The sequence below is a fragment of the Flavobacterium sp. SLB02 genome (assembly GCF_009664855.1).
Classification (GTDB): Bacteria; Bacteroidota; Bacteroidia; order Flavobacteriales; family Flavobacteriaceae; genus Flavobacterium.
This window is the reverse complement of the sequence record NZ_CP045928.1, coordinates 2,987,835-3,045,505: the sequence shown is the minus strand read 5'-3', so window position 1 is coordinate 3,045,505 and position 57,671 is coordinate 2,987,835. Positions and strand designations below refer to the sequence as shown.

Below are 57,671 nucleotides of genomic sequence, written 5' to 3'. Positions count from 1 at the left end.
GCATTTAAAATTTAAGGATCTTATATTTTTGCACATCATTTTTTATATAATTCTAATACATCATTACTACATCATAAGGTTATGTTAAGGAAATTAATTTAATATTTAAAGTGTTGTAAATCATCAACATATAATATTGTTTTAACATAATGATGTAGCTATGTAGTAGTGGTATTTGATGTACTACAACGTTGTAATTGTTTAATTTGGCTCTACTAACTTAAACGATTACGAACTGTATGAAAAATTTTATTTTTAGCTTTTTAGCACTCTTGCTACTTCCGGCATATATGTCCGGTCAGGCAATTAAAGGAAAAGTAGTAGATAGTAGTGGAATGGGAGTTCCAGGAGCAGTTATTGCTTCCTCTGATGCTAAAGCAACTACTGACGCAGATTTTGACGGAAACTTTACAATCAATGCAAAACCAGGAGACATATTAAAAGTCTCAATGTTGGGTTTTGATGCAGTTTCTGTACCGGCAACCGCCGCGCCAATGACAATTACATTAAAAGAAGCTGAAGATACAGCCTTGAAAGAAGTTGTCGTTATTGGTTATGGAACCAGAAAAAAAATTGATAATACATCTTCTGTAAGCTCAATTAAATCTGAAGAAATTACCAAAATGAAAGTTATGAATGCTTCGCAAGCAATACAAGGTAAAGCTGCTGGGGTTCAGGTATCTAGTTCTGATGCTCCGGGAAGTACACCATCAGTGGTTATCAGGGGAGCAGGAACGGCATTAGGAGGGAGAAATCCTCTGTATGTTGTAGACGGTATGCCTACTGAGAATATCAACAACATTAATACTAATGACATCACATCTTATGAAATCTTGAAAGATGCTTCATCATTAGCTATTTATGGAACAAGAGGTGCGAATGGTGTAATTATGATTACAACTAAAGCAGGAAAAGGAAAAATGAATGTTGAAGTTGAAAGTTTTACAGGTTTTAGAACTCCTCTAAAAAATGTAAAAATGGCAAACGCTGACGAATATGTTCGTTATAGCAATGCTGCTTTTAGCGGAGATTTCCCTGCAGGCAGATTTTCGACAAACCAACCGTATAATACAAATTGGTTTGATGCGATTACAAGAACAGGAACTTACAGTCAAAATAATATTGCTATTTCTGGATCTTCTGAAAACGTAAAATACTTTTTTAGTGTTGGAAATTACGAAGAAAAAGGAATCTTGAATGGATCTGATTACGGACGTACTACTATTAGAAATAATAATGAGTTTAAACTTTCAGAAAAAGTTAAAATAACTCAAAATTTAAGTGTAAGTACTGTAAAGAATACACCAATGCCCTTGAGTGCATTTACAAATGCTTACAGACAATCTCCACTTGTTCCTGTACGTTATGCTGATGGAAAATATGGTGTGCCATTTGTTTCAAATGGGGTTGTGGCTGAAACTGGTGCGTCATTTAACAATGTTGGAAATCCAGTAGCTCAATTAGATTACACGAATGAGAAACAACAGAGTGTTACTTTGCAGGGAGGTTTGAAATTAGATTATGATATTATCAAATCATTAAAATTCACTTCACAATTTAACGGAGAGTTTTATACTTACAAACAGTATAATTATGTTGATAATGTTGCACTTTGGTTATCGGCAGATCCTACTCGTGTACAATCAAAATACCCTGGTGATTTGAACATAAACACTTTGACAAGAAGCAGAGACCAGTATTTTAACTGGAATTTGTCTAACTACTTTACCTATAATAAAGTTTTTGCAAATATTCATGATGTTGAAGTTACTGCAGGTATCGAGGCGAATGTTCAGGGTACAAGAGAGAAATTAACGATTGACAGAAAGAATGTAAGCCCATATGAGGATTATTGGTCTTTAAAAGATGTGAATGTTGCCAGTTCAGTAACAGGTTATAAAGATGAAGCTTTGAACCAAAGAAGATTACAATCTTATTTTGCACGTTTTCAATACAAATTGATGGACAGATACTTACTTACAGGAACTGTAAGACGTGACGGATCTTCACAATTTGCTGATGACAAACGTTGGGGAACATTCCCATCAGTTGGTTTGGGATGGATTGTGTCTAAAGAAAATTTCTTAAGTAAAGTAGAAGTAATCAATTTACTAAAAGTAAGAGGTTCTTGGGGTAAATTAGGAAATCAAAATGTACCATTGAATGCTCAAACTTTTACCTCTGGATTAGATTATCCTAGTTTTGGATCAGGTACATCAATTAATTCTCAGATAAATCCTGATTTATCTTGGGAAATTGTAGAAGAACTTTCAGGAGGTTTTGATTTTGAATTATTTACAAGCAGGTTGAAAGGATCTTTTGATGTATATGATAAAAATACAACAAACACAATTCTTAATGTTAAGCCATATTCTACGTCAGGAATTACATTAGCTACACCTTCTCACATTGGAGAAGTATCGAACAAAGGTTATGAAATTGCACTACGTTGGGATGACAAAATAAACGATAATTTAAGTTACTGGGTTGGAGGTAATTTTGCTCATAATAAAAATGAGCTTACAAGTCTTAAAAATGTTCAGTTAGCTCCTATTATCGGAGGAAGTTTAGGAAATGGTCAAAATACTAAAATTCTTGATAACACTTCTGTAGGACAGCCTTTAGGTAGTTTTTATATGTATGAATTTGCCGGAATTGATCAAACTAATGGTAATATGTTATACTACAATTCAAACGGAGAAAAAGTAGTTCAAACAGCATTAAACGAAAGAACTGATAAAAAATATGTAGGATCACTTTTACCAACTTCTACTTATGGAGTTACAATGGGATTAACATATAAAAATATTGATTTTTCTGTTGACGGTTACGGAACAGGAGGAGCAAAAGTGTACAATGGTAAAAAAGCACAACGTTTTGGAGGTGAGAATATCGAAGCTTCTACAGCACGTGATTTTTGGTCATCAACAAACAGAACATCTTCTAATCCTGCACCTTCAAACGTGACTCCATTTGCTTCAACATATTATTTGGAATCAGCAGATTTCTTTAGAATCAATAATATTACTGTAGGATATAAGCTTCCTTTAAAAGATGATCAGTTTTTTAGCTATTGCAGATTATACGTAAACGCAATCAATCCGTTTATCACGCAAAAATTCTCAGGTTTTTCACCTGATGTTACAAGCGACGGAAAATTGGTTGAAGGTACTCAGGGCGTTGAGTTAGATGCTTACCCATCATTGAGATCATTTGTTATAGGTGCTAATTTAAAATTTTAATATCATGAAAAATATATATATATCAATGTTTGTGCTTTCCGGATTGCTCTTTGCAGGATGCGCAGATGACTTTTTAGATGTAAATCCGACAGAATCAATTCCGGTAGATCCGGCGTTGGTAAATAGTGATGAAGGTGCTACTGGTTTTGTAACAGCAATCTACAACCAGTTTTTAGGATGGGAAATGTCTTCTTTTGGCTGGAATGCAGTTTCTAGTATCATTACAGATGATGCAGATAAAGGTTCTGATCCAGGAGATGCAGGTGGAGATAAAGATATTATTGATGCTTTGACTTATAATGCTTCGACACCATCATTTGAATCTACATGGAATGCTAATTATGCAGGAATAAACAGATGTAATCAAGCTTTAGAAATGTTCCCTAAATTGGACAAAGTTACACCTGCATTAAAAACCAGATTAGTAGGAGAAGCTAAATTTATGAGAGCTTTTATGTACTTTACTTTAGTAAAAGGATATGGTGGAGTTCCAATTGTAGATCACTTATCAGGAGTTCCAATTTCAGAGGCTGATAAACAAATGCAGTTAACTCGTAAATCAGCAGCAGAAGTTTATGCTTTTATAGAAAAAGATTTAACAGATGCTATCGAAAATTTACCAGTAAAATCAGCTTATGTAGGAAATGATAAAAAGCGAGTATCTAAGGGTTCAGCGTATGCTTTGTTAGCAAAAGTAAATTTATATCAAAAGAATTGGCAAAAAGTAATTGACAATTGTGATAAAGTTACAGGGTATGCTTTAGTAGCAGACTACGCTGATCAATATAAAAAAGAAGGCGAATTTGGTGATGAGTCTATTTTTGAGATTGATGGAATTGGTGGAACCTCTACTCCAGGTTTTGGAATTGGAAATTATACTGTTTCTCAGGCACCACGTGGTGCAGGAGGTTGGGGTTGGGGATTCAATACGCCAACTCAAGGTTTAGCAGATGCTTATGAAGCGGGAGATGTTAGAAGAGATGCAACCATTATCTTCAGAGGTTCAGTTTTATATGACGGTACACCAGTACCTTCAACTGTAGCTAATGCAATGTATAATTACAAAGCGTATTCATCAAAATTTTACAATCAGGAATTTACAGATACAAATCTTAGATATTTAAGATATGCAGAAGTAATCTTAATGAAGGCTGAAGCTTTGAATGAATTAGGACAAACTTCAGAAGCTATTCCTTTAGTAAATTTAATTCGTAGCAGAGCAAAAATAGGAAATACTCCTTTTACCTCTCAGGACGATATTAGAAAGGCAATCTATAAGGAAAGAAGATTAGAATTTGCTTTTGAGCATGACAGATGGTTTGATCTTGTGAGAACAGGACAAGCTCAGGCAGCTATGGCGGCAGATGGAAAAACTTTTATTGTTGGAAAACATGAGTTATGGCCTATACCAACTTCGTTCTTAAGAGAAGCAAATGGGCTTTCTCAACAAAACCCGGGAGGTTACTAGTTAAATTTCAAAATCACTCCTTTCTGAGGAAGGGAGTGATTTTTATTAATTGTTTTTAAATTTTTTATAATGGTTAGAATTTCTGTTTTATTATTAGTTTTTAGTCTTTTTGGTTGCGGATCCAATTCTGATAAATCAAAAGAAAATGAAAAAGAGAATGCAGTTGCTGTAAAATTAACAGATGAAGAACTTCTATCAACAGTTCAAAAACAAACGTTTAAATATTTTTGGGATTATGCTGAGCCAAATTCCGGATTAGCAAGAGAAAGGTACCATCCTGATGGAGTGTATCCTGAAAATGATGCTAACATCGTAACAACAGGAGGTTCAGGGTTCGGATTAATGGCTTTAGTTTCAGGTATGTCTCAAGGTTACATTACCAAAGAGCAAGGAGTTGAACGACTAAACAAAATTGCAGACTTTTTAGGCAAAGCAGATCGTTTTCACGGAGCATGGTCACACTGGATTGACGGAAATACAGGAAAAGTAAAGCCTTTTGGAACCAAGGATAATGGTGGAGATTTAGTTGAAACTTCATTTTTGGTTGCGGGAATGATTACAGTTCGTGAATATCTTAAAGATGGTTCTGAGAACGAAAAAGCTGTTGCTCAAAAATATGACGCACTTTGGAAAGGCGTTGATTGGCAATGGTACACCAATAATAAAAATGTATTATACTGGCACTGGTCACCTTCTTATGCCTGGCAAATGAACTTTCCGCTTGAAGGATATAACGAATGTTTGATTACTTATGTTTTGGCAGCATCTTCGCCAACACATTCAATTGACGCAAAAGCATATCATGAAGGATGGGCGAGAAGTGGTGGAATTGTTTCTTCTAAAACAAAATATAATATTCCATTAGTCCTAAAACATAATGGAGCAGAAGAATATGGTGGACCATTATTCTGGGCACATTATTCCTATGTAGGTTTAGATCCAAACCAATTAACAGATAAATATGCGAACTATTGGGATCTGAATGTGAATCATACAAAAATAAATTACGAATACTGTGTTGAAAATCCTGGAAAGGTAAAAGGTTACGGACCAGATTATTGGGGATTAACAGCATCTTATTCAAGAAATCCTGACGGATCAATCGGGTATAATGCACATTTTCCAACAAATGATGTTGGGGTTATATCTCCAACAGCGGCAATAAGCTCAATTGTATATACGCCAAAAGAATCTATGGCTCTTATAAGAAATCTTTATGATAACCATAAAGACCTAACTTGGGGAGAAGCAGGTTTTTATGATGCATTGAGTTTAGGAAATAATAACTGGGTAGCAAAACGTTATTTGGCAATTGATCAGGGACCAGAAGTGGTGATGATCGAAAATTATCGCACAGGTTTATTATGGAAATTATTTATGAATGCTCCAGAAGTAAAACAAGGTTTAGTTAAACTTGGTTTTAAATCTGGCAAATATGGAATTCAATAGCATTTCGAATGAAATTTAAAATAGCATTAATAGCGATATTATTTTCTGTAATGGGTTTTGCGCAAAGCGAAACAACCGGAAAAATAAAAACAGTACAAGTAACCAACTATGAACTAGGTTATGCATTACACAAGCCGGCCAATGCGAAAGATAAAAAGCCATTAATCGTTTTTATTTCAGGTGATGGAGAAAAAGGAACAGACATTGAAAAAGTAAAAATTAATGGACCTTTAAAATATCTTAAAACACATCAATTAGATGCTTATGTTTTAGCTCCTCAATGCAAAGAAGATCAAAATTGGAATATTGAATCGATTAATGAATTGATTTTAAAAATTCAAAAGGAAAACAAAATAGATCCTGACAGAATATACGTTACGGGTTTAAGTTCCGGAGGTTGGGCAGCATGGAATTTAGCATTATCATATCCTGATAAGTTTGCGGCAATTGTACCTATTTCAGGTTTTGTTGACTTGATTGAATTAGAAAGTGCTTGTAAAATTGCGAATATCCCAACCAGGATTTTTCACGGATTATTAGATGATGTAGTAAAGGTAGATTATGCGATCACCATTTACAAAGAATTAAAAAAGTGCAATGGCAAAGATGTACAATTGACCATTTTTGATGATGCTGGCCACGATAGCTGGTCGAGAGTTTACGACAATCCCGAAATTTATGACTGGATGTTTAAACAAATGAAAACGAATACGAACAAATAAATATAATGGAATGAAAAACAAATTAGTCTTACTATTTTTAGGATGTGCTGTTTTGGGTTATGCCCAGAAAAAGAATACTAAAAATACAGTAAAAATTAAACCAAGGTCAGAGTTTGTAGCTGAGTTAATGTCGAAAATGACATTAGATGAAAAATTAGGTCAGCTTAATTTACCAACTTCTGGAGATATTACTACAGGACAAGCAAACAGTTCTGATGTGGCGACAAAAATTGCTGAAGGTAAAGTTGGAGGTTTATTCAATATTAAATCTGTTCAAAAAATTAGAGAAGTACAAAAAATTGCTGTTGAAAAAAGCCGTTTGAAAATTCCATTGATTTTTGGTATGGATGTTATTCACGGTTACGAAACAACATTCCCAATTCCGTTAGGATTATCTTGTACCTGGGATATGGGATTAATCGAAAGAAGTGCGCAAATTGCAGCTCAGGAAGCAAGTGCTGACGGTATCAACTGGACATTCTCTCCTATGGTGGATGTTTCTCGTGATCCACGTTGGGGAAGAGTTTCTGAAGGTTCAGGTGAAGACCCGTATTTAGGAAGCCGAATTGCAACTGCAATGGTAAACGGATACCAACAACATGATCTTTCGAAAAACAATTCGATTATGGCGTGTGTAAAACACTTCGCTTTATATGGTGCTCCGGAAGGTGGTCGTGATTACAATACAGTTGATATGAGTCATATCAGAATGTTTAATGATTATTTCCCTCCTTACAAAGCAGCTGTTGATGCTGGTGTAGGTTCTGTTATGGCTTCTTTTAACGAAGTTGATGGAATTCCTGCAACTGGAAACAAATGGTTAATGACCGATGTTTTAAGAAAACAATGGGGCTTTAAAGGTTTTGTAGTAACTGACTTTACCGGAATTCCTGAAATGATCGAACATGGTATGGGAGATTTACAAGCAGTATCTGCCCAGTCTTTAAATGCAGGTGTTGAGATGGATATGGTTGGAGAAGGTTTCTTAGGAACTTTAAAAAAATCATTAGACGAGAAAAAAGTAACGATCGAAACAATCGATAATGCAGTTAAACTTATTTTAGAAGCTAAATACGATTTAGGATTGTTCCAGGATCCGTATAAATATTGTGATGAAAAAAGAGCTAAAACTGAAATCTTTACTTCAAGCAGCAGAAAAGAAGCAAGATCAATTTCTGCACAATCATTGGTTTTATTAAAAAATCAAGGGCAAGTATTACCACTTAAAAAAGCAGGAACTATTGCTTTGATCGGACCATTGGCAGATGCTAAAGAAAACATGCCGGGAACCTGGAGTGTTGCTACTAAAATGGAAAATGCTATTTCACTTTTAGCAGGAATCAAAGAAGTAGCTGGACCTTCTACGAAAGTATTGTATGCAAAAGGAAGTAACTTAGATTACGATGAAACTTTTGAAACTAACGCAACAATGTTTGGTAAAACATTACACCGTGATGGTCGTTCAAAAGAAGAGTTATTAGCAGAAGCTTTAAAAGTAGCAAATCAATCTGATGTGATTGTTGCAGCTCTTGGAGAATCTGCAGAATTAAGCGGAGAATCCAGCAGCCGTACGAATTTAGAAATTCCACAAGCTCAAAAAGATTTATTAAATGCATTGTTAAAAACAGGAAAACCAGTTGTTTTAGTTTTATTCGACGGACGTCCATTAGTGATTAAAGAAGAGAACGAAACTGTTCCTGCAATTTTGAATGTTTGGTTTGCAGGTAGTGAAGCAGGTTATGCTATTGCTGATGTTTTATTTGGAGATGTAAATCCTTCTGGAAAATTAACTTCAACTTTCCCTAGAAGCGTTGGTCAATTGCCAATTTACTATGCACACAAAAATACAGGAAGACCACTTTCTAACACAGAAGGTAAATTCGAAAAATTCAGATCTAATTATATCGACGAAAGAAACGAACCATTATTTCCATTTGGTTTCGGTTTAAGCTATACTTCTTTTGAGTATTCAAACCTGAAAATTTCATCTGATAAAATGAATCCTTCTGGTAAATTAAAAGTAACTGTAGATGTTGCTAATACAGGAAAGTATGACGGAAAAGAAACTGTTCAATTGTATATCAGAGATGTAGTAGGTTCAGTAACAAGACCAGTTAGAGAACTGAAAAATTTCCAAAAAATAACACTTAAAAAAGGTGAAAAACAAACCGTGACTTTTGATATCACAGTTGAAGATTTAAAATTTTATAATTCTGATTTACAATTTGTAGCAGAACCTGGACAGTTTGATGTTTTCGTTGGTGGAAATTCAAATGCCGATAAGAAAGTTAGTTTTGAGTTAACTAAATAGTTGGTTTATTTATTATTGATTGGCCCTTCGTTGTTAGTTCGGAGGGCTTTTTTTTAACTTTTTAGTCACTATTTTGTAAGTAAATTTAATAGTGATTAATTAAAAAATACAAATCTTAATTTCTATACAATGAATACAATTAAAATATTTTATGCATTCCTTATCATGCTGATCATAGTTGTTTTCTCTTCTTGTAGTGCAAAAAAAAATGCAATAGTAGCACATCGCGGAGCATGGAAAAAAAATAACTTACCTGAAAATTCTATTGCATCCCTACGACATGCGATCGGTTTAAAACTTCCAGGTTCAGAGTTTGATGTGTGGAGAACTGCAGATGATTCGCTTATAATCAATCACGATGCGCATTATAACAAATTACTTATCGAAGAAACAAATTATGCTGACTTGATCAAGTTTAAACTTTCTAACGGAGAAAAGCTTCCAACTCTGCACGAGTATATCGTTGAAGGTAAAAAGAATAATAAACACACACTTTTAGTTTGCGAAATAAAACCTTCGGAAATAAGCAAAGAGAGAGGAAAAAAGACGGCGTTAATGACGGTTGAAACGGTCAAAAAACTAAAGGCAGATAAAAATACCTGCTACATTAGTTTTGATTACGAGATTCTAAAGCAAATTAGAAAGGTGGATCAAAAAACAGTTTTGCAATATTTGGAAGGGAATAAATCTCCAAAAGAAGTAAAAGCAGACCATATTGATGGCGTCGATTATCATTATTCATTCTTTAAAAAACATCCTCAATGGATTAAAGAAGCAAAAGAGAATAATATTATTCTAAATGCCTGGACAGTTAATGAAGCCGCTGATATGGATTGGATCATTCAAAACAAGTTTGATTACATCACTACTAATGAACCTGAATTATTAAAAGAAAGAATAAAGAATAAAGAATAAAGAATAAAGAATAAAGAATAAAGAATAAAGAATAAAGAATAAAGAATAAAGAATAAAGAATAAAGAATAAAGAATAAAGAATAAAGAATAAAGAATAAAGAATAGCTTTTAAACTCTGATTACCTGATTTTAAAAACAAAAAATAAAAGAAATGTATAAAGTATCGTCTATATCGCTTTTGTTGCTTTTGATCGGATTTAATATCACTATCTCAGCACAAAAATCCAGTATTTCTGGTAAAACAGAATGGTTTGATCCTAATAAACCTGCATCGACCTATTGTAATCCAATTAATATTGGATACAATTACACAACTCATAATCACAACGGAATCCCTGAATCTCGCCGTTCAAGTGCCGATCCGGTAATTATTACTTACAAAGGCGAATATTATTTATTTGCGACCAATCAGGCGGGATTTTTCTGGAGTAAGGATATGTCTGACTGGAATTTCGTTTACGGAAGTTTTCAAAGACAACCGGGAGACGATGATCAATGTGCGCCTGCTGCATGGGTTGTAAATGATACTTTATTTTATGTAGGTTCTACCTGGAAAAAAGATCATCCAGTTTGGAAAACTGCCGATCCTAAATCAGGAAGATGGTTACGTCATGTAGACAAAGCAATGTTACCAACCTGGGATCCTGCTATTTTTCAGGATGAGGATAAAAAAGTCTATATGTATTATGGTTCAAGCGGAAAATTACCTCTTGTAGGAACCGAAGTAGATTATAAAACCTGGTTGCCGGTAGGAAATCAGGCCGATTATGCACAATTATATGCAGCAACTGAAGTAGAAGATATTCAACGACCATACGGACAAATTAAAGAAGTAGTAGGTCTTGATCCTAAAAATCACGGTTGGGAACGTTTTGGACCTAATAATGATATGGAACCAGCACCTTGGGGTGATTTTATAGAAGGTGCCTGGATGACCAAACACAACGGAAAATATTATATGCAATATGGTGCTCCGGCTACTGAATTTAAAGGATATGCAAACGGGGTTCATGTAGGTAATAGTCCGTTAGGGCCTTTTGAGTATCAAAAACACAACCCGATGTCGTATAAACCGGGAGGATTTGTAATTGGAGCAGGACACGGAAATACTTTTGCGGATAATTACGGCAATTACTGGAATACCGGAACGTGTAAAATTTCGATTAAAGATCGTTTCGAGCGTCGTATCGATATGTTTCCGGCCGGATTTGACAAAGATGAAGTCATGTATTCTATCACTTCTTACGGCGATTTCCCTATTGAGTTGCCAACACAAGAACGCGATCAGACAAAAGGAGCTTCATCAGGATGGATGTTACTTTCGTATAAAAAACCGGTAACCGTATCTTCTTCAGAAGAATGTATGGAAGTTCAGACGCATAGAGTGGATACAGGTGGCAAAAAAGTATTTGAGAAATTTTGTTATGGGCCTAACAACCTGACAGATGAAGATATTCAAACGTATTGGTCTGCTAAAACGGGTGATCCGGGCGAATGGCTTCAAATGGATTTAGGCAGACAAATGGAAATTAAAGCATTGCAAATTAATTATGCAGATCATAAAGCAACACAATACAACAAGGCGATGGATATTTATTATCAATATAAAATCTTTATGTCAGATGATGCTAAAAACTGGACTTTAGTTGTAGATAAATCCAAGAATGATAAAGATGTTCCTCATGACTATGTTGAGTTGACAAAATCAATAAAAGCACGATACATCAAAATGGAAAACATTCACAATGCATCGGGATTGTTTGCGATTTCAGATTTTAGAGTATTCGGTAATGGATTATTAGAAAAACCAAAAGCGGTTAATTCGCTTAAAGTCGATCGAAATAAAACAGATTCAAGAAACGCTATGATCTCATGGAAAAAGCAAGCTGATGCCATTGGTTACAATATCTATTACGGAATTTCATCTGATAAACTATACAACAGTATCATGGTGTACGGCGATAGTTCGTATGATTTTAGAGGCTTAGATAAAGGAACAAAGTATTACTTTACAATCGAAGCTTTTAATGAGAACGGAATTGGAACAAAAAATAAGATTATAGAAGTAAAATAGTTTTATTTTATTAATACCATAAAAACTCTAGTTGTAAACTGAAAGGTTTGTAATTAGAGTTTTTTTTATGTGAATAGTTCAGGAGAAACTCCGGCAGTTGTAAAGAATTTTGTTCCTTTGTGTAACAACCCAAAAACGCATGAACCCTATGAAAAAAACGATTCTTTTAACTGCTTTGGTTTTAAACGGATTGACATCTTTTGCACAGTCAAATGATGAAAAGAATATTAAATTATTCTATAAAAAAGCTTTAACAGAAGCTAAATGTTATACCTGGTTAGAATATTTGTCTAACGATATCGGAAGCCGTTTGTCAGGTTCTAAAGGTGCCGAAGAAGCAGTAGAGTATACAAAAAGACAACTTGAGACATTAGGGCTTGATAAAGTGTATTTACAGGAAGTTATGGTTCCGCATTGGGTTCGTGGCGAAAAAGAAACAGCTTATATTTTAGATGGAAAAATAAAAACCAACGTGCCAATTTGTGCTTTGGGAGCTTCAGTTGCCACTCCAAAAACAGGTATTACAGCAGAAATTGTTGAGGTAAAAAGTATAGATGAATTAAGGGCTTTAGGAGATAAAGTAAAAGGTAAAATTGTATTTTTTAATAGACCAATGAACCCTGAAAATGTGGGAACTTTTGATGCTTATTCAGGAGCAGGAGATCAAAGAAGAATAGGAGCAAAAGAAGCTGCGCAATTAGGAGCTGTAGGAGCAATTGTTCGTTCACTAAATTTACGTTTAGACGATTTCCCGCATGCAGGAAATCAAACTTATGGTGATTTACCAAAAGAAAAATATATCCCGGCTGCTGCAATTAGTACAAACGGAGCTGAATTGTTGAGTAAATCCTTAAAAGTAAATCCGGCATTAAAATTTTATTTTAAACAATCTTGTGAGACGTTGCCAGATGTATTGTCACATAACGTAATTGGAGAACTTACAGGAACAGTAACTCCGGAAAACATAATGGTAGTGGGCGGACATTTAGATTCCTGGGATCTCGCCGACGGATCTCATGACGATGGAGCTGGAGTAGTACAAAGTATGGAAGTAGTTCGCATACTTAAAAACTTAAACTACAAACCTAAAAATACGATTCGTGTAGTTTTGTTTATGAATGAAGAAAACGGCGGAAAAGGCGGCGCGAAATACGAAGAAGTGGCCAAACAAAAGAACGAGAATCATATTTTTGCCCTTGAAAGCGACTCGGGCGGATTTACACCAAGAGGTTTTTCTATAGAAGCAGATGATGCTAACCTGAAAAAAATTCAGGGATTTGCCCCTCTATTCGAACCTTATTACGTTAATACTTTTGTAAAAGGGCATAGTGGTTCAGATATTGAACATTTAACGTCTAAAACGATTGTAAAAGCAGGTTTAATGCCAGATTCACAACGTTACTTCGATTATCACCATGCAGCAAACGATAAATTTGATGCCATTAATAAAAGAGAACTGGAACTGGGAGCCGCAACAATGACTTCACTGATATATTTAATTGACCAAACCGGAATTATACTGCCAACAAAAAGTTAGATTTAAAATGAAAGTCGTTTTTCAAATAAGCTTTTTATTTTACGCTACACTTACGTTTAGTCAGCAAAATTCTGAAAAGGCTTATAGAAAATTATATATTAGTGAGAAAAAATATTCGTTGCTGTTTCCTGAAAATTGGTATCTTAAAAAAACAGATTCACTTCAAAATTCATTTATGTTGCTGAGTGAAAAAAGTTCCTTACAAGATAATTTTATAGAGAACATTGGTTTAGTAATTAAAGATCTTGGCTATGAGAATGTTAAATCAAAAGTGCTAAAAAAAATAATAGATAAAAAATTTGGTGTTAGCAGTGAAATTATTTCAAATCGAAAAGTTTTAAAAAATGGTTTAACAGGACAAGAAATTGTTTATAAGACAATGTTGGATAATGGATATTTTGCTACAATTCTACAATATTATTTTATAAAAGGAAGAGATTTATACCTATTAACATTCTGTTCTAAACCTGAAGAGTTTTTAGATTACATGCCTATTTATCAAAATATATACGATAATTTTGATATTAGGTAATCAGTTTTATAAAAAAAGCCATTCGTTTTGTGAATGGTTTTTTTTATAAAACCTTAATCCTTAAAAGTAATTGTAAATTTTGCGCCCTCATTAAGTTTGCTTTCCAGACAAATATGCCCGCCAAGATTGGTTACATGATTGTAAACCAAATACAAACCGATACCGTTGCTGTCTTTGCGTGAATTAAATTTTTGATGTAATCCAAAAATCTTATCCTTTACTTTTTCCATATCAAAACCAATTCCGTTGTCTGTAATGGTCAGTTGCGTACTTCCGTTAAAACGATGTGAATTAAAATTAATAATGGGCAAAGAACCGGGTTTAGAGTATTTAATTGAATTTGTAATTAAATTCAGAAAAATACTTTTCAAAGAAGTTTTATTAAAGAGAACCGTTTCTACCTCAGAAAAATCAATAGTAACTCTTGCTTTTGAGTTATGAATTAAAGAGTTTATCGAAAACAAAACCTCTTTTAAAACAGCATCAAAATTCAATGACTCCAATTGATTGTCTTCTTCATTTTTTTTATCCAGAATAGCGACGTGATCAATTAAAGTTTTTTTTAGGCTTTGGGTCGCGATTTCAATAATCGAAATCAGTTCAAGCGTTTCAGGATCAGTTATAGTAGAAGTATCCAGAAGATCAAAAACAGCCAATAAATTATTTACCGGAGATCTCAAATCATGCGCGGTTGTATAAGTAAGCTGTTTTAGTTCGTTATTTATTTTAGTAAGTTCTGTTAAGTGAGCATTTCGTTCCTGTTCCAGCTCTTTTTTGAACGTAATATTTTTAGCAATTGCAAACACAAGTTTGTCTTTTTGTATAGGAAACGATGTCCACAGTAACCAAACCACATTACCGCTTTTTGTTACATAGCGGTTTTCAAAATTAGATAAGCCAATTTTACGGGTTAGATTTTTTCTTGCATTAGAGGTGTTTATTCTGTCATCTTCAAAAACAAAATCGTTTATGGGTTTCGATAATAATTCTCCCTCACTATATTCTAATAATTTTGATACAGATGGATTTATTTTTTTAAAATAACCATCAAATCCGGCGACACATAATAAGTCCGGCGAAGAATCAAAAAACTCCTCAAACTGACTGAAAAAATCAACAGTATTTTTAGTAAGGTTAGGTGCGCTATGGTTCATAGATTAAACCTAATTTTGAAATTACATTACTAAAATAATATTAAAATTTTACACGAATGTTATATTTTTAACATTGTATTGGGTTTTTCGTTTAAAAACACTTTAATTCGTTGAACAACATTTTTAGCTTAAATAATGCAGAAGTAAAATCTTATAAATGTTTTTTACTTCATTTCTAAGACACAATTAATAAGTATCTATAACGGTTTTTAGTAAATCAGAATCTACTAAATCAGATGGTGCCACAACTTTTTCATCAAGCGGAATATCGTTTCCGTATCTTTCCTTTAAGATTTTCTGTACTCTGGCATCGCTTAAGTTAAAATCCTTCATTTGCTTTAATTTTGATAACTCAATACCTGCAGCATTTTTATAAATTTTCCAGATCAGTTCAGAGCAATAAATCCTTGTGTCCGACCAGTCAAAATAAGCATCATATTCCTTTCCTATAAAACCCTGACTGTAATCTTTCATTTTTTGCAAAGTGGCGGGAGTTAATACAGCATCGGCATTTTTCAATCTTTTTATTAGATATTTAGCACCTTTTCCGTGCTGAATCCAATCTTCAAGCCGAGTTAGTTTTACAGGCTGAACAGCTTCAAAAACAAACAAATTTCCGTTTATTTTATAGATAAGTCCACAATGCGAAAATTTAGAATTCGTAGCAATTCGAACCGCTTCACATTGACTTGATTCCGAAGTCTGAAAAATAAGATCTCCATCCTGAATTTTATTCTTTAAAGAAGTTTCTGTATTATTTTTTGTATTAGAAAACGGATTGTTCGGAAAAACCTTCATGGCAACAAACAAAGCACAGCCAAAACTCAATAAAAATGTAATGCTAACAAATAGATATTTTGATTTTTTCATGTTTTAGTTTTAAGGTATTTTATCGTAAAATTATATTTCACGCAGATTTTAAAAAGATTCAAGCAGATGCGCGCAGATAGTTATAAATAGCAAATTTTTAAATTATATTTGCTATAATCTGCTAAATCTGCGTGAAACAAAAAAACTTTGCGACTCCGCGACTTTGCGAGATTTTTTTCTTACTCAACAAATAAAAGGCAAAAAAAAATAGTTACCAAAATGATAACTATTTTTAAATATAATTTTAAGAAATATTAGATTCTAAAGATTCCACCCACAGCAATAATTCTTTGAAAAAAGAAAAAGTCCTGCGAAGCGCTATCATCATTACTTCTTGTAGTCTTAATATCCTGCATGTTGATGTAACCACCTTTTAGCTCACCTTGCAAGTAGAAATACTTGAAGAAAGTAAAGTTAATTCCCGCTTTTGCAGATAAACCATAACCAGAAACATGAAAATCATCATGACGTTCTTTTCCTAAAAGAGTTGTATTTGTTTTAGGATATAAAAGTCCTGCACCTAAACCCTCAGTTAAATTAATCTGAACCTTATCAGTATTAGTGATACCAAACAATTTAGAAATATCATCATGTCTTGAAACCTCAGTATTAATATAGTTCAAACCATCTGTATGTTCGTACATTAAAAAAGCTGGAGGATTTCCCTGAGTACCACCCGCAATACCACCTTCCTGAGCACCATGCTGAGACATATCCACAGGAGTATTATTATAATCTCCGTTGTAATAAGATCCAGGCTGATCAGCAGGTAAATTAATAGTACCGGTAACATTAGCGATTTGATTTTGAGTCATCACATATTTCATGTGATCCCAACCAACCGAAACACTGTAATGATCACTAAAGAAATATCCCATTCTAAAGTTCGTTTGCGGAATCGTCATGTTTGCCGGATTTACATAATCAATATGCCATCCTTTTGGCTTATCATGCGCCTTCATATCATTAACAGTAAAGTTGTAATCCTTACCTCTAAAATTTACATCAGATTTCGTGTAACTGTCTCTGTTTCCTCCCCACGAAACGAAAAATTTTCCTTTATTGTGAGCCGTATATCTTTGTACTGCAATTTCTTCCTGAGCAAAAGTGTTTAGTGAAAAACACAACAGAAAGAAAAATAAAATATTTGTTTTCAATGCAATTGTATTATAAAATTTAAAATGAGTTAACTGTTTTTCTAATGGCAACCAACTTCGTCATTAAACCTTCAAAATAGTCTAAATGCAACATGTTCGCACCATCACTTTTTGCATTAGCAGGATCAAAATGAGTTTCGATAAAAATACCGTCAACACCCACAGCAATACCCGCTTTGGCAACAGTTTCAATCATATCAGGTCTTCCGCCCGTAACACCGGCAGTCTGGTTAGGTTGTTGCAACGAGTGCGTAACATCAAGAACTGTAGTGGCATATTGCTGCATAGTAGGAATACCTCTATAATCAACAATCATGTCCTGGTAACCAAACATAGTACCACGATCTGTAACCATTACATTTTCGTTATGGCAGTCCAGAACTTTTTGTACCGCATGTTTCATACTTTCCGGACTCATAAATTGTCCTTTTTTCAGGTTCACCACTTTTCCTGTATTAGCCGCAGCCACAACAAGATCAGTCTGACGAACAAGGAACGCCGGAATTTGCAAAACTTCAACGTATTGCGCCGCCATATCAGCATCTTCATTAGTATGAATATCTGTTACAGTAGGAACGTGAAAAGTTTCAGAAACTTTTCTTAAAATTTTTAATGCTTTTTCGTCACCAATTCCAGAGAAACTATCAATTCTCGAACGATTGGCTTTTTTAAACGATCCCTTGAATACATAAGGAATCTGAAGTTTGTCGGTAATACCAACTAATTTTTCAGCAATTCTTAGCGCCATTTCTTCACCTTCAATAGCGCAAGGTCCCGCCAATAAAAAGAAGTTTCCGCTTTCAGTATGCTTAATTTGTGGAATATGTTGTATGTTCATAATATGATTTTTTGACAGTGCAAAGGTAGTCATGATTTATGAATACGAGATGAAGATTTAAGATTATTTTAAGAAGCCACTCGCGCTATCCGCTGCAATATTTTTCTCTAAACCTTTTTTTTCTTGGTCTTTGAAGGAGCTTCCTCCGGTGGCTCTGCAAAAACCAAAAAAAATAGGCTTTCTCAAAAAATGATTTCCGCTGCTATCACGGCTAGGAGTTTAGTGGAATTATCGTTTTCAATAGGGAATATTTCCTCAATTACACTTTAATATGGTAATCAATAGTTGTAATAAGCTTACAAAAAAGAATTACTTTTCATAAGATTTTTTAATGTAGTACTGAACAATTATGACGATTATTAGAATAAAAGTTAAGAGAAGAGTCAGCATAATGAGGCCAAGAAACCCCATGCCACATCTAAAGGAGTTTGGATTTTGTTCTAAAAATTTATTAAAATTATAGGAGGAAACGTAAAAAGCTACTATCGATAAAACTATTTGCGAAAAAAAACTAATCAAACAAACTGTTCCAAATTTTAAAGATATAGTTTCACCAATTGCTTTTCTGCCAGCTATAATTTGAAACAGTAATGGAAGAATAATTAAAATTAGAGGCATAGTACTTATTTTTTAATTGATTTTTATTTCTAAAAGCTTTATTATTATTAGTATCTGTACTCGCGCGAGTGTCCCGCTTGTGCCCACAATCAAAATCAATTGAGATCTATTGCTAAAATAGAGTGATAATCAATAGGGGAATTTCGGGTGCTAAAACCATAGTGGAATTATGGAATTTAATACGTGATATCTCCTCAAAAAAAATCTTAAATTATACCTTAAGGTTAAATTCTGTTTCTAAAGTAGTATTCAATTGATTGTCCTCAAAAGGAATAATTTCTGTAACCCCATTTGTTACTGATTTTATGGCATTTTTAAGTAATATTTTTTTACCTAATGGATTTTGTAAAACAACAATTAATTTTTGAGTAAAAGTAGAATCAGGGTGTGAGTAATTATAATGATTTGCAGGCTTAAAATCGATCCACCTTTGAGGAGTTACATCAAACGAATATAAGTTAGACCATTCTTTTTCGATAAGTATTTGCAGTAAATATTCATCTTCTTCCGTTTTAACCAAAGTAAAAGTATCATAACCCTGTTGAATTTCAGTTCCGATCTCACTCAGTTTCAAAGGTTCTCTGATGCTGTTTCCTCCAAATCCCAAATCAATCAGATATTCTTCATTTTCGATTGTAGCAATTATTGCCAAATGTGTTCTGGCATTCTGGCCAGGATTAACCAAAGGGCGCACCGCAATATAATAATGCGGAACTCCAATTTCCTGAAGCATTAACGAAAATATGCCATTAATTTGATAACAATATCCACCACGGTTTTTATCCACAATTTGCGTTACAATATCATCACCAATTAAAGAAATAACTTTACCGGCCTGAACATCAATATTTTCAAAAGGAACACTAAATATCTGGCTTTGCATCAATTTTTTTATACCATCTAAATTCAATTTAATTTCTCCCTGAAAATTGATTCTCTTTAAAAATTTTTGTAAATCAAAACTTGAAGCTTCAATTTTATAATTATTTTTTAATTTTTCCATTGTATTTTTTTGACTTTTACAAATAGTTCCAATACAATCAAAATTAAGGCATTTGTATAAGTACAAGGAGAGTTTTAACTTATTTTTCGGTTATATTTTTATTCTCAAAAGCTTTAAAACACAATCAATCTCATCTTACTCCTTCTTCAAACTCAATCCCATCGGAACCATCAAAATTCCTTTTTCATAAATGTTCAAATATAATTTGACAGGTTTCTTTTGTCCTTCCCATTTTAATTCATAAACATTCAAAAATCCCGCACCCATATCACTTCTTTTGGTTGGGAAGGGACAACAGGTTTCTAAGCGGATATAAGTTATTTTTTCTCCGTTTGGTCCGGCCAGAGCATTTAAAAAACGAGTTTCGTTCAAAGCTTCATCTTTTGTATTTCTAAAAAATATATTAACCGGATAGTCAGGATCAAATCCGTATTTTTTATCAGTACTAAAAAGCTTAATTTCAAATGTATTGTTTTTCTTTAAAACCAAATCCGGAGCATTATCATCAACATTTTTCAAAGTCGATCTCGTACTCACACAAGAAGTTGCACTAATTATTAAAAGGATATAAAGGGCTATTTTTTTCATGGTTTAAAAGTTTTGGTAATACAAATGTAAAATGTTTTTTCAGCCACAGATTAAAGGATTGAAAAGATTCTAAAAAAATCTGCATGAGAAATATTTTCAATTCGTTTTATCCACGATATAATTCGTTACAATTATCACGATTCAAAAAAAAAAAAAATCCGTGCAAATCAGTGGGCTAATATTAATCTAATTTTTGCGTATTCAGTCTTATAATCCCCACTACAATCAGATATTGTGCCACAAGATACGTTAGCATAATAAAAAAAGAACTTTTTTCGATTGGTGCATGAAATTTATCAAAGGCCAAAATACTGTCCGAAGCGACAAACGATGCAGCTCCCAGAAAAATGTATAAAGCCCCTGGTTTTTTCCAGATTAAATAACCATTAAAAGCAAATAAAAGCATAGTCGAAATGACAGCAGCATAGACAATAACAGGAATTTTGAGATCACCCAGATTTGGCATTAAAACTAAAATCATTGCCGTTAAATAGAAAGCAATTACAACGCTTCCCATTCCAAAAAGGATTTTATTAATCTGAATTTCTCCTATGATTTGTTTATTAAAAAGAACACAGTAAGCAATATGTGCTATTAAAAAAGCAACCAATCCTAATATAAAATAGATTTCGGCTATATCAGCAAAAAGCAGAATAACATCACCAATCCAGGAAAATAAAAGAGCAGTTAACAGTATCTTTCTGGTGGGGAATTTTCGATTAAAATAAACTCCAAAACCCAACAAAGGGATCAGAGCAGGTTTTAAATATAAATCTAAATTCTCATGTCCTAAAAACAAAACGATGAGATATAAAATACTAAAAGCGATGTAAATTTTAAAAAAAGCAGCATTTTTCATAAGCGGTTTATGAATTTATTATTTGGTTTGTTTGGGTTCTGAAATCGATGGTCACAAAGAATACCGAAACGAAAAACGATAAGCTCAAATAACCTAAAATAATGTAATTACTCATGGCAAAAGCATGATTTAAGCCAAACCAATCTCCACAATACGCTATAATTGCAACTGCAATAACCAAGCGTAAACCTTCCCAAAAAATGGCATATTTGCTTTTGTCCATTAACTCTGTGTAGCTATAAATAGTTACAAAAATAAATAAACCATAGATAAAAATATTGGGCAACCCAATTGTGGCAATATTATCAAATAAATAAGTCACAAATAAAAGCGTAATTAAAACCTGAGCTACAGACCAGTAAATTAATTTCTGCGAGTTTTGTGTGCCGTATTTCTCAAAATCAAAAACATTATCAATTTTATTTACAGGATATTTTTCATCAAAATTTTCCGGTCGCCAGCCTGTTGGTTTAAACCAGATGGTGAGTTTGTCTTTCCAGTTGTCGGCTCTCCAGGCATCTTTTATTAACAAAGTCAAATGCTGGAAATTAATCCGGATTGGGTTCCAGGTATTGGCAGGTCTTGTAATACCAAATACGGGCGGAACATCATCTAATTCGGCTTGAAAAGTGCCAAAAAGTTTGTCCCAAAAAATAAAAATCTGCGAATGGTTTTTATCTAAGTATTCGGGGTTTATAGCGTGATGCACACGATGATGCGAGGGAGTAACGAGAATGTATTCAAGAAATCCCATTTTTTTGATGTGTTTGGTATGATACCAAAATTGCAAAAACAAATGCAGCGGCAAAGTGATCGCAATTACTGTAGCAGGAACGCCCAATAACGCAGCAGGAATCAATAAAAAAGTAAACAAATTAACCAAACTCGCAATTGGCTGACGCAAAGCGCAGGCAAGGTTAAATTCTTCACTGCTGTGATGAATAGCATGTTTATTCCAGAAAAGATTAATTTGATGTGCCCATCGATGACTCCAGTAGCCATAAAAATCGATCACAAAAAAGGCGATACAATAGGAGAGAACATTGGCTTCTAAATGATAAATGGCAATTTTAGAAACCATCCATTCATAAGAAATAAAAGTCAGGCTTAATCCCAGAACATCTTTTACAGAATTGGTAATTCCAGAACTAATACTCGATACGCTATCGATCAAAGGAGCGGTGTCGTCCTTTTTATAAATGCCGTATATTTTTTCGATTATAATTAATACTAAAAAAATAGGCGTAGCGATAATCAATATCTTTCCATATTCTTCCATAAAAAAACATTCTATTTTATTCAAATATAGAATAAAATAGAATGTTTTTTAAATTATTTATAAATTAAACACTTTGTAAAAACATATTGAATTTATGTTTTTACAAAGTGATAAGAATCTTCTTAAATTAATAATCAGAAGTATTGTTTACGGCGTAAGCTTTTTTAATTTTTGGATTTTTAATTTCAAACCTGATGTATTCTTTTATGATTTGAAAAGAATCGTATTTGATCTCAAGAGTAATCTGGTTTCGGGCATTTACAACCCCATATTTTTTATTTTTCTTTACAACAAATTCTGAAGTAGAATAAATGTTTTCAATAGCTTCATATTCACAGGCCACTACGATTTCATTTTTATTACTAATTACGCCAAATTTATTTCCATTTTTAAAAATCTGAAAGTTGCTTTTCGAGAAACCGTTAGAGAAAAGTCGTTTTTTTGCAAATTCATCTACCGGAATTTCAATTTCAGAATAGCTGTTATCAACAAGAGTCAGGAGATATTTTTTATCGTGTTTTGTCGCAAAGATTTTATTTTGAGCTGCATTGTAAAACTTGTAATCTTCGTTAATAATACGATCTCCATTTTTAGAAAACACGCCATTTTTATTATCTAAAGTAGTTACAACATAATAATTTGAAAAAGTTTGAACATCTTTATACTCAATAGGGATAATCTCTTTTTCTAAAAAAGGATTTATAATTCCCTCGAGATCTCCTTTTCTTGCTAAAAATTGATTTTGAAACAGATTGTCCTCTTTATGACTTACCGGATAAATAGCATCATAAACAAACGCTTTTAAGACAGAATCTTTATTAGTAATCAGCCCGTATTTATGTTTGTCGATGGCAATATAAGTTGATTCGCCTGTCCTGATATCATCATATTTGCATTCGATTGTATATTCTCCTTTAGAATTGATAACACCTTTTTTATTGGTAATGTTATTTAGAATAAGATAAGAATCAGAGTCGATGACTTTTTCAAATCGATGATTTTTAATAGGTTCTAAAATGGACTTCCCTTCATTGTTTATTATAAAAGTATCATTGTTCTGCAGAGTTACAATGCTTCTATTATCTGTAAAATAGTCAATGTCTTTTGCTTTGTAATTGGTTAATTGCTTTCCTGAGAAGTCAAATATGTCAACAATGTTATTGCTTTGTGCGTAAATAATAGCACCGTGATCCATTATAAAATCGAACTTTAAAGGTAAAATTATTTTGTTTAAAGTATCTACAACACCTGTTTTGTTGTTTTTTGAAACCCTGAGGAGGTTTTTGTCAAGGTGAAAAATGTCGTCATATTCTAGCGGAATTCTAATATTTCCTTTCCTGTCAATATAGCCACGTTTGAATTTTTTATTGACTGTATTTCCAACTTCATACAAGTTTTTAAGTTCTTCCTTATTATAAATATATTCATAAGTTGGTTTGATAACTACATTTCCTGTTGTATCAATAAGTCCCATTTTTCCTTTAAAGGTTCTGAATACGGCATAATTATTTTCGTAGGCATATACATATTCATAACCCACTGTTTTACTTTTTACCAATTGCTCGCGAAGATTATCGAATTTTTTCTGGCTTAAAGAAACCAAGGGGAATAAAAACAGAAGAAATTTGAAGTATTTCATGATTTTAATTTTGGTAAATTATTAGGTTAAAAATGAGCTGAGTTAGGCTAAAATAAAAACGCATTCTAAATTTATTCAAATTATAGAATAAAATAGAATGCGTTTTGAAATTATTGGCAATTTAAACAATTTCGGCGCTTAGTCCAGCTTCCAGAAGTTGTGTACATTGAGGTTTTAGTTTATCCAGTGGCCCTGTTTTTACAGTGCATTTTCCGTTGTAATGTACAATTAAGGAACATTGTTCTGCTTGTTCAGGCGTGTGACTGCAAACACGCATTAAAGTATCAATTACGTGATCAAAAGTGTTTACATCGTCGTTATAAACAATGATTTCGTTATTGAAAACCGTCGCTTCCTTTTCGCGAACTCTTTCTCTTACTTTTTCTTTAGTACTCATGTTTTTAGGTTTTTGTACTTTTTTGTAATTACTAATTTTATTTGCCAAAGATCTACAATTCAACAGCTTTTTAAAAGCTAAATCTGTGTAAATCTGTGTGATCAGTTTAATCTGCGGGCTACTTAAATTTTAGAAAATCAACTATCTAATTTACGTATTTTAATGAAACCCAGTTATTTCTTTGAAACTTTTTAACATATGTTAATCCTTTTTCTGTGCATGAAGCATCAATAAAAGGAATGTCTTCTTCATAGAAACCGCTAAACAATATAATACCGCCTTTATTCAAACAATCAACATAAGACTGCATATCATTCAACAAAATATTACGATTGATATTTGCAATGATCAGGTCGTAACTTTTGCCGGCTAATAAAGCAGCATCGCCTTCGTAAACGGCAATATGTTTGCAATTATTGCGTTCAGCATTTTCGATAGAATTCAAATAACACCAGTTGTCAATATCGATCGCATCAATTGGCTGGGCACCTTTCATTTCGGCAAGAATAGCTAAAATTGCAGTTCCGCAACCCATGTCAAGTGTTTTAAGACCTCTTACATCCATTTCAAGTAAATGCTGAATCATCATGTAAGTTGTTTCGTGATGACCAGTACCAAAACTCATTTTTGGTTCGATTACGATATCAAATTCAGCATCAGTTTTTTCGTGAAAAGGAGCGCGAACATGGCATTTTCCGTCTACATCAATCGCTTCAAAATTCTTTTCCCATTCCTCGTTCCAGTTTACCTGATCGATTTCTTCAACAGTATATTCAATTTTAAATTCTTCAGATTCTAAAATATAAATGTCATCTAAGATATTCTCATCCCATAAATCTTTCTTTACATAAGCCGAAATTCCAGTTTCAGTTTCAGTAAAAGTCTCAAATGCTTTTTCGCCTAATTCAGCAATTAAAATTTCTGAACCCGGTTCTTTTGGTTCAATAGTAAAATGGTATCCTAAATATATATTCGACATAAATAATTTTTTTGCAAAGGTAAGAATCCAAAGCAGAAGTTGTTCATAAATAATCGACATCCTTACATATATTAATGTTAATTTTGATTTGAATTGTAAGGATTTTTAAAATATGAGAATTATCGTTTTTATTTTGCTTTTTGTGTTACTTAACGGAGCAACTTGTGAGAAAGAACACAAAGTAGTAAGATCGTTTTGTTATTGGAAAACTAGTTTGTATTTTCAGAAAGAAGAAGATTCTTTGATAAAGGATTTGAAAATACAGCATATGTATATTCGTTTTTTTGATATCGACTGGAATCCGTATGCCAAAGAGCCTCTGCCAGTTGCAACAATAAACGATTTCAGCTTAAATGAAAGCAATCCTGAAATCACGCCAAGTATTTTTATTACGAATGAAGTTGTTTTACAATCGGATAAAAGACAATTGGATAGTCTGGCCGCAAGAATTGCGAAACGAGTACAGCAAATTGGGGTGAGACTAAATGAAACAAAAGCAGATAAAATTGCCAACACAATTGTATATCCAAAGGATTATTACAAACAGGAAAACTATAAACGCATCAATTACGACTCGGTAAAATCCATTGAACTGGCGAAATTAAAAGTTGATTTTAAAGAAATCCTGATCGATTGTGACTGGACAGAAAAATCGAAAGACAATTATTTTTATTTATTAAAGCAAATCAAGAGCGGTTTTCCAACAGCAAAAATTTCGGCAACAATCAGACTCTGGCAATATAAATATGCCGAAAAAGCAGGAACCCCGCCAGTAGATAAAGGTTTATTGATGTGTTATAATTTGGCAAAACCGGATGATATTAATACCAAAAATTCGATAGCGACAAGCGAAGAATTAGCGCAATATATTACACACGACAAATACAAATTAAAACTTGATATTGCTTTACCGTTGTACAGTTGGGCAGTTATTTTTAGAGGAAATCAGTTTAAAGGGATTTTATCCGATTACGATCAGTTAAGAAACGATACTATCAAACTAAAGAGAACATCAGATGCGAAATACATCTTGCAGGACGATGTTTTAATAGGGCAAACTTATCTGCGAAACGGAGATGAAATCAGGATCGAGAAAATTTCTGAAAGTGAACTTGAAAAAATGATTTCGATTATTACCCGTAAAATCAAAATAGACAATCAAACCAAAGTGACGTTTTTCTCTTTCGATAAAAAATACATCAACGATTATGGAACCCAAAATATATCCGGCTATTATGAGAGTTTTTAGTAGTGTACTTTTAGTTTTATGCTTTCAGGTTTCTTTTGCCTGTGGATGGAGCGTTTCGCCAGAAACCAGTCGATTGGCTTTGTTTAAAGCCCAACGAGAAGGTTTTTTTAAACTTACGCCGTTCTATTATTCAGCAGATTATTACTATTCGACGAACACTGTTTCCGGCGTCGATCAGGAAATGAATTGCCGGGAATGGAAGAAGAAATTAGGCAATGAAGTTGATCCTAAAGATGTTCATGCCATTTTGTACCAAACAGATGGAGAATTGTTTGAAACTGCTTATCAGAACAAAACATTAAAAAAGACATTCGAAAAAAATACTTTTATCGAAGCTTTATTACGATCAAAAAACAAAGCATTCTTACACTATATTTTGTTTGCCAAAAAGTTAGAATACAATAGTAATACCGATGTAAAATGGGAATCCTGGAACCAGATAGGATATAGCAGCAAAGATCATCAACTAGCCAATATAGGCGACTTTGAAAAGAAAATAAAAACAGCCAAAGATGCTTTTTTAAAACAGCGATATGCCTTTTTAATTTTAAGATATAGTTTTTACGCCCAGGACAAAAATGAAGTGATTCGTTTGTATGATACTTATTTTGCCGAAAATAAAAACACGATTTTAGAACCGTGGGCTTTGTATTATAAAGCTTTGTGTATAGATAATTTTCCTTTGCAGAATTATTTATTGAGTAAAGTTTTTGCCACCTGTGAAGAAAAGTCATTTGCTGTTTTGCAGCATTATAACTGGAAATTAACCCAGGAAACTTTGGCTTTGGCCCAAAACGACGAAGAGCGAAGTGTTATCTTGTCTATCGAAAGTTTTCGTAATCCAGCACCGGATCTAAAAACAATCGAAGAAGTTTATCAACTAAGTCCTAATAGCATCAATTTGAGCTTTTTGATAGGAAGAGAAATCAATAAACTCGAAGACTGGATTTTTACGCCGCAATACACCAACAACGGAGCTCCTTCGGTTACATTTGAAGGTACAGATTGGTATGGAGATTATGCTAAAGCAAAAGCAGAAAATTTAAACAAAGATATCTTGCATTTAAGAGCGTTAGAATATTTCTTAATTTCTATTCGCGAGCAAACTTCAGGAGAACAAAAAGATTATATCGCCACTGCAATTGCACAGCTTTGTTTTATGGATAATGACATCGCGTCAGGGAAAAAATATACTGATATGATTTCCGACAAAGCCAATGCATCCATGCAAATGCAGAAAAATATTCAGTTGGCTTTAGTATCCTTAAAACAAGACGATTTGAAAAGGGAGAAAGTGCAAAACCAACTTTTTAAATACTTTGATTCTGTAGAAAGTCTCGTAGAAACAGATTATGGCTTATTTAAAAATCTTTATAGTTTGTACCGAATTGCCAGCGCTGATTTTGCTAAACAAGGCGATCGCGTTACAGCAGGATTATTAATGATGAAGTCAGATAGCAAAAGCGAAGGTGTGTATTCCTCTTATGATAATGCCTATTTTTACAGTTACATAGGTTATTTTGATCGAACGGCTACTACACAAGATGTTGATAAATTGATCGCTTTACAGCAAAAAGAAAATAAAACACCTTTTGAGAAATACATTTGTTCAGGAACAATTGCTCCAAATATTAATTATTACAAAGACTTAAAAGGAACAATTGCTTTTAGAAACAACGATTTAGAATTGGCTTATGAAACCTTTTCGTCTATGCCAAAAGATTTCTGGGAGAAAAATTATTCGTTTACAGATTATTTGAACGAAAATCCTTTTACGCCTAAAATCCTCCAAAAAGATAAAGAACGCAAATTTGATTATCGTTTTAACAAAGTAGATTTTATTGCCAAACTTATCCAGTTAAAGAAACAAAATACGGCTTCGAGCAATTTGCAATTGGCACATGCTTATTTTAATGTTTCGTATTTAGGAAATTCCTGGATGATGGTCGCCTACGACTGGACATCTGGCGAATCCTATATCGATTATGTTTACGGAGATAATTCTGAACTTGAGAAAACCTATCAAAAAGGCAATTATTACGGTTTAACCATGGCTAAAATGTATTACGAAAAAGCCCTCAAAATGTCTAGAAACAATAACGAGAAAGCAATGGCCAGTTTAATGATTTTTGAATGTAATTATTACGGTCATTATGCCAATATGGTTTCAGCCGAAGAAGAGGCAAAAAACCCGTTTAAAGCAGGGAAGGAGCTGGTTAATTTCTATTCTATATACAAAACAACACCAACGTTTAAAAAATACAATTGCCCTTTATTACATTCGTTTATAAATTAGGTTTCTCACCATATAAGTGATATAAGCTAATTTAGGAAATCCCAATTTTTAAAATCCAAATTCCAATAATAAAAAAACTCCATTGCGAAGCAATGGAGTTTTTTTATTTAAAATTTAAAATCTAAAATTAGATAGCTGTTACAATAGCTAAGAAGTCATCAGCTTTTAAAGCAGCACCTCCAATTAAACCACCGTCTACGTCTGGTTTACCAAAGATTTCTTTAGCGTTATCTGGTTTTACAGAACCACCGTACAAAATAGAAACTTCGTCAGCGATATCAGCTCCGTAAGCTTTACGAACAACTTCTCTGATGAATTCGTGCATTTCCTGAGCTTGTTCTGGTGAAGCAGTTTCTCCGGTTCCGATAGCCCAAACAGGCTCGTAAGCTAAGACAACTTTAGACCATGATTCTTTTGCAATTTGAAATAATCCGTCACGCAATTGGTTTTCAACAATATTAAAGTGATTTCCTGACTGACGGTCTTTTAATTCTTCTCCAAAACAGAAAATTACTGTTAAGTCATGTTTCAATGCAGTGTCTACCTTATTAGCGATCAAAGCATCAGTTTCGTGAAAAATTGCTCTACGCTCAGAGTGACCAAGAATTACGGTGTTTACACCAATACTAGTTAACATATCAGCAGAAATTTCTCCTGTAAAAGCTCCACCTTCAGCCTGGTGAACGTTTTGAGCAGCAACACCAATAGTTGTATTTTTAACTTTAGCAACAGCTGCCTGTAAGTTTACAAATGTTGGAGCTACAATTACCTGAGCAGTTGTTTGAGCTGGTATTTTAGTAATTAATTCGCTTAATAATTCTTCAGTTTGTGCCGCGTTTTTATGCATTTTCCAGTTTCCTGCAACAATCTTTTTTCTCATTTTGGTAGTTTTTATTTTATTTTTTTGTTTTTGTTCTTGTTTTATTAAATCCAATATTGACATTGAATTTTGAAATTGCAATTGAAAATTATTTCAGGCTTTTCAAAGTTTCATTGATTTTATCAAAATCTTTTTCAATGGCACGATACAATACAATTTTTCCTGTTTTGTCTACAATGATATATCTTGGAATCCAATCCAGATCAATTGCTTTTCCAAAAAGGCCTTTCATACCATCATTCATCATAAAATGATCGCCTTTTAATTCGTGTTTTTCAATTCCTGCTTTCCATTTATCAGCTGTTTTATCAGCAGAGATAAATAAGTACGAAACATCAGGATTGTTTGCCTGAAGTTCTTTTAATTGTGGCATAGCTTTTACACAATCACCACACCACGAAGCCCAAACTTCGATAACCAAAGTTTTGCCTTTGTATTTTTTTAAAATATTTTTGAAAGTAACCTGACTTTCATCAGTTGCTAATAATTTTTCAGACAAAGCTTCTTTAGAAAAACTTGTTTTCTGAGCTTGTGAGCATGAAAATGTAATAAAGGCAATTACAACAAGGGCTAATTGTTTCATACGTATATACTATTTGTTTTTTAAATTCTAATTGAAGATCCTCTTTATATTATTAATTATTAGGTTTTAAAATCCTAATGATTTCAGGTAATAAAAGATCATCAACAAAGTTAAACAAACAAATTGAATGAGAAATGGAGATTAACAAAAATTGAACAGTCCCGTATTTTATAACAAAAGATAGAAATTAGGTTAAAAAATTGAGAGTGAAATCGTAATAGTAGAGCAATGAAATACGAATTTTGAACTATTTTTTGATTTAATTAAAAAACAGATCGCAAAAAAGTTTTGTTTTATTTTCAAATCTTTTCGTTTTTGACCAAAAAAACGGCTGAAAAAAGTCTTTTTTAGGGAAGAAATAATTTGTGTTTTTTTAGAAAAGAACAATGAAAATAGTATTGTAGTTTTATTTTTTGGAGTTAGTCAAGAGAGGCCAGAATGTTGTAAACTCCTGATGTTTTATCTCGTTTAAATACGGTATTGGTAATCTCTACATTTTTATATTCAAAATCTAAACCTTTTTTTACCAAAATGGCATCGACATGAAGTTCAAAAATACGTTTGTCGCCCACATTTACAGAATAATTGATATTCTCACTTTCTCTTCCTACATTTTCAAGGACTATTATATCCAAATCGTTATCAGATACAAAATGATGTGGGATTACATCATCAGAATCCAGGTTTTTTACAGTGATTTTTTTCGGGTTATATGTTTTGTTTGAGAATACATTTTCTCCGGTATTTTTATCTAAAATCTGAAAAGCAAATGTTTCCGGCGCTGTGAGATTATCAGTAATATCAGCTTTACTATTACATCCAATGAATAAAAAAATACATACGAGGCTTGATAATTGTTTCATAGTTATTAATTTAAATTAAACAATTTCTAAGATTAACAAAAGGTACGGCTTATAATTTATATTTTTTAGCGCAGAATATTATTTTAACGTATTTTTTAGTTTAAATTATGATTGTATTTGGTCGCTTTTGCTGGGTATAAGTCATTAATATGTATTATGTTATTATTCAAATCGATTGGTTTGAAATCAAAAAAAAACACCAATTCAACTATACGAAGAATTGGTGTTTCTGAATTTTTAAGCTGATGCTTTATAACTTCAAATCCTGAATATCATTGTAATGAACTTTTTGAATTATAGTTCCGTTTTGTATCACAACAATGCTAGGATTAGCTCTTTCTACCGTTTTTAGAGCTGTAGCGTCACAGAAATAAAAATCAGTATCCAAGCCATATTGTTTCTTCGCTTTTGCAATTTCATCAGCTCCAGAAGCTGTCATTGCAATTACTTTGTATCCTTTTGCTTTCGCAGCTTTACTTAAAACCTCTAATTTTTTCATTCCGTCAGGATTAGACAAAGCCAAGTCATAGGTTACAAAAACCAGTAATTTAGGTTCTTTAAGTAATTCTTCTTTGTAATCAGAATCCTCTTTTACCATTGTAAAATCGTGAATTGGCGGAATATAACCTTCTGTAATTACTTTGTCTTTACGGTCAACAAATGTTGCGCCTTCAGGAATATTTGCTAAATCTTTTTCGGTAAATTCTTTGTCAACGCCATTTACTTTGTAGATAAAAATCATTTCAACTACAGATTTTGGTGCGCCTTCAGGAATTTCCATTCCTTTCTCTATATTCGTTCCTACTTTGTAAGGACGGAAATCCTTTATAGGATTATGATTTAAAACCCAAACGGCCATGAAAATACACAATACAACACTTGAGTAAGTAATAATGTTTGTTACGGGACTTGAGAATAAAGGTTTTACTAATTTTTTATTGATGAATAAAATCAGGATAAAGAATAATAAAACAATATCTTTTGTGAATGATTGCCAAGGCGTTAAGTGCAAAGCATCACCAAAACATCCGCAATCTTTTACTACATCAAAATAAGCAGAGTAGAAGGTAAGGAACGTGAAGAAAACAATTAAAAGTAATAAAGCCCAAATCGTTAGTTTTGATTTGTACCCCACCAATAACATAACCCCTAAAACAACTTCAAGAATTACTAAAAAGATCGCTAATCCTAAAGCCAATGGCTCTAAAAATGGCATATTAAAAACCGGTTCGCTAAAATACTCCGCTAATTTATAAGAGAATCCAACCGGATCATTCAGTTTTATTAATCCGGAAATAATAAATAATATTCCGACAAATAATCTTGAGAATTGGGTAATGATGTTTTTCATGTCTTATTTTATTCGCCACGAATTTCACGAATTTCTACAAATTAATTCGTGAAATTCGTGGCTTATTTTTTATTTGATTGGTTCAAGGATTAATGCAAAAACAGAATAATTAATCATATCCTGATAATTGGCATCGATTCCCTCAGAAACTAAAGTTTTTCCTTTATTATCTTCAATTTGCTTTACGCGAAGTAGTTTTTGCAGAATCAAATCGGTCAATGAACTTACGCGCATATCACGCCAGGCTTCGCCATAATCATGATTTTTGGCTTCCATTAACTCTTTGGTCAACTTAACTTTAGCATCGTATAATTCGGTAGCTTGTTCTACACTTAGATCAGGCTGATCTACAACACCTAATTCTAACTGAATCAAAGCCATAATCGAATAATTGATAATCCCGATGAATTCTCCTTTTTCATCTTCATCAACTTTACGCACGTCGTTTTCTTGTAAACTTCTGATTCTTTGTGCTTTTATGAATATCTGATCCGTTAGTGATGGCAATCTTAAAATGCGCCATGCACTACCATAATCTTTCATTTTATTGATGAATAAAGTACGGCAAACCGTAATTACATTATCAAATTCAAGGGAAGTATTCTTCATTTATTGCTGTATATTTGCTAAAATTTCTTCAAAAATAAGGATAATATTAAAGAGTTTCAAGTTTGAGGTTTTCTTTGTTTCAAGTTTTTTCTAAACAAAGTGTTAATGCCAGCAACTTGAAACTGTAAAAAGTTTCAAGTTTCAGGTTTTCTTTGTTTCAAGTTCCGGAACTCACGTAATCTGAATCAACTTGAAACAAATAAAACTTGAAACAAAATAACAAGATGCAAATTAACTGCAAAGGCCAACTTATAGATTTATCGATTCCTAAAGTAATGGGAATTTTGAACGTTACGCCAAACTCCTTTTTTGACGGAGGAAAATATAAAAATGAAAAGGAAATTATCTCGCAAGTAGAGAAAATGTTATCTGAAGGCGCCACATTTATTGATATTGGCGCTTATTCCAGCAAACCAAGAGCCGAGTTTGTAACAGAACAAGAAGAGATTGAACGAATTGTTCCTGCAATAGAATTGATTTTAAAGCATTTTCCTGAAGCTTTATTGTCTATTGATACTTTTAGAGCTGAGGTTGCAAAAGGGAGTATAGAAAGCGGCGCAGCCATTATAAATGACATTGCAGCAGGAGAATTAGACGATAAAATGTTTGATGTTATTGCAGATTATAATGTTCCTTATATTATGATGCACATGCGCGGAAACCCGCAAACGATGCAAAGTATGACACAATATGACGATATTGTAAAAGAAATGTTATTCTATTTTTCTGAAAAAGTAAAAAAAGCAAGAAGTCTCGGAATCAACGATTTGATTCTTGATCCCGGTTTCGGATTTGCCAAAACAACAGATCAGAATTACGAAGTTTTACAAAAAATGGAACTTTTTAATTTATTAGAATTGCCTGTTTTAGCGGGTGTTTCCAGAAAATCAATGATTTATAAAACACTTGGCAATACAGCACAAGAAGCCTTAAACGGGACAACGGTTGTGAATACAATTGCTTTGACAAAAGGTGCAAAAATACTTCGTGTTCATGATGTGAAAGAAGCTGTTGAATGTGTTACTTTGTGTAACAAACTGAACATGTAAACGATAGATTTGTCATTCCGAGGAACGAGGAATCACACTCGAAACTCGACAAAGATTGACGATTTTCTTTACGGAGTTTCTTGCGGAGATTCCTCGTTCCTCGGAATGACAAACTAAAAGCTAAAAAAAAACAATAATAAACATGAAATACTTTACTCTAATTATCGCTTTCCTTCTTTTTTCATGTGAAAAAAAAGAAGACGTCCTGCTTCCAAAATCAAACGTATCAATTGTAAAAGATGTACAAGATCATTCGCCAATTTATATCTTCTTTAAAACAGAAGGAAAAGATACAATTACTGATGTAAACAGAAAAAATAGTATTATTTCGACCAATTGGATTTTGAATATAGACAAACGTTTGCCGTTAAAATTGGTTATTCCGGAAGTCATAAAACTTCAGGAGAAAAAACGTGCTGATAGTGCCCACAAAAACGAAAATGCCCAAAACTACTATTCCTACGCAGATTCTATCGGGAAGAATTTAGCCTTTTTACCTTTCACGAAAGTGTATTATAAAACAGAGAAACCGAAATCAGAAGGTTTGGTTGTTTTCTTTAAGAAAAATCAAACGGTTGAAGTTAATAATCAGGTTCTTAAAAAAGAAGAGTTACTAAATTATATCGCAAGCCTTGATTTTGCAATTAAGCCAAAAATGCAATTCTGTTTTGATAAAGATATGACCTACGGATCTTATATTCAGGATAAGATTTTAGTGCAAAAACTAGAATCATTTGCAGAAGTTAGTGAAGAGTATATCTTTTAAACTGAATACTAAAAACTGAGACTGAATACTTTTTTACTGGTGATGATAAGGTTCATTTCTTAAAATCGTAAATCCTCTATACAATTGCTCGATAAAAAACAATCGAACCATTTGGTGCGAAAACGTCATTAACGAAAGTGAAATTTTTCCTTGTGCCTTGCTATAAACGGTATCTGAGAATCCGTAAGGACCGCCAATTACGAAAACAAGAGTCTTGATCCCGGAATTCATTTTCTTTTGTAATTCTTCAGAGAAACCAACGCTGGAGAAGTTTTTTCCGTTTTCATCCAATAAAATCAACTGATCTGTTGGCGAAAGTTTAGACAGAATCAATTCGCCTTCTTTTTCCTTTTGCTGGCTTTCAGATAAATTCTTTACGTTTTTGATATCCGGAATAATCTCCAGATCAAATTTGATGTAAAACGACAAACGTTTGGTATAATCATCAATCAAAGTTTGAAGTGATTTGTTATCTGTTTTGCCGATGGCGATAAGTTTGATATTCATTTTAATTTTTTTTTGCCGCAGATTAAAAAGATTTAAACACATAGAGACATAGTTTTACTTTGTCTATAAAAGGCGTTTCACTAATAAAAATGCACATAGCTATGTGTGAAAGCTTGCTTTTTTTGTAATATTAAACAGGAACAATAAAAATCTATGTTTCTATGTGTTTAATTTTTTAATTCAAAGCTTAATCCGTTTAATCTGTGGGCTATTTTTTATTTTCAAAAACGGTTTCAAAATGTTCTACAACAGGAAACGGTTCGTAATAATGATGTAAAATTTTCTTCCATTCCAGATAAGCTTCAGAAGTTCTAAAACCAACGGTATGATCTTCAAGCGTATTCCAGTCAACTAACAAAAGATATTTATTTTCGACTTCAAGACATTTCTCTAAACGATGTCCTAAATACCCGTCAATTGAGGATATGTATTGACTTGCTTTTGCAAAATCAGCTTCAAATTGAGTCGCCAAATCTGATTTAACATAAAGAAATACTGCTTCTAAAATCATAAATTATGGAGTTTTTATCTGCTCGATTTGCTAAATCTGCGGGAGCTAATTTTTTCTCGCAGATTTGGCAGATTTGGCAGATTTTTTTTTAAAAATATTCTGATATAAAAAATCTGCGTTAATCCGTTTCAACCTGTTTAAATCCGTGTGCAATCTCGCACAGATTGGCCGTTTTAATTCTTAGAAAATTTATCTTCAAAAGTTTTAAATCTTGCATCCAAATCTTTTACTAATTGTTTCTTCACCGATGCATCCTGAATAAAACTATAATTGATGCTGTTGTAAACATATTGTTTTATCGTAGCGTACGAAACATCAGGATATCTTTTAGCAAGCAAAACATATTGCTCCGTCATATTTGTTCTTAATATTCCGGCATCGTCTGTACTTATCACGATTGGCACATTAAATTCTTTGTAAAGTGTAAACGGATGTCTGTTTTCTTTCACTTTCAGGATAAACTCATTACTCGTTAAGTTGATCTCAATCGGAATATTGTTTTTCGCCATATAACGCAATAAATCGTATGAGTTTGCTTCGTATGCAATATCAACTCCATGGCCAATTCTGTTAGCTCCGGCAACGTAAATCGCATCGTTTATATGCCAGGTTAAATCTTCTGGTTGAACCAATCCTAAAGTCAATTCTCCGGCATGAAGCGTATATTTTACGTCTGGATATTTTGAGTGACAATATTTAAACATCAACATGTGCAACCAATAATCTTTCATCGAATTTTCGCCATGTTCCGGAGAAACGATGTTAACGCCAGCAACCAGTTTACTGTTGTTTGCAGAGATAAAAGCAATGGTAAGATTCTTGAATAAATCAACCGGATCCATAAAACGCAACACAAAGTTTTGATAACGCATGGTAAAACGATCATCATCAATTTTTAAGTCTTTATGTAGTTTGGCAATGAAATTAGTATTGAAATCTAAAGCGTATTTTTTAGCATCTTTCTTCTGAATCGATTTGTACAATTCGTCTAAAAGTTTCAGAACTGCTTTTTCATCTCTTTGGGTTGCTGCATGACGTAATTTTGAGTTGAAATCGGTTAAATCAGAAACGTTCATGTCGCACGGAATCGTTGATAATTGTGTTTCGATATAACTTACATTCTCAGCAATAGCACGTTTTTTTAGTTCGAGCATTCCTTCTGCAAAATGACCGGTAATAGTAGATTCAAATTTCATGAAAGAATCAAAAAACTGATCGTCAGAAGGAACAGCACCATTATAATCCTTAACAGACCAGGTCTGCATAATTTGCTGCTCGTAATACTCTAGTTTTTCTTTTTCTTTAAGAGATGAAAATCTTTCCCAGTTTCCTTTTTCAGGTTTTGTTTTAGAAACCGCCATAGTTTCTAAATTCAAATAAAAATCTTCTGCAATCGCTCTTTCCAAAAGAGGTTCTGCGTAAACTGATCCCGAAAAATGATGGTGTAAATCGCCGCCCTTAGGCATTTGTTGAAAAAAAGCTGTTAAGAGAGCTTCGTTATTTCTGTTTTTATTTAAATAATTTTCAGCCGTTTGAGAAAAGCCGATTTGTGCTATGAAAAAACAGAAAAGTGTAATTATCCTCGTCATACTCTAAGTTTAAATTACATGCAAATATACAAGTTTCTGCGGAGATTTTAAAATTGATTTTTTGGCGTGGTGAATTTTACCGCAAAGAACGCAAGGTTTTTAGATATGCAAGACTTAATACAAACGCAAAGTTCGCAAAGCTTTGTCTAAAAAAACTTTGCGAACTTTGTGTAATTCTTTGCGCGCTTTGCGGTTTAAAAACCTTAGAATCTTAGTACCTTAAGAAAAAAGCACATCATGAATTTCTTCTACCTTATCAAAAACACTTTTTGCAAAAGGACAAAGCGGAATAATTTTTACATTGTTAGCTCTGGCATATTCTACGGCAGCCATAACCAGTTTTTTGCCAACACCTTTTCCATTAAAATCAGGACTAACTTCGGTATGATCAATGATGAATTTTGAATCTCCAGCCCAAGTGTATGTCATTTTTCCTGCTTCTTTTCCGTCTTCTATGGCTTCAAAATAGCCTCTTCTTGTATCGTTTGTTTGTTGAATTTCCATGAATAGTTATATTAATGTGGTTTTAATTTCGATTGAATGCGTTAATGTTTTATGTATTGGGCAACTGTTGGCAATCGTTTCTAGTCGCTGTCTTTGTGTTTCGTCGACTTCACCAATTACTTCGATTTTTCGGGTGAATACTGATACACTTCGTTCAGAATCTCTTTCAAAATCAATTTTTACATTTATTTCTGATACGTTCCATTGTTTACGATTAATGTACATTCTCAAAGTAATTACGGTGCAAGAAGCTAATGATGCAGCTAAAAGTTCGGTTGGATTTAAACCTAAATTTTTGCCTCCTAATTCCTGAGGTTCATCTGAAATTAAAACATTTTCGCTGGCGGATGTTATTTCCGTTCGATACAAACGAGTATCTATTTTTGCTGATATCGTGTCCATATTTATTTAATTCTTGGTTCTGGTAAAGGCACAAATTCGGTTTCTCCGGGAACTTTAGGGAAAGTTTGTTCGGTCCAGTCTTTTTTTGCTTTTTCGAGTAGGTTTTTATCTGAGGAAACGAAATTCCAAAAGATAAAATGTTCTTCAGGAAACGGAGTTCCTCCAAAAATATAAACGGTAGAATTTTCAGAAATTTCAAACTCACATAAAGTACTATCGTTTGTAATAAGAATCTGTTTGGGATCATAAACGTGTTCACCGCTTTTAATACTTCCTTCAAGAATATATAAACCGCTTTCGCCAAATAAATGATTACCAATATTTATTTTTTTGGCTTCGGTACTTTTGATTTCTATAAAATATAGCGGACTATAAACCGGAACAGGAGATTTTTTACCGAATGCTTCTCCGGCAATTAATTTATACGAAACACCATCTTCTTCCCAATCTGGAATATCATCTGCTTCAACATGCGTAAAATTAGGATCCATTTGTTCTAGTTCTTTTGGCAATGCGACCCAAATTTGCAATCCATGAAGCATTTTGTCTGAATGTCTTAAATATTCAGGCGTTCTTTCAGAATGTACGATTCCTTTTCCGGCCGTCATCCAGTTTACGGCACCTGGTTTTATTTCTAATTCGGTTCCTAAACTGTCGCGATGCATGATACTTCCTTCAAACAAAAAAGTAAGAGTAGAAAGTCCGATATGCGGATGTGGCGGTACATCCATATTTTCATGATCACTTAAATGTGCAGGTCCCATATGATCGATAAAGACAAATGGTCCAACAGCTCTTTTTTCGCGGAAAGGCAATAATCTGCCTACCATAAAATTGCCAATATTGGCAGCACGTTCTTCGATAATTAAACTGATATTTGACATGGTATTCGTTTTAGTTGAAGCAAAATTACAGCAGGAATAGAGATCTGTAACTTAATTTAGATTAAGAAAATTTGTTTTTAGATTTTAGTTTTATAAAAATAAGAAAAACCACCGAAGTTATTTTATTGTATTGGTTAAATTTAAATGCGTTTGAAAAGAAAATTTAAAAATGGAAATAGATAATATCATACTTTCGCAAAGTTAGCAACGAACAATCAGAACTTTGAACTCAAAATATAGATGAAAACATTGAAAAAAATAACTGGTATTATAATATTACTATTAATAATTTTACTTTGCTTTCCTGCTTTTTATGCATTTCCAATCCAATTTGAAAACTGCAAGAAAAAATTCGAAAGTGGAGCGATAGGTGCTCCAGGTTATGCGATTGGATTTTTTATTTGTTTTGTATTATATGTACTTGTTTTATATTTTTTAGTGAAATTAAGTATTAAATTAATTAGAAAGAATAAAATTGATGTTACGGCAATTGACGAAATAGGAATGAATAATAATATATGAGATTAGGCTGTAACGGAGTTGAAATAGTCTTTAAAAACTTAACTAATTAATTCAAATTCCAAAACCTCACTCTCAGTACCATTAATAATAATCGACAATTGATGTATTCCGGTATGAAAAACCCGAGTGGTAATAATCTTAAAAGACTGATTGCGATCGACCTTAATTAATTGATTGGGTTGATAGGTTTTCTCACTGATTTTAAAGACTTTTTTAGCCAAATGTCCTTTTGCTTTTTTGTAATGAACGGCATATTCTAAACGAACTGTTTTAGCTTCGTTATTTTTATTATTTAAATCAAATTGAAACTGCAGATAATCTCCAATTTTCACAACAGGCGTTTTGATTTCAAAATTAGAGAGTTCAATGTTATTACTTTCTAAACCATAATGACTCAGGATTTCAGGATGACCTTGTTTTAGTAAAGTACGAGCGCCGTGTTTGATGATTCCGTCTGTTTCAGGGCTTTTTCCACGCCATTTTTTTGCAATTTCTAATACGATTTGCGGATTATCTTTTGCAATATCATTCAGGTTATTGGCAACGCTTCGGCGGACATATTCCGATGGGTCGTTTTTTAGGTTTTCTAAAATCGGCAGGATCGAAGTTGGATCTTTTTTCAGGAACGAAATCGCCATCGTCCAGGGTAATCTTGGTCGGCTTCCTTCGCTTGATAATCGACGAACGTGATGATTTTCATGCAATGACCATTTAATCATTTCGTTAATCATTTCTTGTTTGTATTTTAAAACGAAAGGGCGAACGGCAAATTCGCAGCTTATAAATTGAGTTATGGAAACAAAGGCTTTCGCCGAAGTTTTGAAATCATCTAAGCCATACATTTCGATATAGTCAGCAAAGAAAATGAAAGCAAGATTACTATCTGTATAATTATTTTTCTTTAAATTTTCAATGATTTTATCAATTAAAGCAACGGCTTCAGGAAAATTTTGAGGCATAAATTGATGCAGTACAACGGTGGTATGTTTCATACGATCCTTCCATTCTTTTTGGGCGAAATCGCCTTTATAAATGGCGTCAATGAATTTTTGTTTATCGAATGTTGGATGTACTTCGGCCACAGCCTGACCAAATTTTTCGTAAAAAGTAACCGAGTAAATATCTTTAATTAAGCCCATGATTTTATTTGAATGAACCTCAAAGATATTTAATGTTTCTAATTTAATATTAAACATTCGATGTAAAATTTTAAACACATAGAAACATAGAATTTTAAATTATATATAAAAGGGATTAAAAAAAAAATCTAGATTTTAACACATAGCTGCACGCATCAGCTATGTGAATTAATGTAAGTGAAACGCCTTTTAGCAGAACTAAAGATCTATGTTTCTATGTGTTTAAAAAATAAACGTTTTCCTTTTAATTTAGATTAGTCTTTTTGCAACTAAGAAATTTTTCACAGACAGTAAACTTTCAAATCCACAAAATATGTCCTACTTTAGCATCTCATAAAATTTAAGAAAAATGATTAGCGAAGTACAATTTCAAACCGAATTACAACTATTAATTAGCAATGCAATTCGCGAAGATGTAGGCACAGGCGATTATAGTTCATTGGCGTGTATTCCTGAAACGGCGCATGGCCAGGCTAAATTATTGGTAAAAGATCAGGGAATTATTGCGGGCGTTGCACTTGCAAAAATGATATTTGAATATGTAGATCCAAAGCTAAAAGTTAAGACTTATATAGAAGACGGAACGCATGTAGAATACGGAGATGTAGTTTTTGAAGTTTCAGGAAGTTCACAATCTATTCTAAAGTCAGAAAGAGTAGTTTTGAACACCATGCAACGTATGTCTGCAATAGCTACCAAAACAGATTATCTTATGCAGCTTCTGGAGGGTACAGGCGCTAAAATATTAGATACGCGTAAAACGACTCCAAATTTTAGAGTTGCTGAAAAGTGGGCTGTAAAAATAGGAGGTGGCGAAAATCATCGTTTTGCTTTGTATGATATGGTCATGCTAAAAGACAATCATATTGATTTTGCCGGCGGAATTACTTTGGCAATAAAGAAAACAAAGGAGTATTTGAAAGCCAATAATTTAGATCTTAAAATTATTGTGGAAGCCAGAAATCTGGATGAAATTCGTGAAATTCTTTTAAGTGACGGAGTGCACAGAATTTTGATTGATAACTTTAATTATGAAGATACCAAAACGGCTGTTCAGTTAATTGGTTCAAAATGCCAGACAGAATCTTCGGGAAATATCAACGAAAAAACGATTCGCGAATATGGCCTGTGTGGTGTAAATTATATTTCATCAGGCGCTTTGACACATTCGGTTTACAACATGGATTTGAGTTTGAAGGCTTTTTAAGTGAAGTTTTGAGTTATAAGTTATGAGTTAGGTTAGAAAAACTATTAAGTTTGATTTTAAATCTAAAATCTGAACTCAACAATCTAAAATCAAAAAAAATATGTCTCAAGAGATAGAAGATCGGATTGAAAAGATTCCTGTAGTGCGTTCTCTTGTCCGATTGTTAAAGAGAATAAAACTACCTTGGCTGGAAGGTTTCTCGTTATACGATTTGCTCGAAATGTATACGATTGGTATTATCGACGGGGCATTTTCGTATCATGCGAGTGCGGTTTCGTTTAGTTTTTTTATGGCATTGTTTCCTTTTGCCTTATTTATTCTGAACTTGATTCCGTTTATTCCTATAGATAATTTTCAGGGAGATTTTTTGCAATTTGTGCAGCAAAGCGTTCCGCCAAATACATATGACGCTATTAATAAAATCATTAGTGATATTTTGAACAATAGTCATTCCGGATTGTTATCATCAGGTTTTTTGCTTTCTATTTTTTTGATGGCCAATGGTATTAACGGAATTTTAAGCGGTTTTGAATCTTCGAAACATGTTTTTGATAAACGAGGTTGGTTTAGTCAATATTTAGTAGCGCTGGCCATTTCGCTTGTTATGACCATTATATTGTTTATAACGGTAGCTACAATTGTTGTTTTTGAGGTATTGATTCAAAAAACAATTATTCAGGATGTGCTGAGTGATCGTATTCCGCTGATTATTTTGGGCCGATATTTGTTTGTTGTTTTAATGATTTTGATAACAACTTCAATATTATTGCGTTATGGTACAAAGCAATATAATAAAGTACCTTTTATAAGCATCGGATCTGTTTTTACGACCATATTAATTGTTATATCTTCGTTCTTTTTTGGGATTTGGGTTATAAAATTCTCAAAATACAACGAACTTTACGGCTCAATTGGTACATTATTGATTCTAATGTTTTATATTTGGATAAACTGTATGATTCTGCTTTTGGGATTCGAATTGAATGCTTCTATCAGAAAATTAAAACAAAAAAACAAATAATATTATGAAAAATTGGATGTTAACGATTGGTGTTTTTTTCTTTGCATTGAGCATTCAGGCTCAAAGTGTTATTGGAAAATGGAAAACAATTGACGATGAAACCGGAGAAGCAAAATCTGTTGTAGAGATTTACGAAAAGTCAGGAAAAGTGTACGGTAAGGTGGTAGAGATACTTCGTGCGGATCATAAAAAAGATGTTTGTACAAAATGTGAAGGGACAGATAAAAACAAACCAATTTTAGGATTAAACATCATTAATGGACTTAAAAAAGACGGTGATGAATATAGCGGAGGAACTATTTTTGATCCTACAAGCGGCAAAAAATACAAATGTTATATAACACTTGAATCTGCTGATAAACTTAAATTACGAGGTTATGTTGGGATTTCTATTATGGGAAGAACCCAATATTGGACGAGAGTGAAGAATTAATATCATTACAATAAAATGCGAAAGTTAGCATCAATACTTTTATTCTTAGGAGTACTATCCAGTAGTTTCGGACAATCTAAGAATTCGCCATTACAAATAAGTCATCTTACAGGTGACTTTTATGTTTATAAAACCTTTCATGATTATAAAGGAACTTTGATTTCTGCAAATGCATTGTATCTTGTTACTAATAAAGGTGTTGTCTTGTTTGACGCGCCTTGGGACAAAACGCAGTTTCAGCCCTTGTTAGACAGTATAAAAGCAAGGCATCATAAAGAGGTTGTGATGCATTTTGCAACGCATTCTCATGAAGACAGGGCAGGAGGTTTAGATTTTTACAGACAAAAAGGAATAAAAACCTATACAATAAAATTGACAGACGAGATTCTGCAGAAAAACAACGAAAAAAGAGCTCAATTTATAATCCCAAATGATACGACTTTTACTGTAGGGCAGCACACTTTTGAGGTTTATTATCCGGGTAAAGGTCATGCTCAGGATAACGTTGTGGTTTGGTTCAATAAAGAAAAAGTACTTTACGGAGGTTGTTTTATCAAAAGTACCGAAGCAAAAGATTTGGGTTATTTAGGCGATGCCGATGTAAAAGAATGGGAAAAGTCGATTAAAAAAGTAGAGACAAAATTTGAAAATCCTAAATATATTATTACCGGTCATGACGGCTGGAAAGATCTAAATTCTTTAAAACATACTTTAAAATTAGTTAAGGAATATAATGCTGCAAAAGCTTCTGATAAAAAATAATCCTTGAAATCTTAATAAAATATTCACATGTTTTTTGTCGAAGTTGTTCTACCGCTTTCCTTAGCTAAAACCTTTACTTATCGTATTTCTGAGGCCGAATTTCATTTCATTAAAAAAGGAATGCGAGTTGCGGTACCTTTTGGTAAAAGTAAAATATATACAGCGTTGGTAATTGATATTCATCAAAACGAACCAAGCTTATATGATGCCAAAGAAATTCATCAAATATTAGACGAAAAACCTATTGCAACCGAAATCCAGATCAAACACTGGCTTTGGGTAGCAACTTATTATATGTGCGGAATTGGCGACGTGTATCGTGGGGCTTTTCCAACAGGATTATTATTAGAAAGTGAAACTGTAGTTTCGCATAAGCCGGATACAGTAGTAAATGATTCTGAGCTTTCTGATGATGAATTTTTAATTTACGAAGCCTTGCATCATCAAAGCTCGCTTAAGGTTGGTGAAATTGCTTCTATTTTAAACAAAAAGAATATTTTTCCGATTCTTCAAAAATTAATGTCAAAAGATATTATTGTTTTAGAGGAAGAAATAAAAGAAAGTTATAAGCCAAAATTGGTTCGGTACGTAAAGCTGCATGCTAAATACGAATCAGATCATGGTCTCGGAGAATTGCTGGAAGTTTTAAAAAGTGCCAATAAACAAAAGGAAATTGTTCTGGCTTATTTTCAGCTTATGGCTTCTGAAAAGAAACCTATTACTGTGAAAAAACTCGTTGAGATTTCGAATTCAACTTCTGCTACGGTAAAAGCTTTAATTGATAAGGAAATTTTCGAAGAATATCTTTTGCAGCAAGATCGTGTTTTATTTACAGGACAGGCAACTGAGAAGCAATTGTTGCTAAGTGAAGCTCAGAATACTGCTTTTGAATCTATTAAAAATAGCTTTTTAGATAAAGAAGTGTGTTTGCTTCATGGGGTTACCTCTAGTGGGAAAACAGAAATTTATATCAAGTTAATTGAAGAGTATTTATTGACAGGAAAACAAGTTTTGTATTTGTTGCCTGAAATAGCACTTACTACTCAACTGGTATCGCGTTTACGACTTCATTTTGGAGATAAAGTGGCTGTTTTTCATTCTAAATACAGTAATAACGAACGAGTTGAGGTTTGGAAACAAACGCTGGAAAATTCATCAAAAGCTCAAATTGTAATAGGAGCAAGGTCGGCCTTGTTTCTTCCGTTTGATAATTTAGGTTTGCTAATTGTTGATGAAGAACATGAGCAGACGTTTAAACAAACAGATCCTGCACCGCGATATCACGCTAGAGATGCGGCTATTGTTCTGGCCAATTTTCATAATGCAAAAGTTTTATTAGGATCCGCTACTCCCAGTATCGAGACTTACTTTAATACGCAAACAGATAAATACGGTCTGGTTACACTTGCAGAACGTTATAATAATGTTCGAATGCCTGAAATTGTTTTGGTCGATTTAAAAGACAAACATTTTAGAAAACGAATGACAGGGCATTTTAGTGATCTTTTAATTGAAGAAATTGCAGAAGCGCTGTCTTTGGGTGAGCAGGTAATTTTGTTTCAAAACAGACGTGGATATTCACCTATTATAGAATGTATGACTTGCGGACACGTACCGCATTGTCAGCAATGTGATGTGAGTCTGACTTTTCATAAACATAAAAACCAATTGCGTTGCCATTATTGTGGTTATTCAATTGCAAAACCAACGCATTGCCATAGTTGTTCGGGTATTGACTTAACGACCAAAGGTTTTGGTACAGAGCAAATCGAGCAGGAGTTAGTATCACTTTTTCCGAAAGCCAAAACGGGAAGAATGGATCAGGATACGACTCGCGGAAAGTTTGGTTTCGAAAAAATTATTGATTCGTTTAAAAACCGTGAGATTGATATTTTGGTAGGAACACAAATGCTGGCCAAAGGTCTGGATTTTGATAATGTAAGTTTGGTTGGAATCATGAATGCTGATAATATGCTGCATCATCCTGATTTCAGAGCGTTCGAACGAAGCTTTCAAATGATGACTCAAGTGGCAGGAAGAGCAGGAAGGTCAGAAAAACAAGGAAAAGTAGTTATTCAGACTTATAATCCAAATCATAATACCATTCAGCAGGTTACAAACCATAATTATATGGGTATGTATAAGGAACAGTTGTATGATCGTCAGATTTATAAATATCCGCCCTATTTCAGGATTATTAAGCTAACATTGAAACACCGTGAATTTGATAAGCTAAAAGAAGGTTCTATGTGGCTGTATCAGGTTTTGAGTCAAAACCTGGGAATTCCGGTTTTAGGGCCAGAGGAACCGGCAATCAGTAGAATCAGAAATGAATACATCAGAACTATCCTGATTAAGATTCCGCAGAATATGCCTTTAATAGGAACAAAAAAAACTATCCAGAAAATGTTGAATAGTTTTGAAGCTGTTGCTCAGTACAGAGCTATAAAGGTGATTGCTAATGTCGATTTTTATTAAATTATGACGACGTTGACAATGCTTTGACTAAATCTTCTTTTTTGTTTCGACTCAGCGGAATTTTAGTAATTCCAATTTCAGCAAATTTACTATTAAAGCGTTCTACCTTATCAATGTTGATAATATAAGACTTGTGTACGCGAATAAATTTGTCTTTTGATAAATCGTTTTCAAAAGATTTCATTGTAGACAGTACCAAATTGCTATCATCTTCGGTAACCACTCTTACATAATCTCCAAAAGCTTCAATCCATTTGATTTTTGCGGTGAAAATTTTAAGTTTTTTAAGGTTACTCTTGATGAATATATGTTCGCCCTCTTCTTCTTTTACATCTTTTTTTAGCAAATGCATATCTATTGCTCTCTTTACAGAAGCATTAAAGCGATCTACCGCGATAGGTTTTTGCAAATAATCAGTTGCGTCATAATCGAAAGCTTTTAAAGCATACTCTGCTTTAGAAGTAATAAATATAATTTGCGGCTTAGATTTTAAACCATCCAGAAAATCAAATCCATTAATAACAGGCATTTCTATATCAAGAAATATTAAGTCGATATTATTTAGAGAAATACAGCTTTTTGCTTCTATTGCATTAGAAAAATCCCCGATTAAGTGCAAACCTGGGTGATTATTAACTAATTTTGCAATAATGGTCCTTTGTATAGAACTATCATCTACAACAACACAGTTTAGTTTCATAACATTAAAATTTAGAATAAATTCAGGATAGCAGTAGTAAATGTATTATTTTTTTGTAAAAAAAACTAAAAACAGCCTGCATTTTTTACATTACAACGAATAAAAGTAAAAAAGTGTTGTATATATAAATTAAATGGTTACTTTTGCACCCAATTTTAACAAATAAATATTGTATTTATGAATCATTATGAAACTGTTTTCATTTTAAATCCCGTTTTATCTGAGGTTCAGGTGAAGGAAACAGTAACGAAATTTGAAGAATTTCTTACTAGTAGAGGAGCTGAAATGGTATCGAAAGAGGATTGGGGTCTGAAAAAAATGGCTTACGAAATCCAAAACAAAAAAAGTGGTTTTTACCACCTATTCGAATTCAAAGTAGCTGGAGAAGTTCTAATTGCTTTTGAAACTGAATTTAGACGTGACGAAAGAGTTATGCGTTTCTTAACTGTAAGTTTAGATAAACATGCTATTTCATGGGCTGAAAGAAGAAGAGCCAAATTAAAATCTACTAAAGCTTAATTATTATGTCTACAATAGAGCAATCTGCAAAAGGAAAAAAAGACGGAGATATCAGATATTTAACGCCTTTAAACATTGAAACTAACAAAACTAAAAAGTACTGTCGTTTCAAAAAATCAGGAATCAAATATATCGATTATAAAGATGCTGATTTCTTATTGAAATTCGTTAATGAGCAAGGAAAAATTCTTCCTCGTCGTTTAACTGGAACTTCATTAAAATACCAAAGAAAAGTTTCTGTAGCTGTAAAAAGAGCTCGTCACTTAGCTTTAATGCCATACGTGGCCGATTTATTAAAATAATATTAAAAGAATAGTTGTTGGTTTCCGGTAAGATGGAACCTAACTTCTCAAATAAAGGACAACAACATGGAACTTATTTTAAAACAAGACGTACAGAATCTAGGATTTAAAGATGATGTAGTTACTGTAAAAGCTGGTTACGGGCGTAACTTTTTAATCCCTCAGGGTTTTGCTTCTTTAGCAACTCCTTCTGCTAAAAAAGTATTGGCTGAAAACCTAAAACAAAGAGCTCACAAAGAAGCTAAAGTGGTTGCTGATGCAAAAGCGTTAGCTGAAACTTTAAAAGCGATTGAAATTAAACTTTTCGCAAAAGCAGGTGGTGAAAAATTATTCGGTTCAATCACGAATATTGATATCGCTGAAGCTTTAGCTAAAGGTGGACAAGTAATCGATAGAAAATTCATCACTAGCGGTATTGTTAAACGTACTGGTAAATACACTGCAAATGTGCGTTTACACAGAGATGTAATCGTTGAATTACCATACGAAATTGTTGCTGAAAAGTAATAGTTTTATATACTATACAAAAATCCCGATGCAAATCGGGATTTTTTTGTTTAAAGGAAATAATAATTAATCAGACTTAAAGTTATTTGCGTAAAGCATCTTGCTTAAAGCTTATAGCGTAAGGCATAAAAAGCCTAAAAAAGAAAATGAAATACGCAAGACTAACAAAAGAGCAATTTGATGAATTGCACGCAGAATTCGCTAATTTTTTAGCTACACAAACCATTGATAAAGCAGAGTGGGATTCTATTAAAATAAATAAGCCGGATGTGGCTGAGCAAGAACTGGATGTTTTCTCTGATTTAATTTGGGAAGGCGTCTTGTCAAGAGCAGAGTATTTAGAGCATTTCTCCAGAAGCCATATCTTCTTGTTTAAGTGTTTTGAAAAAGATGTACAATCTATAGTTTTAAAATCGTTGGTTCCTGAAACTGATTTCCTTACTAAAGATGGTTTGCAGTGGTTAAGCGATAATATGTTTACAGAAAACATAGAAATGAAGGTAGGTAAAAAAGTATTTACAGAAGACAGGAATGCTTCTATTTTTGAATTGATTCAACAAGGAGCTTTTTTAAGCGATGGTCAGTTATTTACTCAAATTAATACTATTATCGAATCGTAATTTTTTGTTGCTATACATTATAAAAAAAAGGTAAATGATTGATATTTAATTATTTGCCTTTTTTTTATTATTTTAACTTTCGTTTAAACTTTTTTGTTTTTTTTACCCCGTATTTATACTTGTTTTTTTTGAATAGTGTAAAGAATTCTTTCTTCTGAAATAAATTGTAGGTTTTGCTTTTCAAATTAACTTTTTATGTTGCGTTTAAATCGATTTCTAATTCTTAAAAGTAATCTTAAACTTACTTTTTGTATATTTAACAAAAAATGATTAGCTTTTTTTGTGATATTTATAACAGTCGTTTTTATGTTAAAGCTGTAGGTTTTTCTGATGTTTTGATTGTTTTTTATGATTCTCGTCTTTTTAAAATTTAAAAAAATAAGAATTTTATGCTTGTTTTACATTTTTGTTTTTTCTAATTTTAGAATACAAAAGTTAAACAAAGTAGTTTTGCACTTTTTGAAATACATAAAAAGTCAAATGATTTTTGTACTGTTATTTTAAATAGAAAAAACAACTTTCATCGAAAACTAAAGATTTAAATAATAACTTAATTAATTTGCTTATGGAATTGACATTTACTCTATTTATCAGGTTTGCATTAATTATTCCTATTATTTTGACTTTGTTTTTTATCTGTATTAGAATTACTCGATTTTTTTTGAAATTCGATTTTCTATTGTGTGCAAACTTTTTCCAACAATTTTATAGTTACACACGGTTTTTATTTTCAAAGCCCAATCGGCGACTTTGTTAGTGAAGTGTTTTCTTGTGTTTAAATATTTTTAAATTCAGAAAGCGCTCCTTAAGAAACACAATGATTCAATTTTTAGAATTAATTCTAAATCAACAAAATTTACAGATTGCCTAATCAACTTTCTATAGATATTGAATCATACTATATATTAAGAATTCCCCCAGTTCTACTCAACTTAAATTTTCTTTTATGAAAATTAATCCTGCAACAAATCACTCCTTCCGGAAGATTGATTCAGATCAATATTCCCTAAAGTTTTCTGGACATTTTTTATTCTACAGGAATAAAAACTGCTCTTTGGTATACTTCGGTATACGCAATATGACATGATTTTTTTACCAAAATGCAGTTTACATTCTTAGTATACTACGAATTTAAATTTCATTTTAATTAGTTGATTTTTAACGTTTTTTGAAATTGCCTAAGCATACGTGCTTATCGCAAGAGGTATTTTATTGTCCATTTTCTAATCTTCCAAATTATGAAAAAAACTTTTACTTTTTATGATCTCATCGTTCAGAGGAGATTATTGGCCGTATGGCTTTTATTGTTTTTATTGCTTATGAGTAATAAAAACTTTGCTCAAACATTTTGTCGGCCAACCTCACAAACAAATACTGCCGGAGGTGGTTTATTGTGTATTGGAACAAGTGTTACTAATCCGGATAATGCTATTGACGCAAGTTTGGATACTTTTTCCTCATTAACCAATACGGTTGGTGTGGGTAATTGTATAGCACAAGAAACATTTGTTCTTGGTCAGATGGCAAAAGCCGGGGATCAAATAGTTGTTTATTACGGTTCCAATTCTACTTTAAATGTTAACTTATTGTCTAACATTAGTATTCAGTCAAAAAACTCAGTTGCAGTAACTGAGGGGCCTGTGATTGCATTAAATAATCCACTGTTGAATGTGGCGTTATTGGCCGGCGACACAAGAGGTTCTTTTAAATACACACTTACGGCTGATGCAGATCAAATTAAAATACAAGTTGGAGGATTTCTTAGCTTGTTGACAAATTTAAGAATTTATGATGTACGCTTGCAATTTGCAAGCCCAACTATTGCTAACGGAGAAACACAATCAGTATGTTTTGGACAATCAGTAGCGCTCTCTGCCACAGCTGCAGCTGGTACTACAGTTGCTTGGTATGATACGCCAACAGCGATTGCACCACTTTCGAGTGTAGGAACTTATACTACGCCAGCATTAACGGCTAGCACAACTTATTATGTAAGTACCTCAAGAAACGGTGTTTGCGAAAGTGATCAGCGATTACCTGTAACTATTAATGTCGTTCAGCCTTTAGCACCTGTTATTAGTGCTACCGGCACAACTATTTGTTCTTCTGGAGCAACCCAGGCAACTAATTTATCGGTTATAAATCCGGTATTGGGAACAACTTATTCCTGGTATGATGCTCAGACAGGAGGGACACTTCTAAGTACTGGAAGTTCATATACGCCAACTGTTCCTACAGGTATTTCTACTTTCTATGTAGAAGCGTCAATTGGAACATGTAAATCGACTCGTACTCAGGTAAATGTTACTTCAACTCCGGTTCCCTCTCCTGCAACGATTTTAACACAAAGTGTATCGATACTTTCTGGACAAAATGCAACTTTAAGTGCTTCGACAACTGAGCCAGGTGTTGGTTTAGATTGGTATGATACTCCAACAGGGGGAACAAAATTACTAGCTAATTCTACTACTTTTACAACTCCAATTTTAACAGCAAGTAAAACGTATTATGTTGAATCGGTTAATCTTACGGGAGAATGCGTAAGTACAACAAGAGTTGCTGTTCCTGTAACAGTTATACCTGCTGCATTAGGTGGTTGTTTAGAAGCCAACAGCCAGCAGACTACTCAAGACGGAATTTGTTTGTTGTGTTTTTCTACCACGCCAAACAATTCTGTAGATGGAAATAGTGCTACATCAGCCCGATTAACTCTTCCGGCAGGTTTGCTCAACGGATGGATTCAGCAGACGCTTCAATTTAATAACCCTGGAAAAACTGGGGACATAGTAGATGTAGAATTGGCATTACCTGGAGGTATTGCCGACGTTTCGTTATTAGGAGGCGTGAGTTTAGCGACCTATAATGGAGCGACCTATAATGGAGACAGAAAATTTATAAATAATCCATTGGTTACTTTGCAATTATTATCCGGAAACAGATTTAAAGCAAGTATTGTTGCCGGTGCAAATTTTGATCGTGTAGAAATTAGATTTGGGGCTGTAGTAACAGTTTTGACTAGTTTAGATATTTATCAGGCAACGTATAGATATAAAACACCTGCAATAACAGGGAATACTGCAATTTGTGGTGGACAAACTACAACTTTGACAGCTAATTTAGCTTTGGACGAAACAATCAAATGGTATGATGCTTTAACAGGCGGAAATTTATTGAGCAGTGTGCCATCTTATACAACTCCAGCTTTGACTGCTGATGCTACTTATTATGTAGAAGTTACTCGTGGTACTTGTGTAAATAGTGAAAGAAACGCTGTTGCTGTTACAGTAAGTAATCCTGTAGCTCCAGCAACAGTTGTGGCTTCTCCTTTAAATTTATGTAGTGAAGAGTCAACAACAATAACGATTCAATCACCTGTTGCAGGTACTACTTATAGATGGTATGATGCCGCTACTGGGGGGAATCTTGTATTTACAGGTACTTCTTACACCACACCAAATTTAACTGCTCCTACTACTTATCATGTTGAAGCTGTAATTGGAAGTTGTGTAAGTACAACTCGTACACCTGTCAATGTTAATGTAAATCCAAGACCTTCGGCACCTGTTCCTGTAAATTCGAATGTTATTATTCAGTCAGGCCAGAATGTACAGCTGTCTGTTGTAAGTAGCCCCGGGGTTTCATATTTTTGGTATGATGCTCCAACAGGAGGAACTCTCTTACAAGGTACTGGTAGTAGTACATATAATACTCCGATCTTGACAGCAAATCAAACGTTTTATGTTGAAGCTGTAAATATATCGGATTGTAAAAGTACTTCAAGAGCTGTGATTAATGTGATGGTAACCAATACGGTTAGTACTTGTTTACAGCCAAGCACACAAGCAATAACGGTTGACCCTGGTTTATTATGTGTTTTATGTAATGGCGTTAACGGGCCTAATGCTGTTGACGGAAATCCAAATACATTTTCTTCTTTGACTATAACTGCGGGAGTACTTAATTCATATATAGAACAACAATTAAATTTTCTAACACCTGGTCAGGCGGGAGATATTATTGATGTTGAATTAGAATTACCAGGCGGTCTTGCTGATATTGCATTGCTGGGATCTGTAAGTATAGGAACTTCTTTAGGAGGAGTGGAAAATCCAGGCAGACTTGCAGTAAACAATAGTTTATTAAATTTACAAATATTGTCAGGAAACAAGTTTAAAGTGAGTTACCCAACAACTGCTGCATTCGATAGAGTAGATATTAGATTAGGGGCATTAGTTGGTTTATTAACTACTGTAAACATTTATGGCGCTTCTTATAGATTTCCAAATGCTACAATAACCGGAGCAGCAGCGCCAATTTGTGCTGGACAAACAGCAACATTAGCTGCTTCGTCTACAGGAACTCAAACATTTACATGGTACGATGCTCCAACAGGAGGAAATATTGTGGCTGTCAGCCCAACACTTCCATTAACTGCTACTACCATTTATTATTTAGAAGCAACTCGAGGCGGAACTTGTATTAATAGTGTTCGTCAGCCTGTTACGGTTAATGTATTATCTATACCAACAGCTGCAGATATTACAATTGCAAGTCCTTTAACTGCTTCTTGTGGGGGAGGAATTGTATTAGCTCCAACATCTGCTTTAGTGGGAGCAACATTTAAATATTACACGGATCAAAATAAAACACAAGAAATTACTACGGGTACTTCAGCGGGAGTAACTTATGTAAAAGATCCTACAACGGGAGCACTTACAATAAGTGGTCTTACTGCCGCTAATTCACCTTATACTTATTATGTATCTGTTCTTAACGGAGGAACTTGCGAGAATGTAAACGGAACTTTAAAAGAAGTAGTAGTAAATTATCCTGCTGGTTCAGCTTTAACAGTTGCAACCCCATTTGCTGGTTGTGCTAAAGTAAATTTAAGAGATGCTATTACAAATTTTGATACATCAGGAAATACTATTTATACTTTCTTTGATGCTTCAAATAATCCAATTACAGATGACGCGGCTGCAAATATTGTTGCTGATGGGACTTATTTTATTCAGGCTCAAACAGCAGGTATTGATTGTCCATCTGTGAAGTTACCGGTAGTGGTAACAATAAATCAGTTACCAACACTAACAGGTGTAACCAGTTCAATAGCTGTTATAAAAGATTCTTCAGTTACATTGAATGCAACATCAAACGGAACAATTGCATGGTATGATCAACAAGGGAATTTATTGCCTTCAAATACTGTTGGGCCACTTAATACTGTTGGTATTTTTACTTATACAGTAGTCGCTACTAATGCAAATGGAACTTGTACTACCAGCCAGACAGTAACCATTAGTGTTATTGATCCCGCTACTTGCGATACATTATTAGAAAGAGTATATGCTAATAGTGAATTATCAGGATCAATTATTACCGGAGCTGTAACAAACGGACCTTTGGCAGTAGATATTGATCCAAGTACTTATTCAACAATAACTACAGGTTTAGGACTTTTAGGTATTGGAACTACATGGCAAAATCTGCAATGGCCAACCACTATAGCTAAAGGAACTCCGGTAACAGTTAAACTAGGTTTACAAAACAGTTTACTTGCGGTAGGAGGAAGTATTTCGGTTATAGGAACAAAACGTGATGGATCTAACAATCCTGTTGATATTGGAACTTTACAATCTGTGTCAGGATCATTATTAACTTTATTGCCAGGTCAAAATTCATTCGAATATACATTTGTTCCTTCTAATACTTCAGGAGTTCAGGATTATGATGGTATCAGGGTTCAGCTAGGATCTGTTTTAAGTGTAGCACAAAACATTAATGTTTATGATGCTTACTATAAAAAACAAGTAACACAAATTGCTTGTGGTCAAGGCGATATCGAAGATATTTTCTCTGGTGCAAAAGAATTGGCAGGACTTGGGGTGTTAACTGCTACTGTAGGAGTTTCTAACCCTTGGAATGTAGCCGATGGAGATGTTGCTACTTATGCTACAATGTTTAATGGAGTAGGAGTACTTGCCAATGCTGAGTTAGCAGCAACTTTTAGAACACCATCTATGGTGGGAGATAGTTTACGAATTACAATTTCTAAACCCGGAACTCTTTTAAGTCTTGGTGTACTTTCAGGACTTAATATTCAGCTTTATTCAGGAAATATTGCTGTTGGTCCCCCAATACAAGGTGATAATGGAAGTTTGTTGACCTTAAAATTGCTTGCAGGAGATACTATGGCGATGACAATTGTTGCGCCTCAAACACAACCTTATGATCGAGTAGTGATTACTTTAGGCGGGGCAGCAAATGTTTTAGATCAGCTTAGAGTGCATACTATTGATCGTGTAACCAATACTCAAGTCATTGGAGGCGATCCGGATAATAAAATTACAGTTTGTCCGGGAGCAGCAATTATGCTCACGGTTCCGCCAAAATCTTGTGCGGATTACGCCTGGTATGATACTCCTATTGGAGGAACTCCTTTAACCACTGGTCAAACGTACACACTTCCTGCTACTTTGGCAGCGGGTACTTATAAATATTATATTCAGCCAATTCGTTACGGTTGTGCAGCTTTAGAAAGAGGTGAGGTAACAGTTGTTGTTAGAGCAACTACTCCTGCGACTGCTATAGCAAACGTAACAATAAACGGAGGACCTGGTACTATAATTTGTTCTGAAACAGGAACAGTAACTTTAGATGCAGTTTTAAATGGAGTACCAACTCTTACTAATCCAATATATTACTGGTATAGTTTCAACGGAACAACAAGTCAGTTAATAGCTGGTGAAACGACTCCTAAATTGATAATAAATGGATTAGCTCCGGGAACTTATACTTATTATGTAGGAGTTAGTGCAGATGAATATTGTGCAACTGCGCCTGCAGACAGAAAACAAGTGACATTTACAATCTTACCAAGTTCTCTTGAATCGGATATTGATGTAAATAACGCTTCTGTTTGTTTGGGTACGCCTGCAGTCTTAACACCAACGACAGCATTAGCCAGTCCGGTTTTCTTTTGGTATTTAGATGCTAATAAAACACAGCCTATTTTAAATGGAACTGTGAGTGGTGTTACTTATGCGGTTAGCACTACAGGAGTTTTAACTATATCAGGTTTAACAACTGCGATGAGCCCTCTTACTTATTATGTAGCTGTTACAAGCGACAATACATGTCAAAATAAAAACGGAGAACTTAAAGCAGCTACTGTAATAGTTAATGATCCAGCGACTCCAACTTCTAATAGTAATCCTCAGAATTTTTGTTTGAGCAATGCACCAACTGTTGCTAATCTTCAGGCAAATGAGGCCAATGTAGTATGGTATCTTGCTGCTTCGGGAGGAACTGCATTAGATCCAACAACAGCTTTGGTAAATGGAACAATTTATCACGGAGCTATAAAAGATTTATTAGGTTGTGAGAGTTCAGTTCGCTCTGCAATAACAGTAAATGTAACAGATCCTGCTACACCAACTCTGGTAACAGCGGGAACTCAAAACTTCTGTTTGGCAGATGCGCCAACTTTTGCAAGTGTTCAGTTTAATGAAACCAATATCGTTTGGTATACGGCTCTAACAGGTGGAACAGCGATTCCATCTACTACAGCGCTGACAAGCGGAACTTACTTTGCAGCCATAAAAGATGCTGCTACAACTTGCGAGAGTTCAGTAAGATTATCAGTAACCATTAGTGTAACAGATCCTGCTACACCAACTCTGGTAACAGCGGGAACTCAAAACTTCTGTTTGGCAGATGCGCCAACTTTTGCAAGTGTTCAGTTTAATGAAGCAAATATTGTTTGGTACACAGCTCTAACAGGTGGA

The 57,671-nt window shown here is 33.5% G+C and carries 47 protein-coding genes and 1 pseudogene; 24 read left to right on the top strand and 24 right to left on the bottom strand.

From position 1 onward, the window contains the following. Nucleotides 1-239 precede the first annotated feature (239 nt). The 9 genes from GIY83_RS11655 (at nucleotide 240) to GIY83_RS11615 (ending at nucleotide 14,250) form a co-directional block, all read left to right on the top strand. A complete protein-coding gene (locus GIY83_RS11655) occupies nucleotides 240-3,242 on the top strand; it encodes a SusC/RagA family TonB-linked outer membrane protein (protein WP_208687049.1) in 3,003 nt (1,000 codons plus the stop codon). 4 nt (nucleotides 3,243-3,246) lie between these two features. Then, nucleotides 3,247-4,710, top strand: a complete 1,464-nt coding sequence (locus GIY83_RS11650) for a RagB/SusD family nutrient uptake outer membrane protein (protein WP_208687047.1) — start codon at nucleotides 3,247-3,249, stop codon at nucleotides 4,708-4,710. 69 nt (nucleotides 4,711-4,779) lie between these two features. Next, nucleotides 4,780-6,159, top strand: coding sequence for a glucoamylase family protein (locus tag GIY83_RS11645; protein WP_208687045.1), 1,380 nt, complete (start codon nucleotides 4,780-4,782; stop codon nucleotides 6,157-6,159). Nucleotides 6,160-6,167: 8 nt separating this feature from the next. Continuing rightward, complete coding sequence (locus tag GIY83_RS11640) at nucleotides 6,168-6,881, top strand: prolyl oligopeptidase family serine peptidase (RefSeq protein ID WP_208687043.1); 714 nt, start codon at nucleotides 6,168-6,170, stop codon at nucleotides 6,879-6,881. Nucleotides 6,882-6,891: 10 nt separating this feature from the next. Next, on the top strand, nucleotides 6,892-9,192 hold the full coding sequence (bglX, locus tag GIY83_RS11635; protein WP_208687041.1) for a beta-glucosidase BglX: 2,301 nt from the start codon (nucleotides 6,892-6,894) through the stop codon (nucleotides 9,190-9,192). Between the two features lie 129 nt (nucleotides 9,193-9,321). Continuing rightward, a complete protein-coding gene (locus GIY83_RS11630; RefSeq protein ID WP_208687039.1) occupies nucleotides 9,322-10,107 on the top strand; it encodes a glycerophosphodiester phosphodiesterase family protein in 786 nt (261 codons plus the stop codon). Nucleotides 10,108-10,258: 151 nt separating this feature from the next. Beyond that, nucleotides 10,259-12,181: a discoidin domain-containing protein gene (locus GIY83_RS11625; protein WP_208687037.1), complete on the top strand. Its 1,923-nt coding sequence runs from the start codon at nucleotides 10,259-10,261 to the stop codon at nucleotides 12,179-12,181. Nucleotides 12,182-12,329: 148 nt separating this feature from the next. Further along, nucleotides 12,330-13,718: a M20/M25/M40 family metallo-hydrolase gene (locus GIY83_RS11620; RefSeq protein WP_208687035.1), complete on the top strand. Its 1,389-nt coding sequence runs from the start codon at nucleotides 12,330-12,332 to the stop codon at nucleotides 13,716-13,718. 7 nt (nucleotides 13,719-13,725) lie between these two features. Next, nucleotides 13,726-14,250 carry a PsbP-related protein gene (locus tag GIY83_RS11615; RefSeq protein WP_208687033.1) on the top strand — a complete coding sequence of 175 codons (525 nt, stop codon included), beginning with the start codon at nucleotides 13,726-13,728 and terminating at the stop codon, nucleotides 14,248-14,250. A gap of 53 nt (nucleotides 14,251-14,303) precedes the next feature. Here GIY83_RS11615 and GIY83_RS11610 read toward each other — a convergent pair whose 3' ends face one another. The 11 genes from GIY83_RS11610 to prmA all read right to left on the bottom strand — a co-directional run bounded on the left by GIY83_RS11610 (nucleotide 14,304) and on the right by prmA (nucleotide 25,631). Then, the gene (locus GIY83_RS11610) at nucleotides 14,304-15,404 is read right to left on the bottom strand and encodes a PAS domain-containing sensor histidine kinase (RefSeq protein WP_208687031.1); all 1,101 of its coding nucleotides are present in this window, start codon (nucleotides 15,402-15,404) and stop codon (nucleotides 14,304-14,306) included. 186 nt (nucleotides 15,405-15,590) lie between these two features. After that, nucleotides 15,591-16,274, bottom strand: coding sequence for a YiiX family permuted papain-like enzyme (locus tag GIY83_RS11605; protein WP_208687030.1), 684 nt, complete (start codon nucleotides 16,272-16,274; stop codon nucleotides 15,591-15,593). A gap of 254 nt (nucleotides 16,275-16,528) precedes the next feature. Next, nucleotides 16,529-17,431, bottom strand: a complete 903-nt coding sequence (locus GIY83_RS11600; protein ID WP_208687027.1) for a hypothetical protein — start codon at nucleotides 17,429-17,431, stop codon at nucleotides 16,529-16,531. 19 nt (nucleotides 17,432-17,450) lie between these two features. Next, nucleotides 17,451-18,269, bottom strand: a complete 819-nt coding sequence (kdsA, locus tag GIY83_RS11595; protein WP_208687025.1) for a 3-deoxy-8-phosphooctulonate synthase — start codon at nucleotides 18,267-18,269, stop codon at nucleotides 17,451-17,453. Between the two features lie 829 nt (nucleotides 18,270-19,098). After that, nucleotides 19,099-19,890, bottom strand: a complete 792-nt coding sequence (locus GIY83_RS11590; RefSeq protein WP_208687023.1) for an arylamine N-acetyltransferase — start codon at nucleotides 19,888-19,890, stop codon at nucleotides 19,099-19,101. A gap of 135 nt (nucleotides 19,891-20,025) precedes the next feature. Then, the gene (locus GIY83_RS11585) at nucleotides 20,026-20,478 is read right to left on the bottom strand and encodes a 2-dehydro-3-deoxyphosphooctonate aldolase (RefSeq protein ID WP_194620008.1); all 453 of its coding nucleotides are present in this window, start codon (nucleotides 20,476-20,478) and stop codon (nucleotides 20,026-20,028) included. Nucleotides 20,479-20,659: 181 nt separating this feature from the next. Next, the gene (locus GIY83_RS11580) at nucleotides 20,660-21,337 is read right to left on the bottom strand and encodes a lysoplasmalogenase (protein ID WP_208687021.1); all 678 of its coding nucleotides are present in this window, start codon (nucleotides 21,335-21,337) and stop codon (nucleotides 20,660-20,662) included. A gap of 7 nt (nucleotides 21,338-21,344) precedes the next feature. Further along, nucleotides 21,345-22,616 carry a sterol desaturase family protein gene (locus GIY83_RS11575; RefSeq protein WP_208687019.1) on the bottom strand — a complete coding sequence of 424 codons (1,272 nt, stop codon included), beginning with the start codon at nucleotides 22,614-22,616 and terminating at the stop codon, nucleotides 21,345-21,347. A gap of 127 nt (nucleotides 22,617-22,743) precedes the next feature. Next, entirely contained in the window at nucleotides 22,744-24,255 is a 1,512-nt protein-coding gene (locus GIY83_RS11570; protein ID WP_208687017.1) for a WG repeat-containing protein, read from the bottom strand. 121 nt (nucleotides 24,256-24,376) lie between these two features. Then, on the bottom strand, nucleotides 24,377-24,652 hold the full coding sequence (locus GIY83_RS11565) for an ATP-dependent Clp protease adaptor ClpS (protein WP_173972908.1): 276 nt from the start codon (nucleotides 24,650-24,652) through the stop codon (nucleotides 24,377-24,379). A gap of 145 nt (nucleotides 24,653-24,797) precedes the next feature. Further along, complete coding sequence (prmA, locus tag GIY83_RS11560) at nucleotides 24,798-25,631, bottom strand: 50S ribosomal protein L11 methyltransferase (protein WP_208687015.1); 834 nt, start codon at nucleotides 25,629-25,631, stop codon at nucleotides 24,798-24,800. 112 nt (nucleotides 25,632-25,743) lie between these two features. Between prmA and GIY83_RS11555 the strand changes: the two genes are divergently transcribed. Together GIY83_RS11555 and GIY83_RS11550 are read left to right on the top strand one after the other, a co-directional pair. Then, nucleotides 25,744-26,880: a hypothetical protein gene (locus GIY83_RS11555; protein ID WP_208687014.1), complete on the top strand. Its 1,137-nt coding sequence runs from the start codon at nucleotides 25,744-25,746 to the stop codon at nucleotides 26,878-26,880. After that, nucleotides 26,840-29,176, top strand: a complete 2,337-nt coding sequence (locus tag GIY83_RS11550) for a hypothetical protein (RefSeq protein WP_208687012.1) — start codon at nucleotides 26,840-26,842, stop codon at nucleotides 29,174-29,176. Before GIY83_RS11555 ends, GIY83_RS11550 begins: the two co-directional genes overlap by 41 nt. 127 nt (nucleotides 29,177-29,303) lie before the next feature. Here the strand turns inward: GIY83_RS11550 and tpiA are convergent, their stop codons facing one another. From tpiA to GIY83_RS11525, 5 genes are all read right to left on the bottom strand, one after another. Continuing rightward, nucleotides 29,304-30,056, bottom strand: a complete 753-nt coding sequence (tpiA, locus tag GIY83_RS11545) for a triose-phosphate isomerase (RefSeq protein WP_194620022.1) — start codon at nucleotides 30,054-30,056, stop codon at nucleotides 29,304-29,306. A gap of 88 nt (nucleotides 30,057-30,144) precedes the next feature. Continuing rightward, the gene (locus GIY83_RS11540) at nucleotides 30,145-30,639 is read right to left on the bottom strand and encodes a TlpA disulfide reductase family protein (protein ID WP_173972903.1); all 495 of its coding nucleotides are present in this window, start codon (nucleotides 30,637-30,639) and stop codon (nucleotides 30,145-30,147) included. 419 nt (nucleotides 30,640-31,058) lie between these two features. Then, entirely contained in the window at nucleotides 31,059-31,502 is a 444-nt protein-coding gene (locus GIY83_RS11535; protein WP_208687010.1) for a hypothetical protein, read from the bottom strand. A gap of 250 nt (nucleotides 31,503-31,752) precedes the next feature. Next, a complete protein-coding gene (locus tag GIY83_RS11530; protein WP_208687008.1) occupies nucleotides 31,753-32,853 on the bottom strand; it encodes a BT_3928 family protein in 1,101 nt (366 codons plus the stop codon). Between the two features lie 69 nt (nucleotides 32,854-32,922). Then, entirely contained in the window at nucleotides 32,923-33,462 is a 540-nt protein-coding gene (locus GIY83_RS11525; protein WP_208687006.1) for a DUF1599 domain-containing protein, read from the bottom strand. Nucleotides 33,463-33,686: 224 nt separating this feature from the next. Between GIY83_RS11525 and folP the strand changes: the two genes are divergently transcribed. Both folP and GIY83_RS11515 read left to right on the top strand, forming a co-directional pair. Further along, complete coding sequence (gene folP / locus GIY83_RS11520; RefSeq protein ID WP_208687004.1) at nucleotides 33,687-34,511, top strand: dihydropteroate synthase; 825 nt, start codon at nucleotides 33,687-33,689, stop codon at nucleotides 34,509-34,511. Between the two features lie 142 nt (nucleotides 34,512-34,653). Next, complete coding sequence (locus GIY83_RS11515) at nucleotides 34,654-35,277, top strand: hypothetical protein (protein ID WP_208687002.1); 624 nt, start codon at nucleotides 34,654-34,656, stop codon at nucleotides 35,275-35,277. Nucleotides 35,278-35,310: 33 nt separating this feature from the next. Here GIY83_RS11515 and rlmH read toward each other — a convergent pair whose 3' ends face one another. From rlmH to GIY83_RS11485, 6 genes are all read right to left on the bottom strand, one after another. Continuing rightward, a complete protein-coding gene (rlmH, locus tag GIY83_RS11510) occupies nucleotides 35,311-35,784 on the bottom strand; it encodes a 23S rRNA (pseudouridine(1915)-N(3))-methyltransferase RlmH (RefSeq protein ID WP_026982293.1) in 474 nt (157 codons plus the stop codon). A gap of 208 nt (nucleotides 35,785-35,992) precedes the next feature. Beyond that, nucleotides 35,993-36,295 (bottom strand): antibiotic biosynthesis monooxygenase, encoded by a 303-nt coding sequence (locus GIY83_RS11505; protein WP_208687000.1) that lies wholly within the window; start codon nucleotides 36,293-36,295, stop codon nucleotides 35,993-35,995. Between the two features lie 173 nt (nucleotides 36,296-36,468). Beyond that, nucleotides 36,469-37,884, bottom strand: coding sequence for an adenosine deaminase (locus GIY83_RS11500; RefSeq protein ID WP_208686997.1), 1,416 nt, complete (start codon nucleotides 37,882-37,884; stop codon nucleotides 36,469-36,471). A 219-nt stretch (nucleotides 37,885-38,103) separates the two neighbouring features. Continuing rightward, a complete protein-coding gene (locus GIY83_RS11495) occupies nucleotides 38,104-38,388 on the bottom strand; it encodes a GNAT family N-acetyltransferase (RefSeq protein ID WP_208686995.1) in 285 nt (94 codons plus the stop codon). A gap of 6 nt (nucleotides 38,389-38,394) precedes the next feature. Continuing rightward, nucleotides 38,395-38,790, bottom strand: a complete 396-nt coding sequence (locus tag GIY83_RS11490) for an OsmC family protein (RefSeq protein WP_194620035.1) — start codon at nucleotides 38,788-38,790, stop codon at nucleotides 38,395-38,397. Between the two features lie 2 nt (nucleotides 38,791-38,792). Next, nucleotides 38,793-39,674 carry a pirin family protein gene (locus GIY83_RS11485; protein ID WP_208686993.1) on the bottom strand — a complete coding sequence of 294 codons (882 nt, stop codon included), beginning with the start codon at nucleotides 39,672-39,674 and terminating at the stop codon, nucleotides 38,793-38,795. Nucleotides 39,675-39,914: 240 nt separating this feature from the next. On the opposite strand from GIY83_RS11485, the gene GIY83_RS11480 reads away from it, so the two are divergent. After that, on the top strand, nucleotides 39,915-40,196 hold the full coding sequence (locus GIY83_RS11480; protein WP_208686992.1) for a hypothetical protein: 282 nt from the start codon (nucleotides 39,915-39,917) through the stop codon (nucleotides 40,194-40,196). 38 nt (nucleotides 40,197-40,234) lie between these two features. Here the strand turns inward: GIY83_RS11480 and GIY83_RS11475 are convergent, their stop codons facing one another. Continuing rightward, nucleotides 40,235-41,392 (bottom strand): DNA alkylation repair protein, encoded by a 1,158-nt coding sequence (locus GIY83_RS11475; RefSeq protein WP_229029300.1) that lies wholly within the window; start codon nucleotides 41,390-41,392, stop codon nucleotides 40,235-40,237. 292 nt (nucleotides 41,393-41,684) lie between these two features. On the opposite strand from GIY83_RS11475, the gene nadC reads away from it, so the two are divergent. From nadC to priA, 5 genes are all read left to right on the top strand, one after another. Continuing rightward, complete coding sequence (gene nadC / locus GIY83_RS11470; RefSeq protein ID WP_194620041.1) at nucleotides 41,685-42,542, top strand: carboxylating nicotinate-nucleotide diphosphorylase; 858 nt, start codon at nucleotides 41,685-41,687, stop codon at nucleotides 42,540-42,542. A 100-nt stretch (nucleotides 42,543-42,642) separates the two neighbouring features. Continuing rightward, complete coding sequence (locus GIY83_RS11465; RefSeq protein WP_208686990.1) at nucleotides 42,643-43,563, top strand: YihY/virulence factor BrkB family protein; 921 nt, start codon at nucleotides 42,643-42,645, stop codon at nucleotides 43,561-43,563. Nucleotides 43,564-43,567: 4 nt separating this feature from the next. Then, nucleotides 43,568-43,996, top strand: a complete 429-nt coding sequence (locus GIY83_RS11460; protein WP_194620046.1) for a DUF2147 domain-containing protein — start codon at nucleotides 43,568-43,570, stop codon at nucleotides 43,994-43,996. A 15-nt stretch (nucleotides 43,997-44,011) separates the two neighbouring features. Continuing rightward, nucleotides 44,012-44,758: a subclass B1 metallo-beta-lactamase gene (gene bla-B1-FLAV / locus GIY83_RS11455; protein WP_208686988.1), complete on the top strand. Its 747-nt coding sequence runs from the start codon at nucleotides 44,012-44,014 to the stop codon at nucleotides 44,756-44,758. A gap of 27 nt (nucleotides 44,759-44,785) precedes the next feature. Continuing rightward, complete coding sequence (priA, locus tag GIY83_RS11450) at nucleotides 44,786-47,236, top strand: primosomal protein N' (RefSeq protein ID WP_208686986.1); 2,451 nt, start codon at nucleotides 44,786-44,788, stop codon at nucleotides 47,234-47,236. Nucleotide 47,237: 1 nt separating this feature from the next. Here priA and GIY83_RS11445 read toward each other — a convergent pair whose 3' ends face one another. Then, entirely contained in the window at nucleotides 47,238-47,936 is a 699-nt protein-coding gene (locus GIY83_RS11445; RefSeq protein WP_065449575.1) for a LytTR family DNA-binding domain-containing protein, read from the bottom strand. A gap of 177 nt (nucleotides 47,937-48,113) precedes the next feature. On the opposite strand from GIY83_RS11445, the gene rpsF reads away from it, so the two are divergent. The 5 genes and pseudogenes from rpsF to GIY83_RS11420 all read left to right on the top strand — a co-directional run. Next, nucleotides 48,114-48,455, top strand: a complete 342-nt coding sequence (rpsF, locus tag GIY83_RS11440; protein ID WP_007810575.1) for a 30S ribosomal protein S6 — start codon at nucleotides 48,114-48,116, stop codon at nucleotides 48,453-48,455. A 5-nt stretch (nucleotides 48,456-48,460) separates the two neighbouring features. Then, the gene (gene rpsR / locus GIY83_RS11435; protein WP_002987043.1) at nucleotides 48,461-48,757 is read left to right on the top strand and encodes a 30S ribosomal protein S18; all 297 of its coding nucleotides are present in this window, start codon (nucleotides 48,461-48,463) and stop codon (nucleotides 48,755-48,757) included. Nucleotides 48,758-48,823: 66 nt separating this feature from the next. Then, entirely contained in the window at nucleotides 48,824-49,264 is a 441-nt protein-coding gene (gene rplI / locus GIY83_RS11430; RefSeq protein ID WP_194620052.1) for a 50S ribosomal protein L9, read from the top strand. A 146-nt stretch (nucleotides 49,265-49,410) separates the two neighbouring features. Further along, entirely contained in the window at nucleotides 49,411-49,884 is a 474-nt protein-coding gene (locus GIY83_RS11425) for a DUF6495 family protein (RefSeq protein ID WP_194620053.1), read from the top strand. A gap of 1,238 nt (nucleotides 49,885-51,122) precedes the next feature. Beyond that, nucleotides 51,123-57,671, top strand: a pseudogene (locus tag GIY83_RS11420) (hypothetical protein); the annotation flags it as partial.

Bases quoted from the DNA above. Each gene is read 5' to 3' on its own strand.
- GIY83_RS11655 (WP_208687049.1), top strand. From the start codon at position 240: ATGAAAAATTTTATTTTTAGCTTTTTAGCACTCTTGCTACTTCCGGCA.
- GIY83_RS11650 (WP_208687047.1), top strand. From the start codon at position 3,247: ATGAAAAATATATATATATCAATGTTTGTGCTTTCCGGATTGCTCTTT.
- GIY83_RS11645 (WP_208687045.1), top strand. From the start codon at position 4,780: ATGGTTAGAATTTCTGTTTTATTATTAGTTTTTAGTCTTTTTGGTTGC.
- GIY83_RS11640 (WP_208687043.1), top strand. From the start codon at position 6,168: ATGAAATTTAAAATAGCATTAATAGCGATATTATTTTCTGTAATGGGT.
- bglX (WP_208687041.1), top strand. From the start codon at position 6,892: ATGAAAAACAAATTAGTCTTACTATTTTTAGGATGTGCTGTTTTGGGT.
- GIY83_RS11630 (WP_208687039.1), top strand. From the start codon at position 9,322: ATGAATACAATTAAAATATTTTATGCATTCCTTATCATGCTGATCATA.
- GIY83_RS11625 (WP_208687037.1), top strand. From the start codon at position 10,259: ATGTATAAAGTATCGTCTATATCGCTTTTGTTGCTTTTGATCGGATTT.
- GIY83_RS11620 (WP_208687035.1), top strand. From the start codon at position 12,330: ATGAAAAAAACGATTCTTTTAACTGCTTTGGTTTTAAACGGATTGACA.
- GIY83_RS11615 (WP_208687033.1), top strand. From the start codon at position 13,726: ATGAAAGTCGTTTTTCAAATAAGCTTTTTATTTTACGCTACACTTACG.
- GIY83_RS11610 (WP_208687031.1), bottom strand. From the start codon at position 15,404: ATGAACCATAGCGCACCTAACCTTACTAAAAATACTGTTGATTTTTTC.
- GIY83_RS11605 (WP_208687030.1), bottom strand. From the start codon at position 16,274: ATGAAAAAATCAAAATATCTATTTGTTAGCATTACATTTTTATTGAGT.
- kdsA (WP_208687025.1), bottom strand. From the start codon at position 18,269: ATGAACATACAACATATTCCACAAATTAAGCATACTGAAAGCGGAAAC.
- GIY83_RS11590 (WP_208687023.1), bottom strand. From the start codon at position 19,890: ATGGAAAAATTAAAAAATAATTATAAAATTGAAGCTTCAAGTTTTGAT.
- GIY83_RS11585 (WP_194620008.1), bottom strand. From the start codon at position 20,478: ATGAAAAAAATAGCCCTTTATATCCTTTTAATAATTAGTGCAACTTCT.
- GIY83_RS11580 (WP_208687021.1), bottom strand. From the start codon at position 21,337: ATGAAAAATGCTGCTTTTTTTAAAATTTACATCGCTTTTAGTATTTTA.
- GIY83_RS11575 (WP_208687019.1), bottom strand. From the start codon at position 22,616: ATGGAAGAATATGGAAAGATATTGATTATCGCTACGCCTATTTTTTTA.
- GIY83_RS11570 (WP_208687017.1), bottom strand. From the start codon at position 24,255: ATGAAATACTTCAAATTTCTTCTGTTTTTATTCCCCTTGGTTTCTTTA.
- GIY83_RS11565 (WP_173972908.1), bottom strand. From the start codon at position 24,652: ATGAGTACTAAAGAAAAAGTAAGAGAAAGAGTTCGCGAAAAGGAAGCG.
- prmA (WP_208687015.1), bottom strand. From the start codon at position 25,631: ATGTCGAATATATATTTAGGATACCATTTTACTATTGAACCAAAAGAA.
- GIY83_RS11555 (WP_208687014.1), top strand. From the start codon at position 25,744: ATGAGAATTATCGTTTTTATTTTGCTTTTTGTGTTACTTAACGGAGCA.
- GIY83_RS11550 (WP_208687012.1), top strand. From the start codon at position 26,840: ATGGAACCCAAAATATATCCGGCTATTATGAGAGTTTTTAGTAGTGTA.
- tpiA (WP_194620022.1), bottom strand. From the start codon at position 30,056: ATGAGAAAAAAGATTGTTGCAGGAAACTGGAAAATGCATAAAAACGCG.
- GIY83_RS11540 (WP_173972903.1), bottom strand. From the start codon at position 30,639: ATGAAACAATTAGCCCTTGTTGTAATTGCCTTTATTACATTTTCATGC.
- GIY83_RS11535 (WP_208687010.1), bottom strand. From the start codon at position 31,502: ATGAAACAATTATCAAGCCTCGTATGTATTTTTTTATTCATTGGATGT.
- GIY83_RS11530 (WP_208687008.1), bottom strand. From the start codon at position 32,853: ATGAAAAACATCATTACCCAATTCTCAAGATTATTTGTCGGAATATTA.
- GIY83_RS11525 (WP_208687006.1), bottom strand. From the start codon at position 33,462: ATGAAGAATACTTCCCTTGAATTTGATAATGTAATTACGGTTTGCCGT.
- folP (WP_208687004.1), top strand. From the start codon at position 33,687: ATGCAAATTAACTGCAAAGGCCAACTTATAGATTTATCGATTCCTAAA.
- GIY83_RS11515 (WP_208687002.1), top strand. From the start codon at position 34,654: ATGAAATACTTTACTCTAATTATCGCTTTCCTTCTTTTTTCATGTGAA.
- rlmH (WP_026982293.1), bottom strand. From the start codon at position 35,784: ATGAATATCAAACTTATCGCCATCGGCAAAACAGATAACAAATCACTT.
- GIY83_RS11505 (WP_208687000.1), bottom strand. From the start codon at position 36,295: ATGATTTTAGAAGCAGTATTTCTTTATGTTAAATCAGATTTGGCGACT.
- GIY83_RS11500 (WP_208686997.1), bottom strand. From the start codon at position 37,884: ATGACGAGGATAATTACACTTTTCTGTTTTTTCATAGCACAAATCGGC.
- GIY83_RS11495 (WP_208686995.1), bottom strand. From the start codon at position 38,388: ATGGAAATTCAACAAACAAACGATACAAGAAGAGGCTATTTTGAAGCC.
- GIY83_RS11490 (WP_194620035.1), bottom strand. From the start codon at position 38,790: ATGGACACGATATCAGCAAAAATAGATACTCGTTTGTATCGAACGGAA.
- GIY83_RS11485 (WP_208686993.1), bottom strand. From the start codon at position 39,674: ATGTCAAATATCAGTTTAATTATCGAAGAACGTGCTGCCAATATTGGC.
- GIY83_RS11480 (WP_208686992.1), top strand. From the start codon at position 39,915: ATGAAAACATTGAAAAAAATAACTGGTATTATAATATTACTATTAATA.
- GIY83_RS11475 (WP_229029300.1), bottom strand. From the start codon at position 41,392: ATGTTTAATATTAAATTAGAAACATTAAATATCTTTGAGGTTCATTCA.
- nadC (WP_194620041.1), top strand. From the start codon at position 41,685: ATGATTAGCGAAGTACAATTTCAAACCGAATTACAACTATTAATTAGC.
- GIY83_RS11465 (WP_208686990.1), top strand. From the start codon at position 42,643: ATGTCTCAAGAGATAGAAGATCGGATTGAAAAGATTCCTGTAGTGCGT.
- GIY83_RS11460 (WP_194620046.1), top strand. From the start codon at position 43,568: ATGAAAAATTGGATGTTAACGATTGGTGTTTTTTTCTTTGCATTGAGC.
- bla-B1-FLAV (WP_208686988.1), top strand. From the start codon at position 44,012: ATGCGAAAGTTAGCATCAATACTTTTATTCTTAGGAGTACTATCCAGT.
- priA (WP_208686986.1), top strand. From the start codon at position 44,786: ATGTTTTTTGTCGAAGTTGTTCTACCGCTTTCCTTAGCTAAAACCTTT.
- GIY83_RS11445 (WP_065449575.1), bottom strand. From the start codon at position 47,936: ATGAAACTAAACTGTGTTGTTGTAGATGATAGTTCTATACAAAGGACC.
- rpsF (WP_007810575.1), top strand. From the start codon at position 48,114: ATGAATCATTATGAAACTGTTTTCATTTTAAATCCCGTTTTATCTGAG.
- rpsR (WP_002987043.1), top strand. From the start codon at position 48,461: ATGTCTACAATAGAGCAATCTGCAAAAGGAAAAAAAGACGGAGATATC.
- rplI (WP_194620052.1), top strand. From the start codon at position 48,824: ATGGAACTTATTTTAAAACAAGACGTACAGAATCTAGGATTTAAAGAT.
- GIY83_RS11425 (WP_194620053.1), top strand. From the start codon at position 49,411: ATGAAATACGCAAGACTAACAAAAGAGCAATTTGATGAATTGCACGCA.